Genomic DNA, 55941 nt, shown 5'->3' with positions numbered 1-55941 from the left:
ATTATGAGGTGAGTGTGAGATAAAGACATCGGTAGGGTTTACCGGTAGGGGAGGGGGGAAGCGGATAGCATTATCCCCCGGCTCATTTAGCGGGGAAAGGCAGCAAGCAGGGTATCAATAGCACAGCGAAGCCGTCGGGGCATCGCCGGGGTTTTCAGCCATACGACATAGACGGGCAGACCCGGACCGCGCGATCCCGGCAACAGCTCGACCAGGTGACCGGTGCGAAGATCTTCACTGACCAGCCAGCGGGGCAGTTGGGCAATACCATACCCTGCAAGAGCGGCGGCATACACGGCGCTCATGGTGCTAAAACGCCGCCGGTCGTCGGGCTGCCAGTGAGTCAGCGTATGCACCGCTGTCTTCAGCAGCCACGGCTGCGTACGCCCCTGTTCCAGCAGCGTCAGATGGGGGAAACCCGCCAGGTCGCTGATGTCTGCTGGCGAAGGCCGATCGGCCAGCAGGGCAGGGCAGGCACAGAGCAGGAGCTGCTGCTCGCCCAGCTGTCTTGCTGTCAGATCGGCATGCTGGCCCGGGTCGCCAATACGAACGGCCAGATCCATCCCCTCAGCCGCCAGGTCGGTGCGCTGCGTGGAGAACTGCATGTCGAGCGCCAGCGCATCCCACTGTTGAGTGAGCGGCAGCAGTACGGGCAACACCCATTTTTCACCGAAGAGGGGAGGGGCGCTGATCCGCAAACGACCCGCGGGCTCACGGGCATGCTGGGCCAGCCGGTTTTCTGCGGCATCCAGGCTGGCGAGGATGTGCAGGCAGTCTTCGTAAAAGCGCCAGCCTTCGCTGGTCAGAGACAGCGAACGTGTGGTGCGCTGAAACAGTTTTACCTGCAGACGGGCTTCGAGACGCGCAACGGCTTTCCCAACCGTGGAACGGGACTGGCCAAGCTGCTCCGCCGCCCGGCTGAATCCGCCCGCCCGGGCCGCCTGTACAAAAGCACGAATGCTGTGGAGTCTGTCACTGTTGATCATCTCAGCCCCTGAATGACGATGTCGATTCGCCAGTATGACGAAATTATCGCGTAAAAGAAGACAGAAATTCGTGTCAGGCTGGAGCCATCCCGATTTAAGGAGCCCTGCAACATGACAAACCCGTCATCGCTATACCGACTGCAGGCCGGCATTTGTCTGGCCAGCTTTTTAGGGTGTATTGACTTCACCATCGTGAACACCGCACTGCCGGCCTTACAAAGGCAGTTTACGGTGGGCCCCGGCAGCGTGCAGTGGGCGATGACGCTATTCGTTATGGCACTTTGCTGCTGCATGGTGCTCACAGCACGGCTGGCGGAACGCTTCGGACAGCGTCAGATGCTGTATGCCGGCATGCTGGTATTTGGCCTGGCCTCGCTGGGTGCCGGGCTGTCATCGGGGCTGATGATGCTGAACCTCTTACGTCTACTGCAGGGCGCAGGGTGTGCCGTACTGTACACTGTGACCGCCGCCATACTGGTTGAAGCCGTTCCCCGGGAACGGCGGGGGAGGGCGCTTGGCCTGCTCTTTGCGGCTAATGGACTGGGGCTGGCTGTTGGCCCGGTAGCCGGAGGATGGCTGATGAGCGTGTCCGGCTGGCGATCTATTTTCCTGATCAACGTGCCGCTGATCCTGCTCAGTTTTACGCTCTGTCTGGGGCTGATACCTTCAGCGCCACCATCACCCCGCCCGCGCGTGGATTATCGCGGCTGGCTGCTGATGGTGGCTGGTCTGGTGCCGCTGCTGGTCTGGTCGGGTTATGTAACGCGCTGGGGCTGGTCGGCTTTCGTTTCACTGGCAACGCTGGGGACGGCCATCCTGTTCCTGCTGGTTTTCGTGCGCGTAGAGCGGCGGACGGTACAACCGCTGATTGATTTCAGCGTTTTGGGTTCTGGTGCCTTTTGCCGCGCCTGTGCCTTATCGGTTCTTCTGGCCATCTTTTACTGTGTCGCTTTTATGATGATACCGTTTCGTCTGGTTGAACGCTTCGGTCTCAGCGATGCGCAGCTGGGACTGATGCTGCTGCCGGTGACGCTGGTGATGGCGCTGATTTCACCTCTTTCGGGCAGGCTGGGTGACAGGTACGGGCCGTGGAGGGTGATGACGGCCGGATTTTTTCTGCTGGCCTGCTCCGCGCTGTTACAGAGCGCGTCCGGCAGCACGCTCTCGCTCAGTCGGATCGCGCTGGCCGGGGTCATGATGGGGGCAGGATGGGGGGCGATCCTCGGGCCTTCGGTGACGGCGGCGTTGGATGCCTTGCCGCAGTCTCAGCACGGGCAGGGGATAGGAATAGCCTGGACGCTGCACAACCTCGGGGGCGCACTGGGGCTGGCGGTGGCAACCCGTATGTATCAGTCCGGTGGAGCGGTTTACGGTTATCAGTGGGTGATGTGGCTGCTGGTGTTGCTGTCGTGCGTGGGAGGGGCGGTGGCGCTCTATTCGGTACGCCGCGCCAGCCGGAGACAGCTGGCGCGGGAGGATAACTAGCCCGTGACGGTCTTCGCGGCAAAGCGCTTACGCAGTTTCTGCAGCTTGGGGGGGATTACGGCCAGGCAGTAACGGTTTTCCTGTCCTTCTCCGGCCCAGTAGTCCTGGTGATAATCTTCAGCCGGATACCAGGTGCCATCGGCTTCGATGGTGGTTACCACCGGATCGGTATGTTCAGCCTGAGCACGTGCAATGGCCGCCTGTGCTTCAGCCTCCTGCTCAGGGCAGGCAGGGAAAATAGCAGAACGGTACTGCGTGCCAATATCATTCCCCTGGCGGTTAAGCTGAGTGGGATCGTGCGTGGCGAAACTGATATCCAGCAGATCGCCGTAGCTGATAACGTCAGGATCAAAGCCGATGCGGATCGCTTCCGCGTGCCCGGTATCCCCGTTGCACACCTGCTTATAGGTCGGGTTTTCCGTATGGCCGCCAATATAACCACTTTCCAGTGACTGCACGCCGTTGATCTGTTTGAACACGGCTTCAGTACACCAGAAGCAGCCTCCGGCGAGGGTTGCGTATTCTGTCGACATTTGTCACTCCTTCAGGGGTAGGTCTGCTGTTTGACTAAGAATGTGAGATTAACCTTAGCGCGTTACGGTGGGACGTCAATGCGTTTTTCATCTTCACCCTCCGTCCATACTTCCTGTCTGTCCGGTACGGCAGGCTGATAAAAGAGATCGGCGTCTACCTTTTTTCTTAGTTTATTTCGGTATGAACTATAACCGTTGGTTATTGGCTGTCGGCGTTCTTAGGGAAGAAAATGGCGGTAATTTATAACGTATTGATTTCTGTCAATACCTTATTAAAAAAGGTGTCTTTTGAACATTTCACTTACCGCCCGGCTGGCTCAACATATTTTAAGCCATCATCCCGGCGAGCAACAGCGGCGTTATGCCCGTGACGGCGTAACGGATTATTTCGCCTGTCTGTTTCCTGTGCTGCACGGCAGTGTCATCGATAGCGGTCTGGATGCGGTGTTTCGCGTTTATCCGGCCGAACACTCTCTGGAAAACCTCGCCTTACAGCTTGGGTATATGAGCCATTCGCTCGATTTTGATGATTATCATACCGATTTTCGCGGTCATCCGACGACCGTGGTGCTCTCCGCACTGCTGGCGTTAAGTAAAGATCGGAGCTCAGTCACGCCGGAACAGTTTCTAGATGCTTACATCGTGGGCGTCGAGCTGGCAGGCCGGCTGGGGAAAGCCATCGGCACCCGCCATTATTCTGCCGGTTTCCACAGCACCGCCACGCTGGGCACCGTTGCGGCGGCGGGCGCTGCCTGTCGTCTGCTGGCTCTCAGCACGGCGGAAACCCAGGTAGCCCTCGGGCTGGCGGCGACCCAGGCCTCCGGGCTGCGCAGCCAGTTTGGTTCAGCGGCAAAGCCACTGCACGCGGGCCTGGCGGCACGCAGTGCGGTCAGCAGCGTACAGCTGGCACAGGCAGGGTTTGGTGGTCAGCGCAGCGGTGTACTGGACAGCTTTCTGCAGACGCTGGGCTTTGGCGCCGCTCAGCCGCAGGCGCTGCTGAGCGGCTGGGGTCAGCCGTGGCGCATTGAGGAGCCCGGCCTGGAGTTTAAACGCTATCCAACCTGCGGCGGCACGCACAGCGCGGCAGAAGCGGCATTCGTGCTGCGTGAACAGCTGCTGGCCGCCGGGGAAGAAATAACCCCGAATGTGATCGAACGCATAGAGGTTGGTTTCCCGCCGGGTGCGGATACCGCTGCAAATATTGTCACCCCGCAGAATGGAGTGGAAGCGCGCTTCAGCCTGGAGTACGTCATTGCTGATGCACTGATCAATGGGGGCGTGGCGCTGGACAATTACAGTGAAGCCCCGGTGAAGCCCGCTATTGCGGCGCTGGCGTCACGTGTCACCCGCCGGCCGGATCCCACCGCACCGGCCGACGAACTCGATCCTGATCGCCGTTTTCACTGTGTCACGCTGTGGCTGAGTGATGGCCGAACCCTGAGCCACTGTGTTACCCGCCGCGAAACCGCGGCCGCTTTCACCGATGTGCAGGCCAAATTACAACGCAGCCTTGCGGCACTGCCGGCTGCGCAGGCGCAAACCCTCCTCACGGAGGCCCGTCTGCCCGACGCAGCCGCACTGCACCGTCTTATTTTTCTGATTTGCCAATAACGAAAAGGATCTCTTATGTCTGTGCAAAAAACGTCGTCACGTCAGCTGCGCCTCGGTCTGTTTGTTCAGGCGCTGGGCCACCATGTCGGCGGCTGGCGCGCGGAAGGTGCCAAGGGGTCGCCAACCGACGTTGACTGGTTTACCTGGATCGCCAAAAAAGGCGAGGAGGGGAAGTTCGACATGTTCTTCGTCGGTGATGCGCTGGCCACCAGCGTGCACCGTTTGCCCTCCACCATGTCCCGTCTGGAGCCGCTGACGCTGCTGTCGGCGCTGGCCGTACAGACGCAGCACATCGGTCTGGCCGCGACGGCATCGACCACCTTTGACCAGCCGTTCCATCTGGCGCGCGCGCTATCGTCCGTCGATCACATCAGTCGCGGCCGCGGCGCGTGGAATGTGGTGACCTCATTCTCTGCCGATGCTGCGCGTAACTTCAGTCGTGAAGATCTGCCGTCACATGCGGAGCGTTATGACGTGGCGAGAGAATTCCTTGATGTCACCTTCAAGCTGTGGAATGGCTGGGAAGAGGGAGCCATCGTGCGTGAAAAAGAGACGGGCCGGTACTCTGACGAAGCAAAAATCCACGCCGCGAACCACAAAGGAAAATACTTCCAGGTCCAGGGCCCGCTCAATATTGCCCGCTCCCCGCAGGGGCGTCCGGTGATTATTGAAGCTGGTTCTTCTCCGGCGGGCCAGAAGCTGGCGGCAGAAACGGCAGAGGTGGTGTTTACCGCGGCGGCGTCGCTGGAAGAAGGGCAGGCATTTTACCGCAGCCAGAAACAGTTTGTCCGTGAAGCCGGGCGTCATCCCGACCATCTGCTGATCCTACCGGGAGTGATGCCGATCGTGGGGCGCAGCCGCGCAGAGGCACAGGAAACCTGGAACCAGCTGAACGAGCTGGTGGACCTCGACAACGGCATTGAGCAGCTGTCAGCGCGCTTTGGTGTAGACATGACCGCGTATCCTCTGGATGGCCCGGTACCGGAAATTGGTGGTACCGAAGGCGGGCAGAGCCGCGTCAAGCTGCTGACCGAACTGGCAGCTCGCGAGAATCTGACCCTGCGCCAGCTGGCCGCCGTAGCCGCCGGTTCTCGTGGGCATCGCGTGGTCGTCGGCACGGCCGAAGAGATTGCCGATGACTTCCAGCAGTGGCTGGAGCAGGACGGGGCCGATGGTTTCAATATCATGCCTGCCGTCCTGCCTAATCAGCTGGAACTGTTTGTTGAGCTGGTGGTGCCTGAGTTACAGCGTCGCGGCCTGTTCCGTACTGAATACCAGTACTCAACCCTGCGTGAAAACCTTGGCCTGCCGCCGTTTGATGAAAATTTTGCCGCCGTCCCTGCACTGGCGACTGATAAGGAATAAACGATGAAATTCTCTGCCCTGACCGCCGTTCTTCTGGCTCTGGTACCGCTGTCGTCAGCCCTGGCGGCCGATCGGGACGTGGCGTTTACCAGCAGCGTTAAAGCCAAAGAGGATGCGACGCTGCACGCCACGCTGCCCGCTGAGATCCTGAAAAAAGGCTATATCGTGGCGGGAACTAACCCCAACACGCCGCCGACCACCTTCTATCAGGCGGATAACAAGACCCTGGCCGGACGTGAAATTGATATCGTCAGCGCCGTAGCCGACCGTCTGGGTATTGCGGTGCACTGGCGGGATACCGGTGGCTTTGACAACATCATTCCTGGCCTGAAATCCGGCCGGTACGATCTGGCAGCGTCGAATATCGATGCCAATAAGAAACGCCTGCAGCAGGTGGATTTTGTCGGCTATTACAATGCGTCAAAGCTGGCGCTGATTGCCCGAAAGGATGCCGGGCTGGGGCCGTATAACACTTTTGATGAACTCTGCGGAAAAACGGTAGGGGCCGGGGCGGGCACCTCGCAGATCACCCGTCTGCAAACGGCCAGCGATGCCTGTGTCGCGGCGAAAAAACCGGCCATTACTATCCCGGTGTTTCCGGATCGTCCGGCGGGAGTTCAGGCCGTCATGAGCGGTCGCGTACCAATGTTCTTTGGCCCGTATGAAGGCCTGCGCTATCAGGCCAGCCAGGTCAAAGCGCTGACGCTGGCTGGCGAAATCACCATTGAAGATACCATTGTTTCACTTGCGCTGCCGAAAGGGTCGCCGCTGGAAAAACCGGTACAGGCTGCCCTGAACTCGCTGATCAAAGACGGAACGTACCAGCAGATCCTCGACAAGTGGGAGATCGGCTTTGGTGCGGTGAAAACCGCCGGTCTGAATGAAGAGATCGCGAAATGAGTGTCAGACCTGACGACCCCAGCGCCGGGCTGCGTATCGTCGGACACCGTCACTACGGGCGCTGGTTCAGCGCCCTGATTGTGCTGCTGCTGGTGGTACTGATGGGATCGTCTGTAGTCAGCAATCCGCGCTTCGAGTGGGATGTGGTGGCGCAGAACCTGACGGAAGCCTCGATCCTGAATGGCGTGATCATGACCCTTAAATTGACGGCCATCTCCGTTCTGCTGGGCTTTGCCGGTGGAACGCTGCTGGCGTTGATGCGCCTGTCCGCCAACCCGGTGCTGGTGGGGGTAAGCTGGGCTTATACCTGGTTCTTCCGTGCGGTGCCGATGCTGGTGCAGCTGTTCCTCTGGTACAACATTGCGGCGCTGTATCCTAAGCTATCGTTTTTCCTGCCGTATCTGGGGGAAATATGGAGCGCCAGCACTAATGAAATCATCAGCCCGTTCAGTGCGGCGGTGATTGCGCTGGTCATGCACCAGTCGGCGTATGCAGCCGAAATCATCCGCGCCGGGATCCAGAGTGTTAATCCGGGGCAGCTGGAAGCGGCTAAAGCGCTGGGCTATCGTCCGGGCCAGATTTTCCGCCAGACTGTGCTGCCACAGGCAATGCGTACCATCTTGCCGCCCGCCGGGAATGAGGTGATCGGTCAATTGAAAACCACCGCCGTTGTCTCGGTGATCGCCCTGCAGGATGTGCTTTATTCCGCACAGATTATTTATCAGCGCACCTATGAGGTGATCCCGCTGCTGCTGGTGGCCACGGCCTGGTATTTGCTGATGACTTCCGTACTGTCAGTGGGTCAGCACTATGTGGAAGTGTGGTTCAGCCGTGGCAATACGCCGGTAAAAAAACGCTGGTTCCGCCGGGCAGTTGAACAACAGGAGCATCAGTCATGAGTGAGGCGATCAGCCTGCGCGGTATTCACAAGCAGTTCTCTGGCCGCACGGTGTTGCAGGATATCAATATGGATATTGCCGCCGGGTCTGTGACGGTGATCCTCGGTCCTTCCGGATCGGGAAAATCCACGCTGCTGCGCTGCATTAACCATCTGGAAAAACTGGATGCCGGAACCATTCACGTCGGCAAGTCGCTGGTGGGCTACCGGCGTAAAGGGCAGCATCTGGTCGAGCTACCGGAAAAGAGCGTCGCCGAACAGCGCCAGCGGATTGGCATGGTCTTCCAGCAGTTCAACCTGTTTCCACACCGGACGGTGCTGCAAAATATCACCGATGCTCCGCTGCGTATTCGCCGGGAAAAACGCGCGGTCGTGGAGGCGCGTGCGCTGAAACTCCTGGAGCAGGTCGGGCTGGCGCATCGTGCGCAGGCCTGGCCGCGTGAGTTATCGGGCGGTCAGCAGCAGCGTGTGGCGATAGCCCGCGCGCTGGCGATGGAGCCGGAAGTGATGCTGTTTGATGAACCGACCTCCGCGCTGGATCCAGAACTGGTGGGAGAGGTACTCCAGGTGATGAAACAGCTGGCGCATTCGGGCATCACCATGGTGGTGGTGACGCATGAAATTGGCTTTGCCCGCGAGGTGGCCGACAACATCGTATTTATGGATAACGGGCAGGTGGTAGAGAGCGGTGATGCCCGCACGCTGCTGGACAATCCTCAGCACCCGCGCCTGCGTGAATTTCTGGCCAGCGTGCTTTAAGGCAACTGAGCCTGCCTCCGGGGCAGGCTCAGTAATATCACTCGTCGACATGCCTTCTCACCCACTCAATAATCCCGCCCCAACGTTAACCGACAGCCCCAGAATCGCCAGATTAAACACAAAGGAAATCACCGACTGCAGCAGAACAATCTGACGCATATCGGTGGTGCCGGTCGCCACATCGGCCGTTTGTGCCGCCACGGCGACGGTGAAAGAAAAATAGAGAAAATCCCAGTAACCGGGCGCGTCGGGTTTATCCGGGAACATCATCGGCGTCACCTCCCGGGTCCGGTGCAGATAGTGGTGGTGCGCATAATGCATGGCAAACGAGGTGGGCAGCAGCGCCCATGACACCATCAGCGTGCTGGCGGTGAGCAGCATATGCAGTGTACGCGGGGTTCCGCTCAGATGCTTCAGCGTGCCAAGCTCCAGCAGAATGGCCATAACGCTGACCAGGCAGCCGAGGGAGACCATGCTCAGTACCAGCGAAGCGCTCTCGTCCTGGGAGCGGGCAAGGTGAGGGATATCTTTCGGCACCGTGCGCAACATCAGAAACCACAGGAAAAACAGATACAGCATGGCCAGCACGTTCCAGCCGATCAGCATCCGCTGCAGCAAACCCAGTTGTTCGGGCAGGGCAAAAAAGCAGACCATGCTGGCGAACACCGACATCAGCAGACGCAGACGGGAACGAAGGTGTACGTTGTACAAAATACGCATGATGGCAGGGGCTTATAGAAAGCAATTTCGATAGCTTAACTGTAGACGCTGCTGTCGGAAAATACGCGATATTCCATTTGGTTATAAACCATCGCGTTTCAGTCGTTTCCAATAATTCCCGGTCTGATTACTATCGTTTGGCAATTAGTGCTACCAATAATCTATGAAAAATAATCAGTTTAATTAATCAGCGGCGTTGGCTGATAAACCGGCAGAAAACAGGCATCAGATGATAGTTTTGCGCAACGTTTCTAAAATTTTTAACGCCAAATCAGGCCCGGTGACCGCCGTTGATAACGTCAGTCTGCGGGTGGAGCAGGGGCAGATTTACGGCATTATCGGTTACAGCGGGGCGGGAAAGAGTACGCTGATCCGCCTGCTGAACGGGCTGGAAAAACCCACCTCCGGCAGCGTGGTGGTTGCCGGGCAGGACATTGCCCAGGCCAGCGGAGAAGCCCTGCGTCAGGCGCGTCTGAAAATCAGTATGGTATTCCAGCATTTCAACCTGCTGTGGTCGCGCACCGTCAGTGAGAATATCGCTTTTTCTCTGCAGATTGCCGGCGCCCCGAAAGCGGAAATCCAGCGTCGGGTACAGGATTTAATCGCGCTGGTGGGGCTGACCGGAAAGGAGCAGGTTTATCCGGCCCAACTGAGCGGTGGGCAGAAACAGCGTGTCGGCATTGCGCGTGCCCTGGCCAACAGTCCGGATGTGCTGCTCTGCGATGAAGCCACGTCAGCGCTCGACCCACAGACTACCGATGCCATCCTTGACCTTCTGCTGGATATTAATCGCCAGCTCGGGTTGACGATTGTGCTGATCACTCATGAAATGCACGTGGTGCGTAAAATCTGCCATCACGTGGCGGTCATGGAGGACGGTAAAATCGTGGAAGAGGGCGACGTGCTGTCGGTATTCACCCATCCACAGCAGGCGATCACCCGTACGTTTGTCAAACAAACCACTGAATACAGTCACGCAGAGACGCCGTTTAATCTGGCGCTGATCGACGCGGATGACGGGGTGGTGCTGAAGCTGACCTTTATCGGTAAAAGCACCCGACAGCCGGTCGTCGGTGAGCTCACGCTGAAGTACGCTTTACCGTTCAATATCCTGCATGGAAAGATGAATCAGACCCCTCAGGGGGCCTTTGGTGAGCTGTGGCTGCAGGTTCCGGCTTCGCCGGCCCAGCTGGACGGTATTCTGCAAGATTTACATGCTCATTCTGTTACCACCGAGGTCGTCAGCCATGCTTGAGAACCTGTTCCCGCACCTGAAACTGGATCAGCTCTGGGCTGCCACCGGTGAAACGCTGTATATGACCGCGCTGTCGGGCGTGGCGACCTTCGTGCTGGGCATCGTGCTCGGACTGGCACTGTTCCTGACCGCCCGCGGCGGGCTGTTCCAGAACCGGGCCATTTACGCGGTGATTTCCGTGCTGGTAAACGTGTTTCGCTCCATTCCGTTCATCATTTTAATCGTACTGCTGATCCCGTTCACCAAAACGCTGATCGGCACCATTCTCGGGGCGGATGCGGCCCTGCCTGCACTGATCGTCGGGGCCGCGCCGTTCTACGCCCGGCTGGTGGAAATTGGCCTGCGCGAAGTTGATAAAGGGGTCATCGAAGCGTCCCGCTCCATGGGGGCCCGCCTCAGCACCCTGATTTTTCGCGTGCTGCTGCCGGAATCCTCTCCGGCGCTGGTATCGGGGATCACGGTGACGCTGATAGCACTGGTCAGCTACAGCGCGATGGCTGGCGTGATCGGTGCCGGCGGGCTCGGCAATCTGGCGTATCTGGAAGGTTTTCAACGTAACCACGGGGATGTAACGCTGGTGGCGACGGTAATGATTCTGGTGATTGTTTTTATCATCCAGTTCTTAGGTGATGTGCTCACGACACGGCTCGACAAACGTTAATTCTTAGGAAAATAAAATGAAAAAAACACTGACGCTGCTGGCTGCGGCTACTCTGGGTGCGCTGAGTCTGAGCGCATGGGCGGATACGCTAACGGTGGGCGCGTCCAACGTCCCGCACGCTGAAATTCTGGAACAGGCGAAGCCCATCCTGGCGAAGCAGGGTATCGATCTGGAAATCAAACCGTTCCAGGACTATATCCTGCCCAATACTGCGCTGGCCAGTCGGGATATCGATGCCAACTATTTCCAGCATATTCCTTACCTTAACAGCGTGCTGAAAGATCACGCCGGGGATAAAACTTACGATTTCGTCAGTGCAGGGGCGATCCATATTGAGCCGATTGGTATTTATTCGAAGAAGTATAAATCCCTGAAAGACCTGCCGCAGAATGGCAAGGTGATCATGCGTGACGCGGTGGCTGAAGAGGGGCGTATTTTGTCTATCTTTGAAAAAGAGGGCGTGATCACACTGAAGCCGGGCGTCAGCAAAGTGGATGCACGTATCAGCGACATCGTTGAGAACCCGAAGCATCTGAAATTCCTTGCCAACGTTGAAGGCGCACTGCTGCCGCAGATGTATAACAATGATGAAGGTGATGCCGTGGTGATCAACGCGAACTATGCGATTGATGCAGGTCTTGACCCGGTAAAAGGTCCGATTGCCGTCGAGAGCGGTGAGAATAATCCGTATGCCAATATTATCACCGTTCACCGGGGAGACGAAAACAAACCGGATGTGAAAGCGCTGGTTACCGTGCTGCATTCCAAAGCGATTCAGGACTGGATCCGCACCAAATACAAAGGCGCGGTGATCCCGGTCAATAACTGACCATCGCAGGCCGGGAAACCGGCCTTTTTTACCTCCGCGTATGACGCATTGCTGGCAGATCCTGGCACCCCAGCGCCTGACGGGCGGGCCGGTGTTCGTCAGTCAGCGTTGCCCGCGAATATTCCTTCCGCTGTTCAGATGCCCAGCTTGCTGAGCACCGGCCACTGCAACATCAGCGTATCAATCAACGCATCCAGTTCGGCATGTGTTGCCCCTTCCCGGGCGCGCACGGACATGCCCTGCAGCAGGCAGCAGAGATAGGCCGCCAGGCCTGCAACGTCAGTACGGGCGTCAAGTTCCCCGGCGGCCTGCCGGGTCTGCAGAAACGTCAGCAGATGCTGTTCCTGATTGCTGTGACGATTACGCAGCATTTCGGCGACTTCCGCAGAGTCGGCGGACAGCGTGCTGGAAGTACAGATAAAGAAGCACCCCCCCGGTTTTTTTCCGTCGGTGAAACAGGCGGCGGTTGAGCGGAAGTACTTCTCTATTCCGCCCGCGACGCCGGTTTCCGGGCACGCCAGTGCGGCTTCACTTCGGCTGGCGAATTTTTCCGTGTAGCGATCGACAGCCGCGCGGAACATCCCTTCTTTATTGGTAAATTCTGCGTATAGCGTCGGTGCTTTGGCCCCGGTCGCTTCCACCAGGTCTGACAGCGAAGTGCCTTCATAGCCATGACGCCAGAACAGCTCCAGCGCTTTATCCAGCGCGGCATCCCGGTCAAAAGTTTTAGGCCGGCCCCGGCCTTTACGTGTACCTGCGTCCTGCTCAGTATTCATCTTTCCTCACTTACGCAATCCCGCCCGGTTATTAAGTTATCAATCAGTATAAAAACAATAACCCGCGCTGTCGAGCGGCGATTTGAGGCGTTGTTAACCTGGGCTGTGAAGAAAAAATATAACTTTATTTGAAACAAATTCAAGGTGTTAATTAATAAATTATCGATCATTAATAAATCATTGTTGACGCGAATCAATAACAGGATTAACATTTACCTATCGATCGTTAATTAATAACGACGGCAACATTAAACCACCGAATTCAACTGAGAGTAAACATCATGAAAACCATCAAAATGACCCTGGCCGCTATCGCTCTGACTTCTGTTTCTTTCGCCGGTTTTGCGGCTGACCTGGTCAGCGCAGAGCCTGCGCAACAGCAGCAGGTAGGGGTGATTTCAGTTAGCGGGGCTTCGAACCTTTCTGCACTGGAATCCAAACTGTCTGCCAAAGCCGATCAGGCGGGTGCTAAATCTTTCCGTATCACCTCTGCCGTGGGTGACAATAAACTGAACGGCACCGCAGTGATTTACCAGTAATAGCGATGACAAACATCTGCATCAGGGGGGAGCAATGAATGTGATCCACACCGCCCTTGTTGCCGTCATCCTGGGCACCCTGTCGGGTGCCAGCCTGGCAGCACTTCCCGAAGGGCATACGAATACGGTTCAACCGTCAGTGGCCACCAGCTATGTTACCGGCAGCACCACGCTGGTTTCGCTGGACGTCCAGCTCTCGGGAACCCCTGCCGCAACGGCGTCCAGACCGATAGCCCTGGCCCGTGTGTCAGGCGGTGCCAGCCTGTATGGTACGACCATCAGCTATCACTGATCGCCTTATAAAAAAAAACCGCCGCTGATCCGGCGGTTTTTTTTTACCTCTCATCCGCCGGGCTTTTCCCTCCAGTCGTCCTTTCGAACGATACACCTGCCTGCTGTCTGATGGTGTGATGTCATCAAACGACAGGCAGGACAGCAGGGGCGGGGATGGATATCAGAATCGATGCGCTGAACTATTACACGGCGACAAAAAAGTATGACCTGCACTTTGCGCCGCTCAGGGACGATCTTGACGTTGATGTGGTGATTATCGGCGGGGGCTTTTCGGGGATAAATACGGCACTGGAACTGGCCGAGAAAGGGATCACCCGTGTTGCGGTACTGGAAGCCCGCCATCTCGGCTACGGGGGATCCGGCCGCAACGGTGGGCAGGTCATGCCCGGCATAGGGCATGACATCGGCGCGGTGCAAAAGTACGTGGGCCGGGAAGGCATGGCTACGCTGTTCAGCATGGCGAACCTCGGCGCTGACATTATCCGTGAGCGCATAGCCCGCTACCAGATTGATGCCGACTTTATCCCGGGCTATGCCTATCTGGCCTATAACGCCCGCCAGGAAAAGGCGCTCCGACTGTGGCAAAAGGCGTTTAAACGCGTGACGCCAGAGGTTGAGACTGAACTCTTTACCGGGGCTGACGTGCATAACGTGGTGGGCTCCTCATGTTACACCTGCGCACTGAAGCATATGGGGGGAGGCCAGATCCATGCGCTGAACATGCTGCTGGGGTCGGCCTCTGCCGCCGCCGGGCTTGGCGTGCAGATCTACGAAAACTCACCGGCCGTGGAGGTCGCCTACGGTCCGCGCGTCAGGGTTCGCACCGCCACCGGGACGGTCAGTGCTCACAAACTTTTGTGGGCATGCGACAGTTTTCTCAACCAGCTTGAGCCTGAGCTGGACCGTAAAACGCTGGTGACTTACTCCTATCAGATGGCCACCGCCCCCCTGTCAGAGGCGCTGATTGAACGCATCAGCCCGATGCGCGGTGCCTTTAGCGATATCCGCCCGGTCATCAACTATTACCGTATCACGGCAGAAAACCGCCTGCTGTTCGGCAGCGCCACGCGTTTTGTTGAATATACTCCCCGTGATTTTGCCGCCTGGAACCGCACGCTGCTGCTGCAGATTTTTCCCTATCTCCACGATGTCAGAACAGATTTTGTCTGGGGTGGACCGATGGCCTGCAGCGCTAACCTCTTTCCGCAGATTGGCACCCTGCGTCAGCATAACAACGTCTTCTATGTTCAGGGGTACTCGGGGTTCGGCGTCACGCCCTCGCACATCATCTGCAAAGTGTTAGCCGAAGGAATGACCGAGGGCTCTGCGCGTTATGACCTGATGAGCCGTATACCCCATGCCACGATTTATGGTCGTGACGCCCTTCGTCCGGTGCTGATGACCGCCGGAAAGTTATTCCATCAGGCTGCGGGTTTCTTCAGTGGACGTCAGACGTGACCGCATTAAAGCGTAAACCGTCCTGCCCGCGCGGGTGCAAATTGTCAGCGTGGTGGAACAGCCTGCCCCCTTTTATCAACAGGAGTGATTATGAGTGACGTTGCAGTGCTTCCGGCAGTGAACGCATTTTTACAGCGTGAACACGGCCACTATATTAACGGCAACAGTCTGCCCGGTCAGGGCCCGTTGCGCCCGGTCATTAACCCGGCGACGGCGCAGACTATTGCTCAGGTGCGGGATGGCGGGGCGGGTGAGGTGCAGGCCGCCATGGCTGCCGCGCGGCAGGCGTTCAGCGGAGGATGGGGCACTCTGCCCGCGCTGGCGAGAGGATCGCTGCTGCTGAAGCTGGCCGATGCGCTGGAGCAGCATCGGGAGGAGCTGGCACAGCTGGAAACGCTGTGTTCCGGCAAGCTGATCACCCTGTCACGCGGGCTTGAGCTGGATCAGTCCGTGGTTTTCCTGCGCTATTTTGCCGGATGGGCTGGAAAAATAACCGGTGAAACGCCAGAGCTGTCGTTACCTTCCTTTCACGGTGAAAAGTACCGGGGGTTTACCCTGCGTGAACCGCTGGGCGTCGTTGTGGCGATCCTCCCATGGAATTTTTCCATCATGATTGCCGTCTGGAAAATGGCGGCGGCGCTGATCTGTGGCTGTACCCTGGTGCTGAAGCCGAGCGAGTTTACGCCGCTGACTATGCTGCGGGTGGCGCAGCTGGCAGGGGAGGTGGGATTTCCGCGCGGAGCAATCAATATCGTTAACGGTGATGGCACGCTGCTCGGCCCGTTGCTGACCGGTCATCCTGACTGTGCAAAAGTCACCTTTACCGGCTCTGTACCGACCGGCAGGGCGGTGGGCAGTGCCGCCTGCGCCCGGGCGATCCCCTTCACGCTGGAACTGGGGGGCAAAAATGCGGCTCTTTTTCTGAAGGATATGTCCGTCGACGAAATGGTCGACGGCATTATTGAAGCCGGCTACCTCAATCAGGGTCAGATCTGTGCGGCTGCCGAGCGTTTTTATCTTCCGGCGGAGCAGTGCGATAGCGTGCTGGAGGCGCTCTGCCGACGGCTGGATCAGCTGACGGCGGGATCGCCGCTGGATGAGGCATGTCAGCTGGGCCCGCTGGCTAACAGCGCCCACCTTGAAAAGGTGCAGGCGCTGGTGGCTCAGGCGCAAAAAGAGGGGGATGAGCTGCTCTGCGGTGGGCGTTCCCCTGACCTGCCGGGTTACTACTTCTTACCCACGGTGCTGAAAGTACGCAGCGCCGATGCCACGCTGATGCAGCAGGAGACCTTTGGTCCGGTCGGGGCCTTCCTGGCTTATCACGATGAGGAACAGGCGCTGGCGTGGGTGAATGCCTCCCCCTTCGGGCTGGCGGCCAGCGTCTGGACCCACGATCTGAGTCAGGCGCTGCGCTACAGCGAGCGGATCAGCGCAGGGACGGTCTGGGTGAATATGCACACCCTGCTCGATCCGGCGCTGCCGTTCGGCGGGGTGAAAGGCTCCGGTAACGGGCGAGAGTTTGGCAGCGCCTTTATTGCGGACTACACCCGGCTGAAGTCCGTCATGATGCGTTACTGAACGGCGGGCGATGCCGTGGAAAGGGTATTGCCCGGTTCAGTACTGAGCGTCGCGATGGTCAGTCAGCCCCAGACCGGCGGCCAGCTCGGTGCGGCTGTTGACGTGAGTTTTCGCGAAGATATTGCGCAGGTGGGTCTTGACGGTGGACAGCGAGACGTCAAGTTGCCGCGCAATACGTTTGTTACAGGCCCCCTCACGCACCATACCGACAATTTGCTGCTCTTTCGGCGTTAACCGGCAGTGTGCCGTCGCGGGGAGCAGCTCTTCCGTGGCCAGTTCAATCAGCGGCAGCGATGCACGCAGGCGGAGTCGCTCAGCCGCGCTGAAAGGAAGGTCACGCATGATCGACAGGCCCGCCACGATGCGTTTATGCCGGCGGACAAAGATCTCCGTCATATCTCCCATATGATTGGGCACCATAAACTGCCGGTAATATGGGGTGGTCTGCATCGCCTCATTCAGCCCGGCAAGGGTCACGGCCTGATGATTAAAACGCCGGGGGTGAAGCGGATCCAGCGGCAGAAAATCCTGCAGATAAGCCTGATGGGTTTCTGCAGAGATACCGGACAGCAGGTGCTGACCCGGCACCAGATTGCTGTCCACCAGGTAAAACACCGCCGATGCACCGGGGATCAGATGCGTTATTGTGTGCAGGCATTCATGGATAAATGCCCCCGGCTGAACGGAGGGTGTGAGCGTGCGCATGCCTTCTCCTTGTCAGTGCGTCTGTCTGTTCCCGCAGGGGTGTTTGCTTCTGAACGAACTGACTTAATTAACACATTATAAACATCTCAATAACGTGAGCTGCGGCAGGAAACGCTCAGTATCGTTCCTTCGGACGATACTGAGCGCTCTCAATGCCTGTTTACACTCTTTATTACCCGTCCTTTCCCGGAAGATTGAAATGTTAAAACACAGGCTTGCGGCGCACCTTAAACAGGGAGCCGTCGGTTTTCCCACCACGCTGGCCAGTTCGGTGGGGCTGATCATGGCCAGTCCGGTGATCCTGACGGTGACCAGTGGATTTGGCCGCGGAGGAGACAGGCTATTCTGATCGGTTTTATTATGATGCAGGCCCAGCTGATGAGCTTCTCAGAGGCCGCCATCCTGATGCCGACGACCGGCTCGGTCTACGACTATATCTCCTGCGGGATGGGCCGTTTTTTTGCTATTACCGGCGCACTGTGCGCCTATCTGATCGTGCATGTGTTTGCTGGTACGGCGGAAACCATCCTGTCGGGGGTGATGGCGATGGTCAACTTCGGCGACGCCGGTCTGCATTCTGGCCCCCATCCTGACAGCTGGCTGGTCGGGGTTGGCATGGTGCTGCTGTTTGGTCTGCTGAACGCCACCGGCATTGAGATTTTTGGCAAGGTGGAGGTGGTGCTGACTTTCATTATGTGGAGTACGCTGCTGATCTTCAGCCTCTCCGGGCTACTGGCTGCACCAGTTCCCGCGTCGGTGGGATGGTTTGGCCTGTCGCCGGACTTCCACCATCCTCAGACGCTGATCAGCATGACGGGGATGGCGATGTTCATGTTTGTCGGCTGCGAACTGGTAACGCCGATGGCACCGGAGATCCGCCGCGCGGATAAAACCATTCCCCGGGCGATGGCGCTGGGCCTGTGCGGCGTGGCCGGCTGTATGCTGCTTTTTGGTGCGGCGCTCAACCGGCAGGTGCCGAACGTGCTGCTGGATGCGGCAAACGGGCTCCACCTCTTCGATACACCGTGGGTGATCCCGGCGTTTGCCGGGCGGGTGATGGGGGAGCCCGGAAAGCTGTGGCTGGGGATCGGCATGCTACTGGCGGGGGCAGCCACCATCAATACCCTGATGGCCGCCGTCCCACGTATTCTTTATGGTATGGCGCTGGACGGAGCCCTGCCCAGATGCCTCACCTGGCTGTACCCGCGCTTCAAAACGCCAGTGGTGGCTATCTGAAGCGCTATCCGGTGATTGCGCAGACGCTGGGCGAACTGGACTACCGGCGTTTTCGCGTTGACCTCGCGTGCGGGCGCTGGTGCTGTGAAATTGAACTCTTCGCGGCCTGTGAAGCGCGCCTGCGCATCCCGCCCATGCAGCGTTATCTTCGGCTGAGTGCCAGCCAGCGGGTTCTGCTGTTAAGCCTGTTTCAACTGCTGGCGCAGATGATGGCGATACAGGAGACGTAGCCCGGCCTATGCCAGCTGAGTGAACGCTTCCAGCAGCTGCGTTAACTGGCGCAGTTTCTCCTTACCGAACTGCCGTTCGATTTGCAGATAACCCGCATCCACTTCACGGCTGGCCTGCTGGTACAGAGCCTGTCCGGCAGGCGTCAGGGCGGCCACCAGCTTGCGCTGATCATTAACGGGTTTAAGGCGTGATACCAGTCCGTCACGCTCAAGGCGGGTCAGGATGCCAGTCAGACTGGGACGCAGGATGCACGCCTGCTGCGCCAGCTGATGGAAGTCCAGCATGTTCACTCCGGCCAGAATACGCAGGATGCGCCACTGCTGCTCGGTCAGCCCGTAACGATTAAGGATTGGGCGAAAATAGCCCATGGCGGCTTCCCGCGCCTGTAAAAGAGCAATGGTCAGTGATTCGTGCATGTTTTCGCTGTGATTAAATATTTTGTTAATAATAACATAACCTGCTTATCTCCGGCATACCCCCCCACTTCAGGTACTTTTCATTTTGTTGCGTGTACTTATCAACACTATGAAAAAAATGAGTTTATTGTAAGTTTTATTTTTTTGCCTTCAAGGTCACAACTCAATAAAACTGAGTTGATCCTCTTTGTGATCACGCGTAATCCTGACTTCATTAATATATTAATGAAATGGCTGAGTTGAGGGTAATCATGAAAAAAACCATTTTTGGTGTGGCGTTGAACCATCAGTCGCAAACCGCGGCCTGGGCAAAAAAATTCCATCAGCCACCTTATAACACCCCGCCACAGACGCCGGTCTGGTTTATCAAGCCGCGTAACACCTGGCGACATCACGGTGACACCATTGGTTTACCGGTCGGGGAGACCGTCTTCAGCGGGGCGACGCTGGCCGTCATCATGGCAAAAACCGCGCGCAGGATCCCGGTGTCGGCGGCGGAAACGTATATCGAAGGCTACGCGCTGGCCAATGAGGTCAGCCTGGCAGAGGACGATTTTTACCGTCCGGCTATCAGGGCTAAGTGTCGCGATGGTTTCTGTCCAGTAGGCGAGGTGGTGCCGCTGCGTGATGTCAGCGCGCTGCATATCATCACCGAAATCAACGGTGAAGTGAGGGACGTATGGGACACCGGCGGTCTGCACCGTCATGCGGCTGAACTGATTGCGGCACTGAGTGAGTTTGTCACCCTGCAGCCCGGCGACATGATCCTGTTGGGAACGCCGCAGCAGCGAGTGGCGCTGCAGGAAGGTGACAGTGTCACGATAAAGGCCGCCGGTTTCCCCTCGCTGACCAATCGCTTCAGCCAGCAGGCACCGCACATCGCACAGCCCGGGGCGACACCCACGCTGTTTGCGCTGGGATTAAATTATGCCGACCACGCCAGCGAGCTGAACTTTACCCCGCCGAAGGCCCCGCTGGTGTTTATTAAGGCAGCGAACAGTCTGACCGGAGACGGCTGCGTATCGGTCCGGCCTGACCGGGTCGATTACATGCACTATGAGGCCGAGCTGGTGGTGGTGATCGGCAAAACAGCCCGCCGCGTCAGTCGCGATCGGGCCATGGAGTACGTCGGCGGATACACCCTGTGTAATGACTACGCGGTGCGCGACTATCTGGAAAACTACTACCGTCCTAACCTGCGGGTAAAAAGTCGCGACACGCTGACGCCGCTGCGCGCGGCCATCGTTGATCCCGCCGCGTTGCCTGACCCCCATAACCTGCAGGTGAAAACCTTCGTCAACGGTGAGCTGCGTCAGAGCGGCAGCACGCGTGACATGGTGTTTGATATTCCGTTTCTTATTGCCTGGCTGAGTGAATTTATCACCTTACAGCCGGGGGACATGATCGCTACCGGCACCCCTAAAGGACTGTCTGACGTGCGCCCCGGCGATGAGGTGGTAGTGGACGTGGAGGGCGTCGGCCGGCTAACCAACCGGATCGTCAGTGAACAACAGTATGAGGAAGGTGCACGATGAAAAAGATCAATCACTGGATCAACGGCAAAAACATCAGCAGCAGTGACTATTTTACCACCATCAACCCGGCCACCGGCGAGGTGCTGGCGGAGGTCGCCTCGGGCGGTGAGCGGGAGGTGGCTCTGGCAGTAGACGCGGCGCGCACTGCCTTTCCGAAATGGGCTAACACCCCGATGAAAGAGCGTGCGCGGCTGATGCGCCGTCTCGGGGAGCTGATCGATCGCGACGTACCGCATATTGCCGCACTGGAAACGGCCGATACTGGTCTGCCTATCCACCAGACAAAAAATGTGCTGATCCCCCGGGCCTCCCACAACTTTGAATTTTTCGCTGAGATCTGCCAGCAGATGAACGGCCGGACCTACCCGGTCGATGACCGGATGCTTAACTACACGCTGGTACAGCCGGTCGGCGTCTGTGCGCTGGTGTCACCCTGGAACGTGCCGTTTATGACCGCCACCTGGAAGGTGGCACCCTGCCTGGCTCTGGGCAACACCGCTGTCCTGAAAATGTCTGAGCTTTCGCCGCTGACGGCCGACCGGCTGGGCGCGCTGGCCCGTGAGGCCGGCATTCCCGCAGGGGTGTTAAACGTGGTGCAGGGCTACGGAGCCACGGCAGGTGACGCGCTGGTGCGGCATCACGACGTACGTGCCGTGTCGTTCACCGGGGGCACCACCACCGGGCGTAACATCATGAAAAATGCCGGTCTGAAAAAATACTCAATGGAACTTGGTGGCAAATCCCCGGTGCTGATCTTTGACGATGCCGATATCGACCGGGCCCTGGATGCGGCGCTCTTCACCATCTTTTCGATCAATGGCGAACGCTGCACCGCCGGGTCCCGCATTTTTATTCAGCAGAGTATTTACCCCGAGTTTGTGCGGCGCTTTGCCGAACGGGCCAACCGGCTGCGCGTTGGCGATCCGACCGACCCGGCGACACAGGTCGGTTCGCTGATCAGCCGTCAGCACTGGGACAAAGTGTCGGGGTATATCCGCCTGGGGATGGAAGAGGGGGCGAGGCTGCTGGCCGGGGGGCCGGAAAAACCGGAAGGGCTGGATCGCGGGCATTTCCTGCGGCCGACGGTGCTGGCCGACGTGGACAACCGCATGCGCGTGGCGCAGGAGGAGATCTTCGGCCCTGTCGCCTGTCTGCTGCCGTTTAAAGATGAAGCGGAGGGACTGCGGCTGGCCAATGACGTGGAGTACGGCCTCGCCTCCTACCTCTGGACGCAGGATGTCAGCAAGGTGATGCGGCTGGCACGGCGCATTGAGGCGGGGATGGTGTTTGTGAATACCCAGAATGTTCGCGATTTGCGTCAGCCTTTCGGCGGTGTGAAAGCCTCAGGCACCGGCCGTGAAGGGGGGGAATACAGTTTTGAAGTCTTCGCTGAAATGAAAAACGTCTGTATCTCTTTTGGCGATCATCCGATTCCACAATGGGGTCTGTAAGGAGGGAGCATGGGAACGTTAGCGCTGGCGGCCAAAATCACACACGTGCCGTCAATGTATCTGTCTGAAATGCCGGGAAAACATCACGGCTGCCGCCAGGCGGCGATAGAGGGACATCATGAAATCAGCCGCCGCTGCCGGGCGTTGGGCGTGGATACGCTGGTGGTCTTTGATACCCACTGGCTGGTGAACAGCGCCTATCACATCAACTGCAATGCCCACTTCAGCGGCATCTACACCAGCCACGAGCTACCGCATTTTATCCGTGATATGGCCTATGACTATGAAGGTAACCCGGCGCTGGGTTATCTGATCGCCGAGGAGGCAAGGGCAGAAGGCGTCCGTGCGCAGGCGCATGCCATCGAAAGCCTGACGCTGGAGTACGGCACGCTGGTGCCGATGCGTTATATGAACAGCGACCGCCGCTTCAGGGTGGTGTCGATTTCTGCTTTCTGTACCGTCCACGACTTTGCCGACAGCCGCCGTCTGGGCGAGGCGGTGCGGCGGGCGGTCGGCAAATACCCCGGTACCGTAGCGGTGCTCGCCAGCGGCTCCCTCTCGCACCGCTTTATTGACGACCGGCGGGCAGAAGAAGGGATGAATGCCTGGACCCGGGAGTTTGACGAGCAGATGGACCGGCGGGTGATGAAACTCTGGCGGGAAGGACGCTTTGCCGAGTTCTGCCGCATGCTGCCGGAGTACGCAGATTACTGTTACGGCGAGGGCAATATGCACGACACCGTGATGCTGATGGGCCTGCTGGGCTGGGATCGCTATCACCAGAAAGTGGAGGTGATCACCGACCTGTTCCCCAGCTCGGGTACCGGGCAGGTCAACGCGATCTTTCCCCTGACGGCGTAAATAAGGAGGTCCGCGATGCCGCACTTTATTGTCGAATGCAGTGAAAATATCCGCGAACAGGCGCAGTTTCCGGTGCTTTTTTCCCGGGTCAATGCCTACCTTGCCGACAGCGGGCTTTTCCCCCTGGCGGGCATCCGCAGCCGCGTTCACTGGGTGGACACCTGGCAGATGGCTGACGGTAAGCGGGATTACGCCTTTGTGCATATGACGCTGAAAATAGGCCACGGGCGCAGCGAGGAACAGCTCCGGCCGGTGATGTCAGGGCTGTTTGCGCTGATAAAAAGCCACTTTGCGGCGTTAATGGCCCGGCGCTATCTGGCGCTGTCGCTGGTGCTGGAAGAGCTGCATGCGCAGTTCAATTTTAAACAAAACAATGTTCATGCCCTGTTTCAGGCGTGAAGGAAGGGATCCTATGTTAGACGATCTTACGCTGGACCGGCTGGCGGCCGAACTGAATCAGGCAGAAAAAAACCGGGAACAGGTCCGCCAGCTCTCACTGCGGCATCCGGAGATCACCCTGGACGATGCGTATGCCATACAGCGACGCGGCATTGACCAAAAAATCGCGGCAGGGCGCGTGCTGAAAGGACACAAAATTGGCCTGACCTCTAAGGCGATGCAGGTGACTTCTCAGATCAACGAACCTGACTACGGCGCCCTGCTGGACGACATGTTTTTTGTTGAAGGCGGTGATATTCCGGTAGCGCGCTTCATTGTGCCCCGGGTGGAGGTAGAGCTGGCCTTTGTGCTGGGCACCTCGCTGCGCGGTCCGCAGTGCACGCTCTTTGATGTGCTGAACGCCACGGACTACGTGATCCCGGCGCTGGAGATCATCGATGCCCGCTGCCACGGCATTGACCCTAAGACCCAGCGGCCGCGCAAAGTCTTCGACACCATTGCCGATAACGCCGCCAGCGCCGGGGTGGTAATGGGGGGACGGCCGGTCAGGCCCGATGCGCTCGACCTGCGCCGCATCAGCGCCCTGATGTATCGCAACGGGGTGATCGAAGAGTCCGGCGTGGCAGCGGCGGTGCTGAATCATCCGGCCAACGGCGTGGCCTGGCTGGCGAATAAGCTCGCGCGACATGACGTTCAGCTTGAGGGCGGGCAGGTGATCCTGAGCGGCTCCTTTACCCGGCCGGTAGCGGCGCGTAAGGGGGACACGTTCCACGTTGACTACGGCACAATGGGTGCCATTGGCTGCCGTTTTATCTGAGGAAAGTGTATGTTTATCAATGAATTTAAGCAGGCATTACAGCATAAAGATCCGCAGATTGGCCTGTGGCTGGGGCTGGCCGATCCTTACAGCGCCGAGCTGCTGGCCGGGGCCGGGTTTGACTGGCTGCTGATTGACGGTGAGCACGCCCCTAATGACGTACGTTCGGTACTGGGGCAGCTGCAGGCAATCGCCCCTTACCGCTGCCATCCGGTGGTACGCCCGGCGTGGAATGACCCGGTGCTAATCAAACAGCTGCTTGATATCGGGGCGCAGACGCTGCTGATCCCGATGGTGCAGAATGGTGATGAAGCCCGCGCGGCGGTCAGGGCCTGTCACTATCCACCGCAGGGCATTCGCGGCGTGGGCAGTGCACTGGCACGCGCCTCCCGCTGGAACCGCATCGCAGACTATCTGCAACGGGCCGGGGAGCAGCTCTGTATTCTGGTGCAGATCGAAACCCGCCAGGCCGTGGAGAATCTGGCGGAGATCCTCGCTGTCGACGGGGTTGACGGAGTATTTATAGGCCCGGCAGATCTGAGTGCCGATATGGGGTTTCCCGGCCGTCCTGGCCATCCCGAAGTCCAGGCCATCATTGAGCTGGCTATCGCCAGTATCCGCACCGCCGGAAAGGCCCCGGGGATCCTGACCGCCGATGAAACGCTGGCGCAGCGCTACCTGGATCTGGGGGCGCTGTTTGTTGCCCCGGGTGTTGATACGACCCTGCTGGCGAGATCGGCCGAGGCGCTGGCGGCACGCTTTACCACCCGACCGACGCCGGTCATTGACGTGTCGTCACGATGACGGTCCGGGGAGAGAGCGATGCCACCATCTTCCATAAGGACGGCCGGTAACCCTGAACAGGATGGACGGGAGAGGGCAATGGAAAATATTAATATCAGCCAGGCGTTCGGTGAGGCACACAGCGGCAGCGATGACGTGCACTATGCCGTCTTTTCCCGTATGGCGGCATTTTTTGGCCGCGATATGCGTCCGCACTGGCATGACCGCTATTTTCAGCTTCACTGTCTGACTACCGGTAAAATTGAGCTGCAGCTGGACGACCACCACTATTCCGTCCGCGCTCCGCTGTTCGTTCTGACACCGCCCTCAGTCCCCCATGCGTTTATGACGGAAGAGGACAGTGACGGTCATGTATTAACCGTCAGGCAGGAGCTGATCTGGCCGCTGCTGCAGGCGCTGTGGCCTGGCAGTCGTGATGCGCTGGCCATTCCCGGATTCTGCCTGTCGCTGGCGGGCAGCGTGCAGACGCGTGGGGCGCTGGCGCACCTCTGGCCCCTGGTGGCACAGGAGTTTTCTCAGCAGGGCCCGGGGCGGGACACGCAGCTGCGTCTGCTGTCCCAGACGCTGTTTTTACTGCTGCTGCGCGAGGTTTCGCCGGAAGAGGGGGGAACCGGGCACGTCAGCGTGCGGGGAGAGATGACCATGTTTCAACGCTTTACGCGGATGGTGGATGAAAAATACCGTGAGCACCTGACGGTACCGGACTACGCACGGGAGCTGGGGATCAGCGAGTCGCGTCTGAATGAGTTGTGCCGCCGCCTGGCCAACCAGCCGCCGAAGCGTCTGGTGTTTGAACGGATGCTGCGCGAGGCAAAAAGGCTGCTGCTGTTTAGTGCGGGCAGCGTCCACCAGATTGCCTGGCAGCTGGGCTACAAAGATCCGGCCTATTTTGCCCGCTTTTTCCACCGACTGACCGGGTGTTCACCCAGTGAGTTCCGCCGTCGCTAAGGTGATGTGTCATCCGTGCGGTAGCGCTGCAGCGTCGGATCGAAACGATAATCTACTGAGATATCGGCTTTCTGACTGTAGCAGTTAAGCGTCACACGTTTCCCCTGATTAAGGGACTCAATATTCTGATAGATGGCCGTCATATAAAAACCGAAGTCACACTGGTGTTGCTGCGGGTCGAGGATCTGATCGACCCGCCCGGTTTTTTTATTCAGCACACTGACGCGGTTGATGACGATACCGTCGGGATCAGTCTGATAGTGGCCGATGAAGCTGTGGCTGGCGGTCTGCCCCCAGAAGGGGATATCGATCCCGTCCCCGGTAATGCTGCCTGCTGCGGTGTTGTCCAGCGATGCAGTGTGCTGCAGTGTCACCGGATAGCGCCGGGTGCCCTGTTGCCATTCACCCTGCAGGCGATCGCCTTCGCGCGTGAGGCGGAAAGGACAGTCGCGGGTGTCCACCGCCTCCGCTGTTCCCTGATTCATTACCCTGTCAAATTCCGCAGGGCTGTGGATTTCGCACAGTTCGAACGTGGTGGCGGTTTGCCTGCCATAGAGCGGGATCGGTGCGCGATGCTTATCGTAGTAGTAGCTGCCCTTGATATTCAGCCCGCTGCCATAGCTGTCGTACTGCTGCACAGACAGGTGTATCGGCCAGGCACCGAGCGTCCCGGTATAGTTATCCACCACGTACCATCCTGCGTGTGCGCCGGCGGTGGTAAAGAAGGCACTGAGTGCCAGAAGCGTTTTTACTTTCATCATTTCTGTGGATCTCCGGAGAGGGCAGCGAGGCCAGCGGATTCCGTCCGGCGGCTTTTTCATGCTGCCTGTTGACGCCAGCGGGCAGGCTACTGAAAAGTGCCTGAGATAGCCAGAAACGTCTCTTCCTGCGTCCGGTTTCCCACGCTTAAATAATAACAAAATTATAACAACCTGCGCACGGGTCGCGCATTCCTCTACTCTGAATCCGAGAAAATACGATGAAACCTGAAGATCACCGAGCCTCGCCCACGCGTCCGTTTACCGGCAGTGAATATCTGCAAAGCCTGTGCGACGGGCGTGAAATCTATATCTATGGCCAGCGGGTGGAGGATGTCACGCGCCATCCGGCCTTCCGCAATGCGGCCGGAAGCGTTTCCGCGCTGTACGATGCCCTGCACGATCCGCAGCAGCACAACCTTCTGTGCCGTGACACCGATACCGGCAGCGGTGGCTATACGCACCGCTTTTTCCGCTATGCCCGCTCGGCGCAGGAGATCCGCCAGCAGCGCGATGCGATAGCTGGCTGGTCACGACTCAGCTACGGCTGGATGGGCCGTACGCCGGATTATAAGGCCGCCTTTGCCAGCTCGCTGGGAGCCAACCCCGATTTTTACGGGCCTTACGCAGACAATGCGCGCCGCTGGTACACCCGTATTCAGGAGGCGGGGCTCTATTTCAACCATGCCATCGTCAACCCGCCGGTTGACCGCCACAAGCCCGTCGATGAAGTGAAAGATGTCTACATCCGGGTAGATAAGGAGACGGACGCCGGGATTATCGTCAGCGGGGCGAAAGTCGTGGCCACCAACTCGGCGCTGACGCACTTCAATTTTATCGGGTTTGGCTCCGCGCAGGTGATGGGCAACGACCCGGACTTTGCGCTGATGTTTATCGCCCCGATGGATGCGCGCGGGGTGAAGCTGATTTCCCGTGCCTCCTATGAGCTGACGGCGGGTGCCGTGGGGTCCGCATTTGACTATCCGCTCTCCAGCCGCTTTGATGAAAATGACGCGATACTGGTGATGGATAAGGTGCTGATCCCCTGGGAAAACGTGCTGATCTATCGCGATTTTGAGCGCTGCCGCCGCTGGTATGCGGAGGGCGGATTCGTCCGGCTCTATCCTATGCAGGCCTGCGTCAGGCTGGCGGTGAAGCTGGATTTTATTACCGCCCTGCTGCATAAAAGCCTGGAGTGTACCGGTACCCTTGAGTTTCGGGGCGTACAGGCGGCGCTGGGGGAAGTGGTGGCCTGGCGTAACCTGTTCTGGTCGCTGAGTGATGCGATGGCATCGGAGGCCAGCCCCTGGGTCAACGGAGCGTATCTGCCCGATGCCCGGGCAATGAACACCTACCGCGTGATGGCCCCAATAGCCTGGACAAAGATTAAGAATATTATCGAATGCAACGTGGCCAGCGGGCTGATTTATCTGCCTTCCAGCGTACGTGATCTGCAGAATCCGGAAATCGACCGCTACCTGGCGCGGTTCGTACGGGGTTCCAACGGAATGGACCACGAGCAGCGCATTAAAATTCTGAAGCTGATGTGGGATGCCACTGGCAGTGAGTTCGGGGGACGCCACGAGCTGTATGAGATCAACTATGCTGGCAGCCAGGACGAAGTGCGTATGCAGTGCCTGCGTGATGCGCACCACTCCGGGGTGATGGACGACATGATGGCGATGGTTGACCGCTGTCTGGCCGACTATGACCGCCACGGCTGGAAAAAATCGCACCTGCACAACAATGACGATATCAGTCAGCTGGATCGTCTGCTGAGCGGAGGGGACGGTCATGACTGATGACTGTGCACACCGTTTGCCATTTCGCGATGCCATGGCCCGTCTTCCTGCGGCGGTCTGTATCGTCACTACACAGGGGACGGCAGGGCGCGGTGGCCTCACTGCGACTGCCGTGTGCCCGGTCACCGATACGCCGCCGACCGTACTGGTCTGCATTAACCGCAGCAGTGCCATGAATCCGGTTTTTGAGCAGAACGGACGAATGTGTATCAATGTGCTCAACCACCGGCAGGAGGCGATGGCGCGCCATTTTGCCGGTATGACTGACCTGGCCATGGCGGATCGCTTTTTGCTGGACGGCTGGCGGCAGGGCGAATACGGTCAGCCGCTGCTGGGCGGGGCGCTGGCCAGCCTGGAGGGGGAGATCAGCCAGGTGCAGAGTCTGGGTACGCATCAGGTCTACCTGCTGGCGGTGCGGGCAATTTGGTGGGAAGAGGAGGGCGACGGGCTGATCTATTTTAAACGGCGTTTTCATTGTTTGCCTTGCCCCGTAAGCTGAGGTTTCAGGCCGTTTCTTTCAGCAGGCGTGCCATCGCCTGCAAATTATTTGACTGTATCCCCTTGCGCCACACCAGCCAGATAGCAATCTGCCCCATGCCCCCACTCAGCGGCCAGGCGTGAACGTTGTCGCGTCCCGGCATATTGTCCAGCATGCTACGCGGGATCAGCGCTAACCCGGCACCAGCGCTGACGCAGGCGAGGATGCCGTGATACGACTCCATCTCAAAAATTTTGCCCGGGGCCGCATTCTCGCGTGAGAACCAGTCTTCAAACAGCCGGCGATAGGAGCAGTTAGCGCGAAACGCATAGACGGTCGAGCCGGAGATGCTGGTGGCGTCAGGAACGGGCGGGTGATTCAGCGCTGAGATCAGCACCATTTCTTCGTTAACGACCGGCATACCTTCCAGCTGTGGATGCTTCGGCGGGCCGTCGGTAAACGCAGCGCTGTACTGACCGGCGAGGACACCGTCGATCATATCCCCGGACGGACCGGTGCTCAGGTCGAGCTCAACCTGCGGCCAGCTCTGGTGGTAGCGCGCAATCAGCGGAGGCAGGCGCACAGCGGCAAAACTCTCTATTGCGCCCAAGGTGAAGATGCCCCCCGGCTGCTGTCCGGAAACGCTGTGTTTCGCTTCGGCAGCGAGTGCCAGAAGGCGCCGGGTATAATCGAGAAAGGTCCTGCCGCTGTCGGTGATGTGCAGGCGCAGCTTTTCGCGGCGAAACAGCGAGCAGCCCAGTTCCTCTTCCAGCTGTTTCAGCCGGGTGGAGATATTAGAGGGGACTCGATGCAATCTCTCGGCCGCCGCCGTCACGCTGCCCTCTTCCGCAATGGCGCGAAAGACTTCCAGCTGGGTCAGATCCATATCATTCTCTTATTGAGTAAATTATTTTCTTTATTATTCATTTTTAAAGAATACACATCAAGACTAGGATGGAGCCATTGTGAATCACCTAAGGGAGCCATCATGACGCATATTTCTTCAGCGGTAGCCATTTCACGCAACCCCACCACAGGTGAGGTCGTTGCCCGATATCCTTTCGCCAGCGGAGCAGAGGTGGATGAGGCGCTGGCCTTAACCCATACGGCCTTTCGTACATGGCGGCACAGCGCCATCACTGATCGTGTCAGGTTGCTGCAAAACATCGCCGGTGGCCTGCGTCAGCAGGCGCAGCCCCTGGCGGAGATGATGACCCGTGAGATGGGTAAACCCGTGGATCAGGGGCTGGCAGAAGTCGAGAAAAGCGCCAGACTGTGCGAATGGTACGGCGAGCACGGCCCGGCTTTCCTCGAGCGTGAACCGACGCAGGTAGAGGGCGATAAGGCCTTTGTCGATTATCTGCCGCTGGGGCCGGTACTGTCGGTGATGCCATGGAATTTTCCAGTGTGGCAGGTGCTGCGCGGTGCTGTTCCCATCATGCTGGCGGGGAACAGCTATCTGTTGAAGCCTGCGCCGAACGTGATGGGCTGTGCGCTGTTGTTGCAGGAGATCCTGACGGCAGCGGGCGTGCCTGAGGGGCTGTTTATGGTGGTCAATGCCGATAACGACGGCGTGGCGCAGGCGATTAATGATAAACGTATTGCAGCCGTCACCGTCACCGGCAGCGTACGTGCCGGTGGAGCCATTGCTGCCCTGGCCGGTGCCGCCATTAAGAAATGCGTGCTGGAACTGGGTGGTTCTGATGCCTTTATCGTGCTGGCCGATGCGGATATTGATGCTGCGGTGAAGGGGGCGATCGCCGGACGGTTTATGAATAACGGCCAGCTTTGCATCTCTGCCAAACGTATCATTGTGGAAGCCGCCGTTTTTGAACAGTTCAGCGAGAAGTTTGTCAGCGCGGTGAAGGCGATGAAGATCGGCGACCCGCGCGAGCCGGGCACCTGGATTGGCCCGATGGCCCGCTACGATCTGCGTGACGAACTGGACGCGCAGGTGCAGGCCACCCTGAAAGAGGGGGCCACGCTGCTGGTGGGCGGTCATGCCCTGCCGGGTGAGGGTAACTACTATGCGCCCACGGTGCTGAGTGACGTTAAACCCGGTATGACCAGCTTCGACCAGGAGCTGTTTGGCCCGGTGGCCTCGCTGATTGTGGCTGATGATGCCGCTCACGCGGTGGCAATGGCCAATGAATCCGAGTTTGGCCTCGGCGGCAGCCTGTGGAGCCGGGATCTGGCCCGGGCGCAGACGCTGGCTTCACAGATTGAAACTGGCGGTGTGTTTATCAACTCACCGAGCTTCTCCGATCCGCGCGTACCGATCGGCGGCGTGAAAAAAAGCGGCTTTGGCCGCGAACTGTCACACTTCGGCCTGCGTGAGTTTACCAATGCGCAGACGGTATGGGTGGCGTCCTGACCCTCAGGCCTGGGGATAATGTGAACGCAGCCAGCGCTCCACGCCCTCAGGAATGAGCGGCCGGGAGTAATAAAAACCCTGGATTTCATCGCAGCCCAGACGCTGCAGTGAGGCCAGGGTTTTTTGATCTTCCACGCCTTCAGCCAGCACCACGTAGTGCAGCTCTTTCAGCATGGTAATGATATGGCGGGCGATCACTTCGCTGGCCGGGTCGTGGGACAGCGGCTGGATCAGCGAACGGTCCAGCTTGATCACATCCACCGGAATGCGGCACAGGGTATTAATATTGCTGTACCCGGAGCCAAAATCATCCAGCGCAATGCGGAATCCGCGCTGCTTCAGCTTATTCAGTCCCCGCCTGGCATCGGCATTTTCCAGCACCTGCTCGTTCTCCAGACACTCTATGCACAAATCGCCCGGTTTTAATCCGGCATTGAGCATTCTGGCTTCCAGCTTATCGGCAAAGTCCACACGCGAAAAATCACTGATGCACATATTGACCGAGACCGGTAGATCCAGCCCCTTGCTGCGCCACAGGCGAAGCTGAGCGATGGTATGGTCAATCACCCATTCCGTCAGTTCCTCCATCAGGCTGGTTTGTGCCGCCAGCGGGATAAATTCATCGGGGGGAATGTTACCGTACACGGGATGATCCCAGCGCAGCAGTGTTTCCAGCCCGACCGGCTTGCCCAGGCGCAGAGACATCTGTGGCTGATAAACCAGATACAGGCCCGGTGCGCCGCGAACCGCCGCGGCCAGGTCGTGCAGCAGCCGGAAATGCTGACTTCTGCGGCCATCACTGTCGGCATTATAAGCCATATAACTCTGTTTCAGGCTGATGGCTTCGTGCAGTGCGCTGACCGCACGGCGCAGTACCTCAGGTACCTCCGACCCGGTGGGTACAAAGTTCACCTCACCAACATGCGGTTTCGCATCAATGGTAATGTTGTCGAACAGATGGGCGCGTATCTCTCCCAGTTGCTGACTCATTTCGCGCCCGCCCGCACGTTGCTGGCTGTTGCTCAGGAGGGCAAAGCGACCGACCGCAACGGTATACAGAACGTCATCACTCTCCAGCCCGAGGCGGGTGCGCAGAATAGCGGTCAGCTCCCTCAGCAGGGTTTCCACGGCGTTCATACCGACCGATCGGGCAATCTCATAGGCACGCGGCATATCAATGCAGTCGATCAGCGTCAGATGATGAGGTTCGTTGTTGCCGGCCTGCCGCAGCAGTTCAATATCTTTCAGCAGGCGCTGACGGTTTGGCAGACGGGTCACCACATCCTGATAGCCGGCAATATACCAGGCATCCAGATAACCAATGACCAGGCTGGCCAGCAGCTCCAGCAGGCGGATCTGCTCTGCAGAAAACGCCTGCGGCTTAATATCGGTGACGCACAGGGTGCCGATGGTGATGCCGTCGCGGTTGCGCAGCGGGGCACCCACGTAAAAGCGGATAAAGGGTTCACCCAGGGTCAGCGGATGCTGGCTGAACCGGCTATCAAGATGGGTGTCGTGGCACACCAGTACTTTGCCCAGCTCCAGCGTATGACGGCAAAAAGCATGCTGCAGCGACGTTTGTTTCAGGTCAAAATTACAGGAAGCTTTAATAAACTGGTTTTCATCATCAAGAACCGAGACAAAGCTGCCGGGAATGCCCAGCAGTTCGCTGGCCAGCAGGGTAAATTTTTGAAGAATGTCATCGCGATCCGCATCATCGGCCTTGAGCATCTCAAGCGCCGCCAGGCGTTTTGCTTCGTCGCTACAAAAAGTCCCGCTCATATTCAGTTTCACATTCCAGATTCAACGGCCGTAAAGCGGGGCCAGGCTAGGATCGGTATCGGCCGCGCACCGCCAAACTTTATTGATGACAGCAGGAAATGATTGCATCAACAGAGCACGGCCCGGGTTTAAACATCAGATTACCCCCGCTGTGCCGCATTCTAGTCTTATGTTAAATCGAGTGCTGCCCAAACGATCGGCAGGAAGGCTTTATCGGTAACCAGTGCGGCGGGCGGGTATTCCTGTTCCTGCAGACTGACGACTTCTGGCGCGACTACAACGCTATGAAGGCTCCTGGCATCCATTTCTGCCAGGAGCCGCGAGAGGAGAAGTACGGGATGGTCGTTGTGTTTGAGGACATCTACGGTAACCGCTGGGTCTCTATCAGAACGCGAAGCCCTGACAGCTCTACGGCTGCGCACATCCGGTGCGTGGCCGGGATGTTATGGTAAATATCCCTTGCCGGTAGGCATCTTTATCGGTTCTCGATAATAAGATCGGCGGATTTTTGATAATCAGGGCGAGTCAAAATTACCAACATGTTGATTTCTGTGACTGAACCAGTGAACCATGAAGAAAGAACCTATGAGGTTATTTAACATAATTAACGTTGTGCGCACCGATGAGGGTGCGCTCATATTATATATATGGTATGAAGTGCAGTAATGATATTAAACCCCTTCCAGATGGCTATTTATTGCGGTTTAACCAAAGCTTAGGTTGCAAAGCCGCATGATACAGAGCTGAGATGGCCATAATTGCACGTAGTAACACCGGGAACTAATGGATTTTATTAAAAGGATAGCATCAGATGACGATGAGTGAAGAAAAGCGGAAAATGATCGCTGGCGACCTTTATGATGCCGGAGATGCGTTATTGCGTAGCGAACGGAAACAAGCAAGAAATCTGCTACACCTTTACAATCATTCATCGCCAGATGAGACAGATCTGCGTCAGAAATTATTAACTGAGCTGTTAGGCGGCCTTAGTAAGGCCTACGTGGAGCCAACTTTCCGCTGCGATTATGGATATAATATTCATCTGGGCAAGAATTTCTATGCCAATTTTGACTGTGTGATCCTGGATGTTTGTGAAGTGCGTATTGGGGATAACTGCATGTTTGCGCCCGGCGTACATATCTATACAGCCACTCATCCTCTCGACGCCGGGGCACGCATCGGTGGCGCAGAGTACGGTAAGCCGGTTACGATTGGTCATAATGTATGGATCGGCGGCCGTGCAATCATTAACCCGGGAGTGACGCTGGGCGATAATGTTGTTGTTGCATCAGGCGCAGTGGTAACGAAAAACGTGCCGCCAAACTGTGTTGTTGCAGGGAATCCAGCCAGAGTGATTAAAGAACTGTAGATATCTGATGGCACTGAGAACTGTCATAAGAGGCATCGAGAGGATCCACCGGGTCATAGACGGTATCACAGGGTAGCGTATATACGCTGTGATACGTCGTATGTTGGGCCAGAGACAACGTGTGAGTGGCTCGTTACCTGCTGAGAAGCCGAACGATTGTGCTTCGGCTGCGGTATGCACTGAATCGGCCCCAATATTAAGCGTCAACCGAGCGGGCAACTTCCCTGACGGCATTTTCCATACGTTCAGAATTCTGCTGGATGCTGGTAATCACCTCACCGGCCTCACGCATCAGGGTGACACCCTGACCAGTATTTTCAAGACTGACTTCTATGCCCCTGAGAACCTCTCTGGCCAGCTGATGGTTACCGGAGACAATCCGTTCAATTTCTTCTGTCGCGCCGCTGACGCTGGCTGCAAGGGTACGCACCTCGGAGGCAACAACGGCGAAGCTCCTGCCTGATGCCCCTGCCCTTGCGGCCTCTATCGCCGCATTAAGAGCAATGAGGCGAGTCTGCATGGCAAAGCCTCTGATGGTTTCCACCATACCGTCAATGCTGACCGACTGACTGTTAAGACGTGATATGTCGGCGGAGACAACGTTCATGTTTTCCGCAATCCTGTTAATGACCCGGATACTGTTATCAATCACCGCTGCGCCAGCCTGAGCGCTTCCCCGCGTCTCTACGGCCATATTCCAGGCATGGACGGCCGCATCCTGCTCACTCTTATTGCGTATGACCTGTTCCGTCACGTCGGAAGCGAATTTGACGATTTTATAGAGCTGGCCATTACTGTTAAAAACCGGATTATAGGTCGCGCGGAGCCACAGGGGTTCACCCTTCCGGTTGAGGCGTGGAAACTGACCGGAAAAATACTCTCCCTGATTGAGCCTCTCCCAGAACTGCCGGTACGCTTCGCTTGCGCTGAGTTTGTCTGAACAAAACATCCTGTGATGCTGCCCGAGCACGTGTTCCCGCGTATAGCCGGTAGCTTTCAGAAAGTTATCGTTAGCATCGAGTACCACGCCGCCAGGGCTGAATGAAATGATCGCCATTGACCGGCTGATCGCATTAATCACAGATTGCTGCTCCAGCGCAGACTCCATTCTCTCTGAAATATCCGCAGCTATTTTGATGATTTTGAATACTCTGCCCCGCCGGTCGGTTACCGGGATATAGCTTGCCTCAAGCCAGACGGGACGCCCTCCCCGGGCCAGGCGAAGGTATTTATCACTGAAACGTTCGCCAGCAGCGAGACGCTGCCAGAAGTTCCTGTATGCCGGTGTGTTAACCAGCGAAGGAGGACAAAACATACTGTGATGACGACCCAGTGTTTCCTCCGCACGATACCCCATAGTTTCCAGAAACAGAGGGCTGGCCTTCTGGATGATGCCGGCAGGAGTGAACTCAATGACAGGCATGGATTGAGCCAGTGCTTTTAACGAAGCAGAGGAATGCTGACCGCGATGGCGGTTCAGTAAGGCAAAGAGATATTTCAGTAACGATGGGCGCATCAGCAATTCCAGTTAACCAGGGGACTGTCCCGATTATCGGCAGCCAGGTCGTACGCATCACGTATCACTGCGATAGTTTCGGCTGATTATGATGTGCAATCGTTAACGGTGTAATAACCCTGAAACATTTATCCTGATCCACCAGGATTACCGCGAATATGTGAATCTTACAATCTGATGTTCCTGATACCGAAATCATGGCTGGGCGTGATGCAGGAGATGCCCGGTGTTCAGAGGGTAAGTGAGCACATCAGCAGGCTCTCCGGAAGGATAAGTATGCCCGAAAATGCCATGTCCATTAATTCCAGTAAGCCAGATAGGTAAGTGTGAAAGCCGAACAGAAAGCATAGGGGCTTAAAAGCAAAACATCCGAATAATGAATTTCAAATATCTTGGTTACAGGCCACGCCAGTACAACCAGCCACATGAAGATTGTAGAGCACACTATAAATAAGCTACCTTTTACAGTGGCATCAGGATAAAATCGCTCTGAAATCATCAGTAATGGTACACCAATTATTAAAGAACCCATTATGGTCCCAATAATACTCATCATGACGATGAAAAAGTAAGTAAAAATAAGAACCAATACGGATGTGCTATTATCTCCCCAAGAAAGATACATTAAAAATACTAATGAACCAACAAGACTACTAAAAAGTGCTGATATTGTGGCTTTTATAACCAAACTGTCGTCAATGATTTTCTTCATCATGTTCTCTACGTCTGTGTATCTATATTTCGCACGGCATATCTGATTGAATTTTTTATAGATATCATAACCTTCAATGTCTGATAATACTGCCAGGGTATAGGCTGCATCCAGTGAGCATACAAAATAAGTTTCTCTTCCAAAAGTATCACCCTGGTGGCAATAAATTTTTCCTGACCTGTCATTCATCTCCAGAGGTGAAAGTATTGAGTCTTTGCAGGCTGTGAACCAGATAATATCTGGCGATATTATGCAGAGAATGAAGGCTGGCCCAGACATCGTCCGCTATAAGCGGCGAGTCGCCAGCTTCCCATATTCCGACAGCATTGCCGTTGCTTCATCCATCCTTTGGCGATCAAGTTTATAGAATACCCAGTTTTTGATACGTTTCGAGGTCACAATTCCGGCTTTAGCTAGATTTTGTAGATGGCCTGTCACGGTGGGCTGACTTAACCCAATTTTTTCAGTGATAAACCCGACACATACACCATCTTTAACCAGATCGCCGTCCTGCTGCTCAGGAAAATGTGACCTTGGATCGGACAGCCATTCGACAATCACGAGCCGGTGCTCATTACCGAGGGCGCGAAAGATATCGGCCATGGATGTCTTTGAGTTGTTCATATAGCCAATTACCTATATAGTTAATGTCTTATATAACTTCACGGGCATACTATGACAAACCACACACTAAGGCCAATGGGCAGTGTCACGTTGAAAGATATTTACGCAGCTTCCCGGCTAATTAAGACAACAGTATGCAGAACTCCGCTGGTGCCTTCGTTCGCGCTGTCTGCCCTTGTCGGGACGGAGGTCAGGCTCAAGATGGAAAATCTCCAACATACCGGTAGCTTTAAGCTGAGAGGCGCCGCAAACGTTCTTGCCTGTCTCAGCGCAGACCAGCAACGTGCCGGCGTCATCGCCCCGACGGCGGGGAACCATGGCTTAGGGCTTGCTTGTGCGGGACAGGTAGCAGGCATACCCGTATCCATATTCTTGCCGCTGTCAGCAGACCCCATTAAGGTCTCGGCGATGAAAAGTTATGGTGCTCAGGTTACGTTTTTTGAAAATATTGAAGATGCGAGACAGGCTGCCATTATCGCAGCGCAACAGTCAGGCGCACTATTCGTCTCCGCCTATAATAATGAAAAGATGATTGCCGGGGGCGGCACTGTCGGTCTGGAAATTATGGAAGACTGGGCAGACGCTGACGTTATTCTGGTTAACATTGGCGGCGGCGGCCTGGCCTCCGGTATTGCAACGGCCATCAAAGCCATAAACCCTGCAGCCGAAGTATGGGCAATACAAAGTGAAGCGAGCCCGACATTTGCGCGTTGGAAAGATGCTGGCGAAACGATCCCTGTGGAAATTACGTCGTCAATCGCCGAAGGTATCAGTGGCTATATAGAACCTGAAACGATGACCTGGCCACTTATACGCGACCGCGTCGATCGTGTCCTTCTCGTTTCGGAAGCCGAAATTAAAGCAGCGATGCTGTTAATGCTTAATCTACATAGCCATGTTGTCGAGCCTTCAGGAGTACCCGCCGTTGCGGCGGTCCTTCGTTATGCAAAAGAACTGAGCGGGCGAAAAGTTGTCTGTGTGGTTAGCGGCAAAAACATATCTGGCTCCCGCTATCTCACATTAGTTAATGAGGCTTCACTCTGAAGAATCATTCCTTTTGTCTCTACGATTTTACAGACCTTTTGCCAGCGGCAATCGTCTTCAGCACCGCTGGTATTTCTGCAAAATGGCACATAGTATTATTCTGTTTTGAAAAGTAAAATGTGCGGCACAACCTGTTAATAACGAAGATAAACATCATGCCTCACGCTCCCAGTTCTACCGCGAAGAAGGTAAAATTTTCCGCCCTGTTTATGCTGACGTCGCTACCTTTGATAGCCGTTGGCATTTTCTTTTTGATCAACCTTGAGGGATCAAACAGGATTATCGGGCCGGTTGTCACCTTTTTAGCCGCCATCAGCATTGCCCAGTTACTGTGGAAACACATTCAATAAGCCTCAGCAGAAAGTTCTCCGTTGCGGGTGTTCCCCACTGCCGGGACATGCAGAACGGAGCTTGCCCGGGTAAGGGACGGGGGCGGTCTTCTGCCCCCGGGAGACGTTAGCGCGCGGCCATCCCCGGCACCAGGATCACCTTCCGGCACTCCTCCTCGCGTTTTTCAAAAATTTCGTATCCTTTCGCAGCATCTTCCAGCGGCATATGGTGGGTGACAATCTCTTCAGGCTTCAGGTGGCCCTTTTCGATAAGGGAGAGCAGGTCCGGCAGCCAGGCGTGAACATGGGTCTGCCCCATCTTAAACGTCAGGCCCTTATCAAACGCATCACCAAACATAAAGCTGTGGATGAAGCCAGCGTAAACGCCGGGGACGCTGACCACCCCACCGCGCCGCACGGCAGCAATACACTGCCGCAGCGCCTTGCCGCTGCTTCCCTCAATTTTCAGCGTGGTCAGCACGGTTTCGGTCAGGCTGCCTTTGGCTTCAAAGCCCACGGCATCAATGACGGCGTCCACACCGCGGTGGCCCGCCGTGTTTTCAATAATCAGTGCGGCAGGATCGTCATTTTCATCAAAGTTAATCGGGATAACGCCATAGCGCTCACGGGCAAAGGCCAGACGGTAATCATTATGATCGACCATAAAGATCTGTTCCGCCCCTTCGTGCCGGGCGCAGGCGGCACTGAGTAACCCTACCGGGCCGGCACCGTAAATGGCAACGCTGGAACCCCGGGTGATCTCGGCATTCTTCACCGCCTGCCATGCGGTGGGTAAGATATCTGAAAGAAAAAGGACTTTTTCATCCGGCAGCGTTGAGGGAACCCGGAAGGAGCCAGTATTGGCTTTGGGGACCCGAACATATTCAGCCTGTCCGCCGGGAATGCCCCCGTAGAGATCGCTGTAGCCGAACAGGGCCGCCGGAGGCGTGATGCCTTTTCGGTTCAGGATGGCGCCTCTCCCGCTGTTGGTATTCTCGCAGGCGGCATACTTGTGCAGATGGCAGAAAAAACAGTCGCCACAGGCGATCACAAACGGGATCACCACGCGATCGCCCTTCGCCACCGCGCTGACCTCTTTGCCGGCGTCCACCACCTCACCCATAAACTCATGGCCAAATATGTCGCCGTGATGCGTGCCGGGTATTTTTCCCCGGTAAAGATGCAGGTCCGAACCGCAGATTGCCGTTGCCGTGACGCGAAGAATAATGTCATCCGCTGCCTGCAGGGCCGGGTCCGGAACGTTGTCGACGCTGACCTTATGCGGTCCGTGATAGGTTAATGCTCTCATGCGCTGCTCCTCCAGGAAGGGGGGAAAAGGACGTGACGATAAAAAGCATAGAACAAACCCGATGAGTTAAGCCAAAGTGGTAGCGTAAAATCTCATAAAACCGGCTCCCGCCCTGGCCGTTTATGCCCAGGCAGGTTCACTGATAGGAAAAGGTAATGCTCGCTAAGGCCTTTGCCGTGCCGGGTGTCAGATCCCCGGTGCGCACGAACCTGGCCTGAAACGGCAGTGTCAGCGTCTGCGCCGACGTGGTTGTTTTAATATAAAACTGGTTAGTTGTGCCTTCGCTGGTGTTATCAGGCCCCATCATCAGCGGGCCGGTACCATTGTAGAAAAACTGTACGCCGACGCCGGATGCCGTCGAATCGCCTGTCAGCGTGACCACCGAAGAGGTATTCGCCGGCGTGGTCTGATCGGTCATGACCGCATTCACCGCCACTTTCTCATCACAGGTCAGGCTCACGTTGAACGTACCGGAGGCGGAAACGCTGCCTGGGCTGGGCAGGGTGCGGACATCCAGGGTGCCCAGTTTGACGTCTGCCTGTGTTGTGCTGACCGTACATCCGCTGGCGGTCACAGTAATAGTGGTCGGGTTGATTCTGACTCTGGCGGTTTTTGTTTCGTTGTTATACGCCGTCAGGATCGCGGCATCGATACTCGCCGTTTGATAGGTGCCCGATTTCAGCGTCTTGTTGGTTTTCACAAAAGTCACCTTTGCTGACCAGCCTAAATCCGTTGCCACGGCACTGGTTCCTTGCGCGGGATACGTCTGAATCACACCGGTTTGCAGCGGAATATAGGTTGTGCCGTTAAAATCACGAAGACCGATAACGAAGCCGACACCCGGCACGCCGGTTTCGAAAATGGCATAATTTGCGCCATCTATTGCCACCGTCATGCCGGTGGATATCGCACCGCTGCCAGGCTCCATCGTCCCTTTGTTGCAGGTGGCTATCCATCCGCACCAGAAAACCTCCTGAACAGTGGCCGAAGCGCTCCAGGCATTGCCAATAATCTGACCCGGCGTAACGGAATCTGCCGGGCCTTTGTAGGTCATGGGCGGGGGGGAAATGGTAATGTCTGATTTCCAGTCCAGCGCACAGGCGTTGTGGGCGAAAAGCAGACAGCCGATCACTATCCGGTGACGCATTACTGATACTCCGTAGTCCAGGTGGCAATGGCCGACACCGGGCCGACGCTGACAGCATCGCCCGTCGCAATCAATCGGGCATAAAAGGTCATCTCAACGCTGTCACTTCCCTCAGTGCCATAGGCTTTGGTCTGAGTGTTGAGCGGGATCGGTGAGCCTGTAGCATCGAGGATCTGTACCGCCACGCCCGTCGCCCCGGGTTCCGCCACCTTGATGAACTGTGGCGATACACTGTCCGGGGTACCACTGAAGGTGATCCTGACGCCGGCAAAGGTGGGGCCACACTCTTCCAGCTTTAGCGTAAAAGGGGTTTTGATATTGCTGACGGCCCCTGCCCTGCTGAACTGCTTAATGCCAATGGTGCCGAGCGGGACGTTCTTCACCAGCGAATCGGCGGCGGCCACACAGGTATTACCAATCAGGGTGCCTGTTACCGAGACCAGGACGTCATATCCCTGGGCTGGGCGCATACCGGTCAGCAAAAGCACAAGAGCGGCCAGACGAAGGCTTACTCGCATAGCACCTCCTGCGCATATAGCCCCGTATGGGGGTTATAGTTCTGTTGAGTCAGCCGGTAGCGGATAGTGCACTGCCGGTCGTGCCCGTGTCCCCAGGCAGCCTGCAGCGTTCCCTGCGGGGTTAAGCCTGAGAAATACAGACTGCCGCCATCGCCGACAATGCTGCTGGTGTTGCCCTCGGCAAAGGAGACGAGGGTGCCGAAAGGCAGCACATCCTGACGATGCCGAACGATAAACATCACTTTCGCGCCCTGATGGGTTGTGATCGTCGCGCGCACCATCGCGCCTTCAGCCGGTGTGGTGTTGACGATGGCATTTTCCACCTCAACGTCACTGCCCGCTGTCGTGACATCCAGCGCAACCTGGTTCACCCGATACGGGGTAGCGTAAGGGATCACGGCATAGCCGCGACTGTCGGTTTTTATGCCCTTCTGATTGAGTATTGCCACCTGGCTGGCGCCTGTGGCTTTCACCAGAATATTGGTATTTCCGAGCGGCTGGCTCAGCGTCAGGCCATCTTCATGCAGCACCACGGCCCCGTTGATGCCATAGTTAACGGTTTTTGAGTCCTGACCATAGCTGTAGCCGACGTTGTAATCGCCCCACTGACCGTCATATTGCAGTGCGGCATCGCCGCCGTACTGCTGCTGCTGGCTGTAACGCTGATTCACGCTGTAGAACAGATTCTCATTCCCCGGCACATAGCCACTGACCCCTGCGCTATGGGTGGCCCCGGTCGAATTGGCCTGTGTCGTGGCGAAGCGCACGCGCGTAGAGTGGGCCGGACTGCCTAAGGGCACAGAAACGGACATCGCCAGAATGTTATCTTTCTCGTTATCGTAGATGCTGGTGCTGCGCTGCACGCTCACACCGACGGAGACCCGATGGAACGTCGCGTTCCAGGCCAGCTGCATACTCTGCGTGGTGTTAGGCGTATTCCAGTAGGTTTGTTGATCCCAGGAGAGCGACAGCGAACCCAGCTCACCCAGCGGCTGCATTAATAACACCTGGTTCTTCGCTTTACGCGTCAGGCGCAGGTTGTAGGCACTCTGATAATCAGAGGTGCTGGTCGTGTCTCTCGCGGTACTGTTTTCCGTCCCGCTCCCGGACATGACTTTATAGGTGGTGTCAGACAGGGTATAGAACCCTTTCGTGGAGTAGCGCAGCGAGAAGAAGTTCAGGCGGGTACCGTAGTCGTTCAGCAGCTTACTGTAGCGCAGGCGGACAGAATTACCGGCGTAATGTCGCTCATCCGCCAGCTCGCTGCGGGCATGAGTGATATCCAGCGAGTATGCGCCAAATCTGCCGATGTTTTGCCCGATGCCGGTCGCTATCGCGTTGTACTGATCCGCAACCTGCGCTCCGCCGTAAAAAGTGAGCCCGTATCGCCAGCCATAAAAAAATTCCCCCTGGGCAAAAGCAGGCGCGTTCTGCTGAGTACCGGGCCTGTAACGGCCTGCCCCAAAGGCATACTGCACCTGTCCGTTACGTACCAGGTTCGGTACGCTGGCAAAAGGCTGCGTGTAGCGGGTGATCCCGCCGTCGCTTTCATTAATCGTTACGTCGAGGTCACCACCCGTTGAGGTGGGATAGAGATCCTTCAAGACAAATTCTCCCGGCGGCACGGAGGTCTGATAGATTATGTTGCCGTTCTGGCGCACCGTGACCGTGGCGTTGCTGCGTGCGATGCCGCGCACCTCCGGAGCGTATCCGCTCAGGCTTGCCGGCAGCATATTATCATCGGTTTTTAACGCGACACCGCGTAAGCCAACGGCATCAAAAATCTGCGAAGAGGAATAGGTTTCTCCGGCATAAATCTGAGCCCGGAGAGCGGGTATATCCCGCTGCAGCCAGGTTTGTACGTGTGTGAGTTCGTTGCTGTCCTTTGCCCACGTCGTGTAATCGCGCAGTCGCCATGCGCCGAGGTTAACGCCGCTATTTAAACTCATGAAGAGCTGCTGTTCACGCGTGCGCTCGCTACCCCGATATTCGGAATTCGACCCGTTAATGACGTAGTTCACCCATGCCGACGTAATACCATATTCCCAGCTGTCCGGGTTGACGAAGCCGCGCGGCAGCGTGCGCATTGCTCGCTGGGGAAAGGTGAAATTGAGGCTCAACGTTTGCTGGTCGAGGCTAAAGTGAGTGTCATCAAAAAGCTCTCCAGGAAAATAGCAGGGGCTGACTAACGGTAGTTTGCCGCCTTTAGCCTGACGGATATCGACACCCAGCGCGGAAATTTGCTTCTCCGTCAGGCATGGCTGGGCATCGCCGATGCCTCTGCCGTCAACCCTGAATGCGATATCCCCGGTGAAGGCATAATTATTATTCGCAGAAACGTTCAGATTATATTCACCAGGGGGTAAAGCACTGCCTGCGTTGATCCATGACAGATCGGCAGTGTTTGGATTTTCGCCACTGAGAAAAGCCGGATTAAATTGCAACGCGTTTTCTGCGGCGATGGCTTGCCTGCCAAGCTGGTAAATAACCAGAACACACAGCGTTCGTAATTTCACGGTGTCGCTTATTGATGTAAAGGCAATAGAGTGACAGGCGTCCATGCGCCGTAATCATTAATGGTCTGATAACTGAAGTTCTTTGCACCATTAAATGATTCTGACAGCGTAACGCCGCCTTTTGGCGGTATCATGACCTGCTGCATAGCTTTACCGTCAACACTCACATTGATCGTGGTGATGTAATAAGGCGTTGGGTTCGTCAGCGTGATATTGCCTGCATGAAAACGGCCGGTAATTTTCCTGCCTGCCTCCCCGGCTTCGCCGTGGAGTCCCACAGGGCGATAAAAAATTTTGATTCGGTTCGCGGAGGCAAACTGCAGTGAATTACCCGCACTCTCTTTATTCTGCTGGGGAATGGCTTTCACCGTCATCCAGTAAAGGGTTTCACGATCCTGCGGTAAAGCATTGCCGCTAAAAAGGATTTTAACCACGCTTTCACTGGCGGGTTTCAGCACATACAAGGGGGGCGTAATCACAAAATCGTTCGTCCGTTCACCCCGGTCATTTTCAATCCATGACTGAATCAAAAAGGAGGCTTCAGTATGGGTATTTCTGACCTGAAGCATGGATTGCGATGTTGAGCTGGAATAGATCATTCTGGTTGCGCCCAACCCCACGCCTCCGGCGTGAACGGCTAATGAGCACAGCGCACAAGCCAGAAAAATCCCTATTTTTGCACGCACTGGTTTCTCCTTAACGTGAAAGAAGACCCGGTCGCAGACCGGGCCTGCGACTTATGAATAGGTAATGGTATAGGTCGCGACGGCACTGGCATCACCGGCCGTGGCGCTGCCTTTGGGTGAATAATATTTTGCGCTGTAACTGAGGGTGTTTGAGCCTTTACGAATCGGAATGGCTTCTGCCGCTTCACCCAGCTTCACCACATTGCCCTGCGCGTCATAAAGACGTATTGCGACGTTTTGCGCGGCAGCGCTGCCTCCGTTTGCGCCCACGGCGAGGCTGTTGGGGTCCGTGCCGTCGGGTGTACCGCTGAAGGTGACTGACACGGCAGTGGCCGCAATCGGAGCATCCGGGGTTGAAGCCGAGGTATCAGCGATTTCGCAATCTTCCAGCGTAATCTCGAACGATTTTGCCGTGCTGGCTTCACTGCCCGCTGCCGCGAGTGCAGCGGTTCGGACCTCACCCATTGGCACATCGATAACGGCGCTTTTTGCGCCAATAGCACAGGCAGACGTCACGACGCTGCCATTAAAATTGACCGTACCACCGCTTGTCCCTGCGGCGATAACTGAACTGACTGGCATCAGCGAGGTAATAACCAGCGCCAGCAGAGTTTTAGTATTCTTTTTAACGTTCATTGTCTTTATTCCATAATGGTATTATTACGATATTTGCCACGTCAGGTAGCACATTTAACGGGGTGGGAATACGATTAAATATGTATTGCCCTCCACCCTTGGTTTCTTTCTTATCAATCCGGGAAAAGATCAGGTGATCCAGTCAATGACTTTTTAACACTGTCTCTTCATAAGAAGATGCCAGGAGAAAATAAAAATAAAATACCCGTTTGAGAATGGGAGGGTAATTTCTGTTAACAGCTCTCTCTCTCAGGCCTTAGCATGTATCACCCGTGCATCTTATGAAATTACGTGAAAATGCGTAGTCAAAAGAAAAGTTGTCTGTCTGGTCTGATAGTTGTGATTATTTTGGTTGTAAAGGCTGCAGTAATCTAGCTTTTCAGTTTTATGTGCTGGGTGTTTCGTTTAGGGTGAGATGTTTCTTAAGTGTTGCAGGTGTATAAAACGGCAGGATATTATACTTTTTGTGTGGGATTTGTAAAAAAGATGAACGATAGGGTTGTTTTTAAATGAAAAAAAATCAAACAACAGTTCGTAATAATGTCCTGTTCTTTCCGGTAGATGCACGCAGTGGATCACGTCAGGCTGTTCATAAAGCCGAAGCTTCAGACTTCAGAATAGCGACTCTGCAAGCAGGATAAGCGCAACACGATAATAAAAAGGAAGTACGTGGGGTGCAGAACCGGCAGCTGCAAGGCAGCAGGCAGGCTGAACGACCTGCCGCTCAAGGGGGGAATGGCGGGATAAAGGGGAACAATAGCAGAAGAAATAACCAGGCCCTGAGGGGGGAGCCTGCGACAGACGTCAGGGAGGATATCGTCGTTAACACTAATCGAACATTAATTATGTAGGATGACGGGCGTTCATCTTATCAGGGCAGACAGGCGAAAAGTTATAGTGCTTTGCACTTTGCATAGAGCTCACATAAAATACACGGGAAGATTTTTTTAACGTTATTAATCTTATAGCCTCTCCGGTCAACCTTTAAGATCGCATTCTCGTCCACGTCCATCTCACGAAGAATGGTATTGACACGATTGATGCTCCGCCTTAAAGCCTGTTCAGATGAGCTTAATCCATAGCTGTCCCACACTTCATATAAAATATAATCAGCGCTGACGTAATCTTCTTCAAAGTTATTCAGAAGAAGGTAAAGAAGCCGGCTGACCGTTTTCCGTAGTTTGATGACGTTGTGTTTTCGGTTGTTCTTCAGAGCGTAATTAACAAGTACTCTTTCTTTGGGGATAAAAAGCACCTTGTCATTTATCAGGTACATTCCTTTTTCTTCACTTTCCAAACTTTTTAATCTCCACACCTCTTTGAACGGCATGTTATCAAAGATAATAAACGTATCATTGGCCAGTTCATTAACAGCATTTAACAAGACTAATAAAACAATTTTTTGGATTTAAATTCCAATTTTCTTATGCGAAATGGGATTAAAATCTAAATATTAAAGTTTTATCGGTTTTTAATCCCGTAAAATGTGAAGCAAAAAGGGGCAGTGTTTTATGTTTTTTGATAAAAACTGATTAAAATTAATGCGTTGTGATGTAGCGTGGGCCTGGCGGGTGTCAGAACCCACCTTACTGCCTGTGACGGTGGCGTCTGCCTTACCTCGGGATCTGTTGTATCACGTCCGGAGAGGGCCATACCGTTCCTGGCCGTGTGCGCCGTGCTCCGTCATGGGGGATAACTGCCCGGCAAGGTCTGTCTGATGTGGATAACGAATCAGCGAGGGCAAGGTGAAGAGGCGGAGTGACAGCTTTTCAGCGAACCGTTTTCATATCTCTTTTTATCAACGCCATTAATGAAAAAGGCGCAAAAGTGGCAATCAGACAGCCTCTTAACGTCTTCAATCCGGTATCCGCGCCGGTAAACCCGTTTGATGCACTCCCCCTCTTTTCGTCCGGACATCTCAATGATTTTTTTATTAATCATGTTTACGCTACGGTACAGTGCCTGGCTCGATGAACTTAATCCATGAGTATCCCAAACTTCGTACAGGATTTTATCATCCGGGACATATTCTTTATCACCTGATTTCAAAATAACAAATAATACTCGCGCGGTGGTCTGCCTGAGCTGAAGGATCCTGCCTGTCCCTCTGGCCGCAGGTTTCAAACTCAGCAGTTTTCTGAACTTAGGAAAAAAAACCTGTTCATCGCCAAAGATGAAAATATCATTGCAGTTGTTCATTATCATTCTCTTCCACGTGTCATCGCAGGCTTATTTGTTTTAAAAATGACGGATTATCTGGGGCTGCCGGGTTTGTGCGTCCGCAGGGCGATGGTTGAACAGGGTATTAAATGACGGCGCAACGTCTCTTTCATTGCTGACGCTGACGCTGACGCCTGTACGCAGGGCCCGGCGTCAGCGATGAAAAAATTGAAATTCGTGATTAATGGCCAGGTTTTTATTTATGCAGCAACAGGCTGGTACGGGTGCCTGTCTGGCAGGGATCGTTTGACCACTTCACATAGCGCATCTCAGACATATCACTGAAATTGTGCTCGAAGATGATATTCCCGGCGACACTGGCACCCGGGGTGAGTCCATCCGCTATGATTTTTGAAATTTCCGGGCTGGCGCCCTGGGAAACCACTGACTGCCCATTTTTAGCGAATAAAACGAAACAGCCTTTCCCAAATTCAAAACGTTGATTGCTGTCGTTACGTACATCAATCCAGACCAGGGTGATGTATTTATCCGGCTTGCCGTCTACGGTATAAGCACCGGTCTCCTGTTGAAAAGCATCTATTTTCAAAGAATTTGATAATTCGGCAGAATGCGTCAGATTCGTTGATAATACAAAAGGAATAATAAATAATGCCAGCTTCTTAATTAAAGTGTGCATGTCAGCTCCTGAAATACCAGGTCATCCTGGGTTTTAAGGTAATTGTGATAGTGAGTATTTCCAGATGAGAGACAGAGACACTCTCAACTGAAATATTTTATAACCCTGTAAAATATTAACGTAAAAGGGCAAGAGAAATTATTTCATACTCACCACTTTCCACTGTCATATCTTTTTCCGGTTATACGTCAAAAAAATCAACCTTACCGCCAGTAAGATGATACATACTGCCAATGATTTTAATTTTTTTCTGACGTTCCAGATCTTTTAGCACCGGGCTGTTATTACGGATATTGGCGATGGTGAGCTCGACGTTTTTCCTTGCCACCGCATCGACAAAGTCGTAGTTATTTCCCGTACGTTCTCCTGGATACTCGGTTTTTTCAATTGCAGGTTTAATTTCATTCAGCAGTCCCGTCAGATTACCCAGTTCAGCATTATCAATCGCCCCACGTACTGCACCACAGCGGGTATGCCCCATCACCAGCACGACCTTCGCGCCGGCAACCGCACAGGCAAACTCCATGCTGCCCAGAATATCGCGATTACTGATATTACCTGCAACCCGGGAATTAAATGTTTCGCCTATCCCCGCATCCAGGACGATCTCCGCTGGGGCGCGTGAATCAATGCAGCTCAGTATTACCGCTGCAGGGTACTGACCCGCGATAGTGCTGCGCTTCTGTACCAGGTAATCATGCTTTGCCGGACGGTTTTCCCGAAAGCGCAGATTGCCTTGTTTAAAGCGTTCGATGACGGCATCCGGCGTCATACGATCGCGCTCTTCTTTGCTGAGTGATGCCGCAAAAGAGAGGGTTGGCAGCGATAATGTCCCGATCCCGGTGACGGAAAGTGCCGAAACAGCCAGAACTTTCTTCAGGATATTCCTGCGGGACGGTTCAGCCGGTAGGGTATTTTTCATAAGGTTTTCCAGTCCAATTTACAGCGTTAACGATAAAAAAGAGGGAGCCGGCAGAGATAAACCGGGGACACGGACCCGACGGTCAGTGCCACTTATCGGATGAGGATAATGAGCCCGACCGCCAGTCCGGCGTCTGGTGTTTACCCGCCATTAACGTTGATGGCCCACCGCTCAATGAGTCAGCGAGTCCATCGGCCACGTCAGCCATTTCTCTCTGGCTGCTGCACGTATTGCTAATCGCCCTAAGACATGCCCGCTGGCGCTGTGAGTCTTTCTCACTGGCCGCCATGCCTGCCAGCGCCTGGATCAGTGTCGAAGAACTGATTGCGTCGCCGTCCAGCAGCAGTTTAAGTACGGCTTCACCGAGCATGATATCGGCGAGCAGTTCTCTTTTATTTCGGTACATAGTTTTCTCTGTTAACGAGGTTATCCGTCTCTGGCAGGGGCGGGGTAATATCGCCCTAAAAATAACAGCTTGTCTTATTTTCTTCGTTGGAAAGATAAGGCAAGCCGTCGGAGAAAGATTATGCCATGAGGGCAAAAACCGGACCGTGGAAACGCGTTTATGCCAGTTAGTCTGCTTATCAGAAAAACTCTGCGTTTACCTTTTTTAAAAACAAAGTTACAGGCATTTTCGCGTAAAGAAAAAGACATTTCAGACGCGGATAAGGCTAGCACCTCAATCCTAAATATCTTATATATAGAAGAGTCGTTGTTTGTAACGGATTAGTATTCATGTTGTTGAAAATTGAACGATGACCTGCCGGATAGATAAATGAAAATGACAGTGATAAATAAACAAAGAGTTTTCAGTTTAATAAACCTTTTACGTTAAGATTTTTCTGTGTAAAGTGCAGCTTAATCCGTTAACGGTTATCGAAAATGCCTGCGCCTGCTGGTGAATTTTATACGGTGGGGTTTAAGACAGCGGCGGCGGAAGTGCAGTGAGAGGTATCTTTTAACCACGTTGAGAAGAGGTTACAGTGAAAAAAATTGCCATGGTATTAACCGCATTAGCCCTGTGTGGCTGTGTTGATATGGGCCGCGTTGGCATGCACCCAAAAGTGAAAACAGCGTATTTAAATGCTCACAGGCATGTCGGGACTGACTGTCTTTACCAGGCGGCATACCGCCAGCATTTGAGCATGGAGAAAGACGATCCCTTACCGGGAGGAACAGAGCGCTACAATCTGCTGGATAAAAATTATGAAACGGTGGCATGGCTGGATGCCTCGCCTTTTGGTAAAAAGCAGACCAGCGTTGATTTCTACTATGGCCCGGATGAGCCTGAGATTGAACGGTCAATAGAGGCGATGATTTCACAATGTAAGAACCCTTTTTAAACGCGGGGGGTAACCTTCTCATCAACCTGTTTACGTTTACCGTGCTATCATCACATATGCCCGATCGGGCACCTTTTGCCGGGAAACTGACGATCTGCTATGAATTATAATATCGACGATATCGTGCTTTTTAACGCAGATTTGAACACCCTGACCCAGACAGAGACCCATGAAAGTATTTCACTGACCCTGTCGCAGTCAGTGTTGCTGGAGCTGATGCTCAAATCCAAATCAGAGATTTTATCCAGGGACAGCATCATTGATACGTTATGGCAGAGTCACGGTATCAACAGTTCGGGTCATACCCTCAATCAATACATCAGCCTGCTGAGACGTTTGTTTGCCCAATTTGGTCTGAATGACCTGATTATCACCATCCCCAGGGTGGGAGTAAGGCTGAATCCTGATGTGCGGGTTTCAGAATGTACTCAAGATACGAGCCCTGCTGTAACGACAGAAGCGTTTGAGCTGACGCATCCCTCCGCCAGCGGAGTGCGAACGGCATACCCCCTGCGGCGTTATATGATATCGCTGTTGCTTTGTCTTATCGCCGGACTGGTCCCGGTCCTTTATTTTTATCACGCCGACAGTAATAAACAGTCGCTGAACGTTGTCACGTACGATGGATGCCAGATTGGTTTACTCGGGCATTTCACTCCCGCGGACAGTAAGTTTATTTACGGTCAGGTCCGGGAAATCATGGTTGAAAATAAACTGGTCTGCGGCAAAGACCGCACCCTGTATTTTGGATTTAATAAATCAAATGCAGGCCCGGATTTGGGCAGAACATTTTTAGCTTTTTGCATCCGGGGAGATAATAAAAGATTAATCTCCTGTGATAACTATTATTACCGTAACTGGAGAGTGGAATGAGGGGGGCTAACCTTATCATCACATTCATTTTCATTGTGGCTATCGCCATCGCCTCGTTTTTCTTATCCCGATACTATCGTGAGCAGGCAGTGACTGAAGTCCGATGCCTGTCGTATGTCAGAATGGACCTGGGCATAAATGCTTCACAGACGCTGCTTATTGATGCCGTAATCAATTTTCAGCGCAACAAGGAAGGGGCCGTGATGCTGATTAAAGGAACCGCAGAAAGTGATCAAGGCCTGTCGACGTTATCCAGGGAGATTATCCTTGATACCGCTAACGTAGATGATCTCAACGGTTATGAATATACCGTCAGGCATATCAGACCAGGACCTACGGATGATACGCCTGAGGGGAGTTTTTATCAGTTATTAGGTGAGATATCGGGTGACGATCATCACGTCTTTCTGAATGACAGAATTATACGCGATGACGCCGTGTTGATTGGTGGGCCCTATTCCAATCTTTTTATGTGCGTCAAATACTGATGCCGGCGGGCGAGAGGGACAGCGCCACTACTCAGATTGTCACCGTCAGACAGTGATGTTTTGTGGTATCATATTCTGTTTATATTAATAAATTTGGATTAATCGTTTATATACTGGAGTGCATTGAATATTTTGCACTGCATTCAGCCCTGGTTTGTTATCGTTTTTGCAGACGGGCAACCCGTGACAGTCATACCGGAGGTTGCCCAAAAGTATAACAATCGTGAGGTCTGTCGCCATGACGCTGTTACCGACATTTACATACGAAAAAATCAGCAGAAAGCTGCACAAAAATCATATCCTGGACAGGATAAGGCTGTATGGCTTTGATGAGTGCGCCAAAATTATCTCCTTTCTCAATTATGTCTGTGACGATGAAGTACTTGATACGCCTTCTCTTCGTTATATCTACGGGAAAGTGTCTGAATGTCTGCATAATCACGCCTCCGATACCGGGCGTTACGGTTATAATGTTTCGCAATGCTACTTCAGGGATCTTATTTCCCTGCGCGATGAGCTTGAATTTGTCATCTCAATTTCTTGTAAAACCCGTGTTCAACAGCGGGCGTGACGTCCTGTTTTAATGTAAGCCAATAAGGTCTCTTCAGGGAAGATGCAAGGAGAGGAAGACCTTACTGACAGCTGGATGAGAGTAACGGGAATGGGCAGTGAGCAAACCGCTCAGGAAAAATTCATATATATTGTCGCTTTGACGTCATATTTTTCCGTTCTCCCCCGTTTTTTACGAGTTGCCTGAACGACAGGCGTGACTGTTTTACTGTTTCCATCTTTTATTACACCCATCGTGTATTGCGACAGGTTTTTTTCCATCCATTCCGTTCCTTTCTGCGCATCGTTCACCCCATAGAGCCGCTTTAAAATAACGCTGTTGTCTTCATTCAGGTGACCGTCAATGCCGCGACTGCTGGTATTTAGTGTCAGGTTGATTTTAGGCCTGTATTTTACTGACAGGCATATTCCGCTCAGGAAAGCGACAGCCAACCCACCTCATTTTTTAAGTTCGCTTGCAACACTGCTCATCCGCTGGTCACCAGCCAGCGATAATTGGTGACTCCCTGCCTCCCCCCGGTATGGCATTAAAGCTGCTGAACCAGTGCCTTAAGCTGCCGGATCAGCGGATCCTCCTCCCCTGTAACCGTCGGTTGGGCGGTGGACTCCCTGATCATCAGGGTGGTAGGAAGCAGGTCGGTAAAGACGGCCTGCGGGGAGTTCATCCTGTTTAACAGATGAGTGACGGCTCGTTGACCGATAAGGTCAAAGTCCTGCCTGACCGTGGTCAGAGCCGGGTGGAAATACTGACTGTCGGGCGTATCGTCATAGCCGATAACGGACACATCCTGAGGGACACGCCGGTTGAGGTGCCGCAGCGCGCTGATGACCCCTAAGGCCATCTGATCGCTGGCCACCAGCATCGCAGTGATGTCAGGATGGCGGCTGAATAATTCGATGGTTTTTACCCAGCCGCTGCTGGCGCTCCAGTCGCCGTATTCGACGTCCCGCTCCAGGACGCCGGCCTTGCAGAGCGCGTCGCGCCAGCAGGCCAGGCGAAGCCGCGCGGAAATGGAGCTCTCAGGTCCGGCCAGCAGGCCAAATTTTTCATGACCCAGACTGAGCAGAAGATTGACGCTGCTGGCTGTTCCGTCGTTGTGCAGAAAGCCGAGATGACAGACGCCGGCAGTGGGAGGCACGTCGAGGAACAGCAGCTGCATATGCGGATTATCCTGTGCCAGCGTTTCCGCCTCGGTTTTTTCCAGCGGCAGGCTCATCACTACGCTGTTGATCTTCTGCGCGCTGAACTCACTTAGCGCGGTCTGCAGATCATTCAGCTGCCCGTCTTTCAACATTGAGATGGCCACCTGATACCCCACCTTTTCCGCATGGTGTTTAAAGGATGACGCTATCTGCGACGGAGCATGCAGGGCCAGAGAGGTGGTGAGCAGGCCAAACGTGGGCAGGGTCTTGCCCGCCAGAATCTGCGCCGAGCGGTTAGGGACATAATTCAGCGTATTCATGGCGCTGAGCACTTTGTTGCACGTCCGCTCAGAGACAATGTCAGGGTTATTCAGCACCCGTGACACCGTCTGCTGGGAGACGCCCGCCGCTTTGGCTACATCTTCCAGTGTTGCCTGCCGTTTATTCATTATTTTTCCTGGTCATAAACACTTCTTGTCGGAAAATGTATTAAATAGATAATAAATGTCATGCGTAAGACATTACATGAAATAATCAGCTATTAGCGTGATTTGGCTCAAAAATACCGGTCAAAAGCATTGCTCATACTGACTGATATCGTTTTTACTCCAGTTTAAATGTATGGCGCTATACATTTTGGGCGGGCAGGACTGGAACACGGAAGAACGCGGTGTTCCGGCTACCCGGCACCCCCCCGGGGGGCAGAAAATGCAGTGGTGCTATTCAACATCAGGAAGCGTGGACGGGGCGTTTCATCCCCATGACAGAATAATAATCCAGGTGACACTATGAAAATGACGCAGCTTTCTACGCAGGAACGGCATAACTTTATCTATTTTATGCTGTTTTTCTTCTTTTACTATTTCATCATGTCGGCTTATTTTCCCTTCTTCCCGATATGGCTTTCGGACGTCAATCACCTCACCAAGTCTGAAACCGGTCTGGTGTTTTCCTTTATCGCCTTATTTGCCATCGTTTTCCAGGTGGCTTTCGGTTTGATCTCCGACAAGCTGGGCCTGCGCAAGCATCTGCTCTGGGCGATAGTCGTGCTGTTGATTTTGTTCGCCCCGTTCTTTATCTACGTTCTCGCGCCTTTGCTGCAGTACAATATTTATGCCGGTGCGCTGGCGGGGGGGCTGTACCTGGGGTTTGTATTCTCCGGCGGCGCGGGGGCAGTGGAAGCCTATATTGAGCGGGTCAGCCGGACCAACCGCTTTGAATATGGCAAAGTCAGGGTGTCGGGCTGTGTGGGCTGGGCTATTTGCGCCTCCATCACCGGGCTGCTGTTCAGTATCAACCCCAATATCACCTTCTGGATCGCCTCAGGTTTCGGGGTAGTGCTGGCGGTATTGCTGGTGGTGTCCCGTCCGCAGCCGAATCAGACGGCTCAGGTGCTGAATAAACTCGGTGCAAACCAGCGCGAGTTCTCGCTGGCGATGGCGCTGGAACTGCTAAAAATGCCGCGCTTCTGGGCCTTCCTGTTATACGTCATCGGTGTCGCCAGCATCTATGACGTCTTCGATCAGCAGTTTGCCAACTTCTTTAAAGGATTCTTTTCTTCGCCCCAGCGGGGTACTGAGATCTTCGGGTTCGTCACCACCGGCGGGGAATTACTCAACGCCTGTATCATGTTCTGCGCACCGTTTATCATTAACCGCATCGGGGCAAAAAACGCCCTGCTCGTGGCCGGAGCCATCATGTCAGTCAGGATTATCGGATCCTCATTCGCCAGCAGCGGCGTCGAGGTGATCCTGCTGAAAATGCTGCATATGTTTGAGCTGCCTTTCCTGCTGGTGGGCACCTTTAAATATATCTCGTCGGTCTTCGATCCCCGGGTGTCGGCCACTCTGTTCCTGATTGGATTTAACCTGTCCAAACAGCTCTCCGGCGTGGTGCTCTCCGCCTGGGTGGGAAGAATGTATGACACAGTAGGCTTCCATCAGGCCTACCTGATCCTGGGGCTGATCACCACCACCTTTACCGTGATCTCCTATTTTACCCTGACCGGACGCGGCCTGCGTCCGCTGGCTAAGGCGGATACGGCCACGCTGTAAGCCGAAGCCAGCAGAGCGTCGTACCCGCCAGCCGATCTGGC

The 55941-nt window shown here is 55.2% G+C and carries 56 protein-coding genes and 2 pseudogenes; 33 read left to right on the top strand and 25 right to left on the bottom strand.

What is annotated here, in order from left to right; genetic code table 11:
• Positions 1–86: 86 nt before the first annotated feature.
• Complete coding sequence (locus IFU29_RS19910) at positions 87–986, bottom strand: LysR substrate-binding domain-containing protein (protein WP_191935438.1); 900 nt, start codon at positions 984–986, stop codon at positions 87–89.
• Positions 987–1097: 111 nt separating this feature from the next.
• On the opposite strand from IFU29_RS19910, the gene IFU29_RS19905 reads away from it, so the two are divergent.
• Complete coding sequence (locus IFU29_RS19905) at positions 1098–2471, top strand: MFS transporter (protein ID WP_191935437.1); 1374 nt, start codon at positions 1098–1100, stop codon at positions 2469–2471.
• Here the strand turns inward: IFU29_RS19905 and msrA are convergent.
• Positions 2468–3004: a peptide-methionine (S)-S-oxide reductase MsrA gene (gene msrA, locus IFU29_RS19900; RefSeq protein WP_191935436.1), complete on the bottom strand. Its 537-nt coding sequence runs from the start codon at positions 3002–3004 to the stop codon at positions 2468–2470. The genes IFU29_RS19905 and msrA overlap by 4 nt on opposite strands.
• Positions 3005–3292: 288 nt before the next feature.
• Between msrA and IFU29_RS19895 the strand changes: the two genes are divergently transcribed.
• The 5 genes from IFU29_RS19895 to IFU29_RS19875 are packed head-to-tail and all read left to right on the top strand — an operon-like array spanning position 3293 to position 8537.
• Positions 3293–4615, top strand: coding sequence for an MmgE/PrpD family protein (locus IFU29_RS19895; protein WP_191935435.1), 1323 nt, complete (start codon positions 3293–3295; stop codon positions 4613–4615).
• A 15-nt stretch (positions 4616–4630) separates the two neighbouring features.
• Complete coding sequence (locus IFU29_RS19890) at positions 4631–5980, top strand: LLM class flavin-dependent oxidoreductase (protein WP_191935434.1); 1350 nt, start codon at positions 4631–4633, stop codon at positions 5978–5980.
• 3 nt (positions 5981–5983) lie between these two features.
• Positions 5984–6880, top strand: a complete 897-nt coding sequence (locus tag IFU29_RS19885) for an ABC transporter substrate-binding protein (RefSeq protein ID WP_191935433.1) — start codon at positions 5984–5986, stop codon at positions 6878–6880.
• On the top strand, positions 6877–7779 hold the full coding sequence (locus IFU29_RS19880) for an amino acid ABC transporter permease (RefSeq protein WP_191935432.1): 903 nt from the start codon (positions 6877–6879) through the stop codon (positions 7777–7779). The genes IFU29_RS19885 and IFU29_RS19880 overlap by 4 nt, the downstream gene beginning before the upstream one ends.
• Positions 7776–8537: an amino acid ABC transporter ATP-binding protein gene (locus IFU29_RS19875; protein WP_062748801.1), complete on the top strand. Its 762-nt coding sequence runs from the start codon at positions 7776–7778 to the stop codon at positions 8535–8537. Before IFU29_RS19880 ends, IFU29_RS19875 begins: the two co-directional genes overlap by 4 nt.
• 57 nt (positions 8538–8594) lie before the next feature.
• Here the strand turns inward: IFU29_RS19875 and IFU29_RS19870 are convergent, their stop codons facing one another.
• Positions 8595–9257, bottom strand: a complete 663-nt coding sequence (locus tag IFU29_RS19870; protein ID WP_191935431.1) for a DUF1345 domain-containing protein — start codon at positions 9255–9257, stop codon at positions 8595–8597.
• A 229-nt stretch (positions 9258–9486) separates the two neighbouring features.
• On the opposite strand from IFU29_RS19870, the gene IFU29_RS19865 reads away from it, so the two are divergent.
• From IFU29_RS19865 to IFU29_RS19855, 3 genes are read left to right on the top strand one after another with little or no spacing between them, the layout of a single operon-like run.
• Positions 9487–10512 carry a methionine ABC transporter ATP-binding protein gene (locus IFU29_RS19865; protein WP_191935430.1) on the top strand — a complete coding sequence of 342 codons (1026 nt, stop codon included), beginning with the start codon at positions 9487–9489 and terminating at the stop codon, positions 10510–10512.
• A complete protein-coding gene (locus IFU29_RS19860; RefSeq protein WP_191935429.1) occupies positions 10505–11173 on the top strand; it encodes a methionine ABC transporter permease in 669 nt (222 codons plus the stop codon). The genes IFU29_RS19865 and IFU29_RS19860 overlap by 8 nt, the downstream gene beginning before the upstream one ends.
• Before the next feature lie 16 nt (positions 11174–11189).
• Positions 11190–12002 (top strand): MetQ/NlpA family ABC transporter substrate-binding protein, encoded by an 813-nt coding sequence (locus tag IFU29_RS19855; protein WP_062748809.1) that lies wholly within the window; start codon positions 11190–11192, stop codon positions 12000–12002.
• 134 nt (positions 12003–12136) lie between these two features.
• On the opposite strand, the gene IFU29_RS19850 is transcribed toward IFU29_RS19855, so the two are convergent.
• On the bottom strand, positions 12137–12778 hold the full coding sequence (locus tag IFU29_RS19850) for a TetR/AcrR family transcriptional regulator (protein ID WP_191935428.1): 642 nt from the start codon (positions 12776–12778) through the stop codon (positions 12137–12139).
• 281 nt (positions 12779–13059) lie between these two features.
• Here IFU29_RS19850 and bhsA point away from each other — a divergent pair, with 281 nt between their 5' ends.
• The 4 genes from bhsA to IFU29_RS19830 all read left to right on the top strand — a co-directional run bounded on the left by bhsA (position 13060) and on the right by IFU29_RS19830 (position 16647).
• Positions 13060–13317, top strand: coding sequence for a multiple stress resistance protein BhsA (gene bhsA, locus IFU29_RS19845; RefSeq protein WP_062748813.1), 258 nt, complete (start codon positions 13060–13062; stop codon positions 13315–13317).
• A gap of 34 nt (positions 13318–13351) precedes the next feature.
• Positions 13352–13609, top strand: a complete 258-nt coding sequence (locus IFU29_RS19840) for a hypothetical protein (RefSeq protein ID WP_191935427.1) — start codon at positions 13352–13354, stop codon at positions 13607–13609.
• Between the two features lie 155 nt (positions 13610–13764).
• Positions 13765–15069 carry an NAD(P)/FAD-dependent oxidoreductase gene (locus IFU29_RS19835; protein ID WP_191935426.1) on the top strand — a complete coding sequence of 435 codons (1305 nt, stop codon included), beginning with the start codon at positions 13765–13767 and terminating at the stop codon, positions 15067–15069.
• A 90-nt stretch (positions 15070–15159) separates the two neighbouring features.
• A complete protein-coding gene (locus tag IFU29_RS19830; protein WP_191935425.1) occupies positions 15160–16647 on the top strand; it encodes an aldehyde dehydrogenase family protein in 1488 nt (495 codons plus the stop codon).
• A gap of 36 nt (positions 16648–16683) precedes the next feature.
• Here IFU29_RS19830 and IFU29_RS19825 read toward each other — a convergent pair whose 3' ends face one another.
• Positions 16684–17352: a helix-turn-helix transcriptional regulator gene (locus IFU29_RS19825; protein WP_191935424.1), complete on the bottom strand. Its 669-nt coding sequence runs from the start codon at positions 17350–17352 to the stop codon at positions 16684–16686.
• A gap of 199 nt (positions 17353–17551) precedes the next feature.
• On the opposite strand from IFU29_RS19825, the pseudogene IFU29_RS19820 reads away from it, so the two are divergent.
• Positions 17552–18585 (top strand): annotated as a pseudogene (locus IFU29_RS19820) (APC family permease); the annotation flags it as partial.
• The gene (locus IFU29_RS19815) at positions 18537–18818 is read left to right on the top strand and encodes a DUF3156 family protein (protein ID WP_191935423.1); all 282 of its coding nucleotides are present in this window, start codon (positions 18537–18539) and stop codon (positions 18816–18818) included. The pseudogene IFU29_RS19820 and the gene IFU29_RS19815, both read left to right, overlap by 49 nt.
• Before the next feature lie 6 nt (positions 18819–18824).
• Here the strand turns inward: IFU29_RS19815 and hpaR are convergent, their stop codons facing one another.
• Complete coding sequence (gene hpaR / locus IFU29_RS19810) at positions 18825–19235, bottom strand: homoprotocatechuate degradation operon regulator HpaR (protein ID WP_191935422.1); 411 nt, start codon at positions 19233–19235, stop codon at positions 18825–18827.
• Positions 19236–19486: 251 nt separating this feature from the next.
• Here hpaR and IFU29_RS19805 point away from each other — a divergent pair, with 251 nt between their 5' ends.
• From IFU29_RS19805 to hpaA, 7 genes are all read left to right on the top strand, one after another.
• Complete coding sequence (locus IFU29_RS19805; protein WP_191935421.1) at positions 19487–20770, top strand: fumarylacetoacetate hydrolase family protein; 1284 nt, start codon at positions 19487–19489, stop codon at positions 20768–20770.
• Entirely contained in the window at positions 20767–22221 is a 1455-nt protein-coding gene (gene hpaE, locus IFU29_RS19800; RefSeq protein ID WP_191935420.1) for a 5-carboxymethyl-2-hydroxymuconate semialdehyde dehydrogenase, read from the top strand. Before IFU29_RS19805 ends, hpaE begins: the two co-directional genes overlap by 4 nt.
• 9 nt (positions 22222–22230) lie before the next feature.
• On the top strand, positions 22231–23082 hold the full coding sequence (gene hpaD, locus IFU29_RS19795) for a 3,4-dihydroxyphenylacetate 2,3-dioxygenase (protein ID WP_191935419.1): 852 nt from the start codon (positions 22231–22233) through the stop codon (positions 23080–23082).
• Between the two features lie 15 nt (positions 23083–23097).
• Positions 23098–23481: a 5-carboxymethyl-2-hydroxymuconate Delta-isomerase gene (locus tag IFU29_RS19790; RefSeq protein ID WP_191935418.1), complete on the top strand. Its 384-nt coding sequence runs from the start codon at positions 23098–23100 to the stop codon at positions 23479–23481.
• A gap of 13 nt (positions 23482–23494) precedes the next feature.
• Positions 23495–24298, top strand: a complete 804-nt coding sequence (hpaH, locus tag IFU29_RS19785; RefSeq protein ID WP_191935417.1) for a 2-oxo-hept-4-ene-1,7-dioate hydratase — start codon at positions 23495–23497, stop codon at positions 24296–24298.
• A gap of 9 nt (positions 24299–24307) precedes the next feature.
• Complete coding sequence (gene hpaI / locus IFU29_RS19780) at positions 24308–25102, top strand: 4-hydroxy-2-oxoheptanedioate aldolase (RefSeq protein WP_191935416.1); 795 nt, start codon at positions 24308–24310, stop codon at positions 25100–25102.
• Between the two features lie 78 nt (positions 25103–25180).
• Positions 25181–26050 carry a 4-hydroxyphenylacetate catabolism regulatory protein HpaA gene (gene hpaA / locus IFU29_RS19775; protein ID WP_191935415.1) on the top strand — a complete coding sequence of 290 codons (870 nt, stop codon included), beginning with the start codon at positions 25181–25183 and terminating at the stop codon, positions 26048–26050.
• On the opposite strand, the gene IFU29_RS19770 is transcribed toward hpaA, so the two are convergent.
• Complete coding sequence (locus IFU29_RS19770) at positions 26047–26811, bottom strand: hypothetical protein (RefSeq protein ID WP_191935414.1); 765 nt, start codon at positions 26809–26811, stop codon at positions 26047–26049. The two genes, hpaA and IFU29_RS19770, sit on opposite strands and share 4 nt — an antisense overlap.
• Before the next feature lie 218 nt (positions 26812–27029).
• Here IFU29_RS19770 and hpaB point away from each other — a divergent pair, with 218 nt between their 5' ends.
• Positions 27030–28610, top strand: a complete 1581-nt coding sequence (gene hpaB, locus IFU29_RS19765; RefSeq protein WP_191935413.1) for a 4-hydroxyphenylacetate 3-monooxygenase, oxygenase component — start codon at positions 27030–27032, stop codon at positions 28608–28610.
• Complete coding sequence (gene hpaC / locus IFU29_RS19760; protein ID WP_191935412.1) at positions 28603–29109, top strand: 4-hydroxyphenylacetate 3-monooxygenase, reductase component; 507 nt, start codon at positions 28603–28605, stop codon at positions 29107–29109. Before hpaB ends, hpaC begins: the two co-directional genes overlap by 8 nt.
• A 4-nt stretch (positions 29110–29113) precedes the next feature.
• Here the strand turns inward: hpaC and ptrR are convergent, their stop codons facing one another.
• Positions 29114–29974, bottom strand: coding sequence for a putrescine utilization regulator PtrR (gene ptrR / locus IFU29_RS19755; protein ID WP_191935411.1), 861 nt, complete (start codon positions 29972–29974; stop codon positions 29114–29116).
• 102 nt (positions 29975–30076) lie between these two features.
• Here ptrR and IFU29_RS19750 point away from each other — a divergent pair, with 102 nt between their 5' ends.
• Entirely contained in the window at positions 30077–31462 is a 1386-nt protein-coding gene (locus tag IFU29_RS19750) for an NAD-dependent succinate-semialdehyde dehydrogenase (protein WP_191935410.1), read from the top strand.
• A 3-nt stretch (positions 31463–31465) separates the two neighbouring features.
• Here the strand turns inward: IFU29_RS19750 and IFU29_RS19745 are convergent, their stop codons facing one another.
• Positions 31466–33244, bottom strand: coding sequence for a sensor domain-containing diguanylate cyclase (locus IFU29_RS19745; protein WP_191935409.1), 1779 nt, complete (start codon positions 33242–33244; stop codon positions 31466–31468).
• 191 nt (positions 33245–33435) lie between these two features.
• Here IFU29_RS19745 and IFU29_RS22535 point away from each other — a divergent pair.
• Positions 33436–33647: pseudogene (locus tag IFU29_RS22535) on the top strand (VOC family protein); the annotation flags it as partial.
• A 414-nt stretch (positions 33648–34061) separates the two neighbouring features.
• A complete protein-coding gene (maa, locus tag IFU29_RS19740) occupies positions 34062–34613 on the top strand; it encodes a maltose O-acetyltransferase (RefSeq protein ID WP_191935503.1) in 552 nt (183 codons plus the stop codon).
• Positions 34614–34809: 196 nt separating this feature from the next.
• On the opposite strand, the gene IFU29_RS19735 is transcribed toward maa, so the two are convergent.
• The 3 genes from IFU29_RS19735 to IFU29_RS19725 form a co-directional block, all read right to left on the bottom strand.
• Entirely contained in the window at positions 34810–36129 is a 1320-nt protein-coding gene (locus IFU29_RS19735) for a methyl-accepting chemotaxis protein (RefSeq protein ID WP_191935408.1), read from the bottom strand.
• A gap of 298 nt (positions 36130–36427) precedes the next feature.
• Entirely contained in the window at positions 36428–37030 is a 603-nt protein-coding gene (locus IFU29_RS19730; protein WP_244633756.1) for a hypothetical protein, read from the bottom strand.
• Positions 37031–37126: 96 nt separating this feature from the next.
• Positions 37127–37465, bottom strand: coding sequence for an ArsR/SmtB family transcription factor (locus tag IFU29_RS19725; RefSeq protein WP_191935407.1), 339 nt, complete (start codon positions 37463–37465; stop codon positions 37127–37129).
• A gap of 51 nt (positions 37466–37516) precedes the next feature.
• Between IFU29_RS19725 and IFU29_RS19720 the strand changes: the two genes are divergently transcribed.
• Positions 37517–38509 carry a threonine ammonia-lyase gene (locus IFU29_RS19720; RefSeq protein ID WP_244633755.1) on the top strand — a complete coding sequence of 331 codons (993 nt, stop codon included), beginning with the start codon at positions 37517–37519 and terminating at the stop codon, positions 38507–38509.
• 456 nt (positions 38510–38965) lie between these two features.
• On the opposite strand, the gene IFU29_RS19715 is transcribed toward IFU29_RS19720, so the two are convergent.
• The 11 genes from IFU29_RS19715 to IFU29_RS19665 all read right to left on the bottom strand — a co-directional run bounded on the left by IFU29_RS19715 (position 38966) and on the right by IFU29_RS19665 (position 49835).
• A complete protein-coding gene (locus IFU29_RS19715; RefSeq protein WP_191935406.1) occupies positions 38966–40147 on the bottom strand; it encodes a zinc-dependent alcohol dehydrogenase in 1182 nt (393 codons plus the stop codon).
• Positions 40148–40283: 136 nt separating this feature from the next.
• Positions 40284–41294, bottom strand: coding sequence for a fimbrial protein (locus IFU29_RS19710; RefSeq protein WP_191935405.1), 1011 nt, complete (start codon positions 41292–41294; stop codon positions 40284–40286).
• Positions 41294–41812, bottom strand: coding sequence for a fimbrial protein (locus IFU29_RS19705; protein ID WP_191935404.1), 519 nt, complete (start codon positions 41810–41812; stop codon positions 41294–41296). Before IFU29_RS19705 ends, IFU29_RS19710 begins: the two co-directional genes overlap by 1 nt.
• Positions 41803–44328 carry a fimbria/pilus outer membrane usher protein gene (locus IFU29_RS19700; RefSeq protein WP_342214492.1) on the bottom strand — a complete coding sequence of 842 codons (2526 nt, stop codon included), beginning with the start codon at positions 44326–44328 and terminating at the stop codon, positions 41803–41805. The genes IFU29_RS19705 and IFU29_RS19700 overlap by 10 nt, the downstream gene beginning before the upstream one ends.
• 8 nt (positions 44329–44336) lie before the next feature.
• The gene (locus IFU29_RS19695; RefSeq protein ID WP_191935402.1) at positions 44337–45014 is read right to left on the bottom strand and encodes a fimbria/pilus periplasmic chaperone; all 678 of its coding nucleotides are present in this window, start codon (positions 45012–45014) and stop codon (positions 44337–44339) included.
• Positions 45015–45065: 51 nt separating this feature from the next.
• Complete coding sequence (locus IFU29_RS19690) at positions 45066–45650, bottom strand: fimbrial protein (RefSeq protein WP_137269729.1); 585 nt, start codon at positions 45648–45650, stop codon at positions 45066–45068.
• Between the two features lie 892 nt (positions 45651–46542).
• A complete protein-coding gene (locus IFU29_RS19685) occupies positions 46543–46947 on the bottom strand; it encodes a winged helix-turn-helix domain-containing protein (RefSeq protein ID WP_191935401.1) in 405 nt (134 codons plus the stop codon).
• 434 nt (positions 46948–47381) lie between these two features.
• Positions 47382–47849, bottom strand: a complete 468-nt coding sequence (locus IFU29_RS19680; RefSeq protein ID WP_191935400.1) for a hypothetical protein — start codon at positions 47847–47849, stop codon at positions 47382–47384.
• A 217-nt stretch (positions 47850–48066) separates the two neighbouring features.
• Positions 48067–48507: a DUF4354 family protein gene (locus tag IFU29_RS19675; protein WP_191935399.1), complete on the bottom strand. Its 441-nt coding sequence runs from the start codon at positions 48505–48507 to the stop codon at positions 48067–48069.
• A 181-nt stretch (positions 48508–48688) separates the two neighbouring features.
• Entirely contained in the window at positions 48689–49429 is a 741-nt protein-coding gene (locus IFU29_RS19670; protein WP_191935398.1) for a carbonic anhydrase, read from the bottom strand.
• Between the two features lie 82 nt (positions 49430–49511).
• Positions 49512–49835: a hypothetical protein gene (locus IFU29_RS19665; RefSeq protein ID WP_191935397.1), complete on the bottom strand. Its 324-nt coding sequence runs from the start codon at positions 49833–49835 to the stop codon at positions 49512–49514.
• A gap of 577 nt (positions 49836–50412) precedes the next feature.
• Between IFU29_RS19665 and IFU29_RS19660 the strand changes: the two genes are divergently transcribed.
• The 4 genes from IFU29_RS19660 (at position 50413) to IFU29_RS19645 (ending at position 52704) form a co-directional block, all read left to right on the top strand.
• A complete protein-coding gene (locus IFU29_RS19660) occupies positions 50413–50772 on the top strand; it encodes a hypothetical protein (protein ID WP_191935396.1) in 360 nt (119 codons plus the stop codon).
• 99 nt (positions 50773–50871) lie between these two features.
• The gene (locus IFU29_RS19655) at positions 50872–51645 is read left to right on the top strand and encodes a winged helix-turn-helix domain-containing protein (protein ID WP_191935395.1); all 774 of its coding nucleotides are present in this window, start codon (positions 50872–50874) and stop codon (positions 51643–51645) included.
• Positions 51642–52133 (top strand): FidL-like protein, encoded by a 492-nt coding sequence (locus tag IFU29_RS19650; protein WP_191935394.1) that lies wholly within the window; start codon positions 51642–51644, stop codon positions 52131–52133. The genes IFU29_RS19655 and IFU29_RS19650 overlap by 4 nt, the downstream gene beginning before the upstream one ends.
• A 238-nt stretch (positions 52134–52371) precedes the next feature.
• A complete protein-coding gene (locus tag IFU29_RS19645) occupies positions 52372–52704 on the top strand; it encodes a hypothetical protein (protein ID WP_191935393.1) in 333 nt (110 codons plus the stop codon).
• 110 nt (positions 52705–52814) lie between these two features.
• Here IFU29_RS19645 and IFU29_RS19640 read toward each other — a convergent pair whose 3' ends face one another.
• Both IFU29_RS19640 and IFU29_RS19635 read right to left on the bottom strand, forming a co-directional pair.
• Positions 52815–53135 carry a hypothetical protein gene (locus tag IFU29_RS19640; RefSeq protein ID WP_191935392.1) on the bottom strand — a complete coding sequence of 107 codons (321 nt, stop codon included), beginning with the start codon at positions 53133–53135 and terminating at the stop codon, positions 52815–52817.
• Positions 53136–53230: 95 nt separating this feature from the next.
• Entirely contained in the window at positions 53231–54295 is a 1065-nt protein-coding gene (locus tag IFU29_RS19635; protein WP_191935391.1) for a LacI family DNA-binding transcriptional regulator, read from the bottom strand.
• Between the two features lie 339 nt (positions 54296–54634).
• Between IFU29_RS19635 and IFU29_RS19630 the strand changes: the two genes are divergently transcribed.
• Positions 54635–55900, top strand: a complete 1266-nt coding sequence (locus tag IFU29_RS19630) for an oligosaccharide MFS transporter (RefSeq protein WP_062748764.1) — start codon at positions 54635–54637, stop codon at positions 55898–55900.
• Positions 55901–55941 lie beyond the last annotated feature (41 nt).

It is taken from the genome of Erwinia persicina, assembly GCF_014838825.1.
In the GTDB taxonomy this organism is placed as follows: domain Bacteria; phylum Pseudomonadota; class Gammaproteobacteria; order Enterobacterales; family Enterobacteriaceae; genus Erwinia; species Erwinia persicina_A.
Note: the sequence above shows the minus strand (reverse complement) of the source record. Positions and strands in the feature narration are given on the sequence as shown.

What these genes read in the sequence shown, in the direction of transcription:
- IFU29_RS19910 (WP_191935438.1), bottom strand. Translation starts at nt 986, where the DNA reads ATGATCAACAGTGACAGACTCCACAGCATTCGTGCTTTTGTACAGGCG.
- IFU29_RS19905 (WP_191935437.1), top strand. Translation starts at nt 1,098, where the DNA reads ATGACAAACCCGTCATCGCTATACCGACTGCAGGCCGGCATTTGTCTG.
- msrA (WP_191935436.1), bottom strand. Translation starts at nt 3,004, where the DNA reads ATGTCGACAGAATACGCAACCCTCGCCGGAGGCTGCTTCTGGTGTACT.
- IFU29_RS19890 (WP_191935434.1), top strand. Translation starts at nt 4,631, where the DNA reads ATGTCTGTGCAAAAAACGTCGTCACGTCAGCTGCGCCTCGGTCTGTTT.
- IFU29_RS19885 (WP_191935433.1), top strand. Translation starts at nt 5,984, where the DNA reads ATGAAATTCTCTGCCCTGACCGCCGTTCTTCTGGCTCTGGTACCGCTG.
- IFU29_RS19880 (WP_191935432.1), top strand. Translation starts at nt 6,877, where the DNA reads ATGAGTGTCAGACCTGACGACCCCAGCGCCGGGCTGCGTATCGTCGGA.
- IFU29_RS19875 (WP_062748801.1), top strand. Translation starts at nt 7,776, where the DNA reads ATGAGTGAGGCGATCAGCCTGCGCGGTATTCACAAGCAGTTCTCTGGC.
- IFU29_RS19870 (WP_191935431.1), bottom strand. Translation starts at nt 9,257, where the DNA reads ATGCGTATTTTGTACAACGTACACCTTCGTTCCCGTCTGCGTCTGCTG.
- IFU29_RS19865 (WP_191935430.1), top strand. Translation starts at nt 9,487, where the DNA reads ATGATAGTTTTGCGCAACGTTTCTAAAATTTTTAACGCCAAATCAGGC.
- IFU29_RS19860 (WP_191935429.1), top strand. Translation starts at nt 10,505, where the DNA reads ATGCTTGAGAACCTGTTCCCGCACCTGAAACTGGATCAGCTCTGGGCT.
- IFU29_RS19855 (WP_062748809.1), top strand. Translation starts at nt 11,190, where the DNA reads ATGAAAAAAACACTGACGCTGCTGGCTGCGGCTACTCTGGGTGCGCTG.
- IFU29_RS19850 (WP_191935428.1), bottom strand. Translation starts at nt 12,778, where the DNA reads ATGAATACTGAGCAGGACGCAGGTACACGTAAAGGCCGGGGCCGGCCT.
- bhsA (WP_062748813.1), top strand. Translation starts at nt 13,060, where the DNA reads ATGAAAACCATCAAAATGACCCTGGCCGCTATCGCTCTGACTTCTGTT.
- IFU29_RS19840 (WP_191935427.1), top strand. Translation starts at nt 13,352, where the DNA reads ATGAATGTGATCCACACCGCCCTTGTTGCCGTCATCCTGGGCACCCTG.
- IFU29_RS19835 (WP_191935426.1), top strand. Translation starts at nt 13,765, where the DNA reads ATGGATATCAGAATCGATGCGCTGAACTATTACACGGCGACAAAAAAG.
- IFU29_RS19830 (WP_191935425.1), top strand. Translation starts at nt 15,160, where the DNA reads ATGAGTGACGTTGCAGTGCTTCCGGCAGTGAACGCATTTTTACAGCGT.
- IFU29_RS19825 (WP_191935424.1), bottom strand. Translation starts at nt 17,352, where the DNA reads ATGCGCACGCTCACACCCTCCGTTCAGCCGGGGGCATTTATCCATGAA.
- IFU29_RS19815 (WP_191935423.1), top strand. Translation starts at nt 18,537, where the DNA reads ATGCCTCACCTGGCTGTACCCGCGCTTCAAAACGCCAGTGGTGGCTAT.
- hpaR (WP_191935422.1), bottom strand. Translation starts at nt 19,235, where the DNA reads ATGCACGAATCACTGACCATTGCTCTTTTACAGGCGCGGGAAGCCGCC.
- IFU29_RS19805 (WP_191935421.1), top strand. Translation starts at nt 19,487, where the DNA reads ATGAAAAAAACCATTTTTGGTGTGGCGTTGAACCATCAGTCGCAAACC.
- hpaE (WP_191935420.1), top strand. Translation starts at nt 20,767, where the DNA reads ATGAAAAAGATCAATCACTGGATCAACGGCAAAAACATCAGCAGCAGT.
- hpaD (WP_191935419.1), top strand. Translation starts at nt 22,231, where the DNA reads ATGGGAACGTTAGCGCTGGCGGCCAAAATCACACACGTGCCGTCAATG.
- IFU29_RS19790 (WP_191935418.1), top strand. Translation starts at nt 23,098, where the DNA reads ATGCCGCACTTTATTGTCGAATGCAGTGAAAATATCCGCGAACAGGCG.
- hpaH (WP_191935417.1), top strand. Translation starts at nt 23,495, where the DNA reads ATGTTAGACGATCTTACGCTGGACCGGCTGGCGGCCGAACTGAATCAG.
- hpaI (WP_191935416.1), top strand. Translation starts at nt 24,308, where the DNA reads ATGTTTATCAATGAATTTAAGCAGGCATTACAGCATAAAGATCCGCAG.
- hpaA (WP_191935415.1), top strand. Translation starts at nt 25,181, where the DNA reads ATGGAAAATATTAATATCAGCCAGGCGTTCGGTGAGGCACACAGCGGC.
- IFU29_RS19770 (WP_191935414.1), bottom strand. Translation starts at nt 26,811, where the DNA reads ATGATGAAAGTAAAAACGCTTCTGGCACTCAGTGCCTTCTTTACCACC.
- hpaB (WP_191935413.1), top strand. Translation starts at nt 27,030, where the DNA reads ATGAAACCTGAAGATCACCGAGCCTCGCCCACGCGTCCGTTTACCGGC.
- hpaC (WP_191935412.1), top strand. Translation starts at nt 28,603, where the DNA reads ATGACTGATGACTGTGCACACCGTTTGCCATTTCGCGATGCCATGGCC.
- ptrR (WP_191935411.1), bottom strand. Translation starts at nt 29,974, where the DNA reads ATGGATCTGACCCAGCTGGAAGTCTTTCGCGCCATTGCGGAAGAGGGC.
- IFU29_RS19750 (WP_191935410.1), top strand. Translation starts at nt 30,077, where the DNA reads ATGACGCATATTTCTTCAGCGGTAGCCATTTCACGCAACCCCACCACA.
- IFU29_RS19745 (WP_191935409.1), bottom strand. Translation starts at nt 33,244, where the DNA reads ATGAGCGGGACTTTTTGTAGCGACGAAGCAAAACGCCTGGCGGCGCTT.
- maa (WP_191935503.1), top strand. Translation starts at nt 34,062, where the DNA reads ATGAGTGAAGAAAAGCGGAAAATGATCGCTGGCGACCTTTATGATGCC.
- IFU29_RS19735 (WP_191935408.1), bottom strand. Translation starts at nt 36,129, where the DNA reads ATGCGCCCATCGTTACTGAAATATCTCTTTGCCTTACTGAACCGCCAT.
- IFU29_RS19730 (WP_244633756.1), bottom strand. Translation starts at nt 37,030, where the DNA reads ATGAATGACAGGTCAGGAAAAATTTATTGCCACCAGGGTGATACTTTT.
- IFU29_RS19725 (WP_191935407.1), bottom strand. Translation starts at nt 37,465, where the DNA reads ATGAACAACTCAAAGACATCCATGGCCGATATCTTTCGCGCCCTCGGT.
- IFU29_RS19720 (WP_244633755.1), top strand. Translation starts at nt 37,517, where the DNA reads ATGACAAACCACACACTAAGGCCAATGGGCAGTGTCACGTTGAAAGAT.
- IFU29_RS19715 (WP_191935406.1), bottom strand. Translation starts at nt 40,147, where the DNA reads ATGAGAGCATTAACCTATCACGGACCGCATAAGGTCAGCGTCGACAAC.
- IFU29_RS19710 (WP_191935405.1), bottom strand. Translation starts at nt 41,294, where the DNA reads ATGCGTCACCGGATAGTGATCGGCTGTCTGCTTTTCGCCCACAACGCC.
- IFU29_RS19705 (WP_191935404.1), bottom strand. Translation starts at nt 41,812, where the DNA reads ATGCGAGTAAGCCTTCGTCTGGCCGCTCTTGTGCTTTTGCTGACCGGT.
- IFU29_RS19690 (WP_137269729.1), bottom strand. Translation starts at nt 45,650, where the DNA reads ATGAACGTTAAAAAGAATACTAAAACTCTGCTGGCGCTGGTTATTACC.
- IFU29_RS19680 (WP_191935400.1), bottom strand. Translation starts at nt 47,849, where the DNA reads ATGAACAACTGCAATGATATTTTCATCTTTGGCGATGAACAGGTTTTT.
- IFU29_RS19675 (WP_191935399.1), bottom strand. Translation starts at nt 48,507, where the DNA reads ATGCACACTTTAATTAAGAAGCTGGCATTATTTATTATTCCTTTTGTA.
- IFU29_RS19670 (WP_191935398.1), bottom strand. Translation starts at nt 49,429, where the DNA reads ATGAAAAATACCCTACCGGCTGAACCGTCCCGCAGGAATATCCTGAAG.
- IFU29_RS19665 (WP_191935397.1), bottom strand. Translation starts at nt 49,835, where the DNA reads ATGTACCGAAATAAAAGAGAACTGCTCGCCGATATCATGCTCGGTGAA.
- IFU29_RS19655 (WP_191935395.1), top strand. Translation starts at nt 50,872, where the DNA reads ATGAATTATAATATCGACGATATCGTGCTTTTTAACGCAGATTTGAAC.
- IFU29_RS19650 (WP_191935394.1), top strand. Translation starts at nt 51,642, where the DNA reads ATGAGGGGGGCTAACCTTATCATCACATTCATTTTCATTGTGGCTATC.
- IFU29_RS19645 (WP_191935393.1), top strand. Translation starts at nt 52,372, where the DNA reads ATGACGCTGTTACCGACATTTACATACGAAAAAATCAGCAGAAAGCTG.
- IFU29_RS19635 (WP_191935391.1), bottom strand. Translation starts at nt 54,295, where the DNA reads ATGAATAAACGGCAGGCAACACTGGAAGATGTAGCCAAAGCGGCGGGC.
- IFU29_RS19630 (WP_062748764.1), top strand. Translation starts at nt 54,635, where the DNA reads ATGAAAATGACGCAGCTTTCTACGCAGGAACGGCATAACTTTATCTAT.